The 57,468-nt window shown below is 68.1% G+C and carries 45 protein-coding genes (1 of these 45 only partly in view); 14 read left to right on the top strand and 31 right to left on the bottom strand.

What is annotated here, in order from left to right; genetic code table 11:
- Positions 1-604 carry the end of a gamma-glutamyltransferase family protein gene (locus V5F68_RS18665; protein ID WP_394015676.1) on the top strand. It extends 1,178 nt beyond the left edge of the window, so only the last 604 of its 1,782 coding nucleotides appear in the window; the start codon falls outside the window, past its left edge; it ends in the stop codon at positions 602-604.
- A 213-nt stretch (positions 605-817) separates the two neighbouring features.
- Here V5F68_RS18665 and V5F68_RS18660 read toward each other — a convergent pair whose 3' ends face one another.
- The 7 genes from V5F68_RS18660 to V5F68_RS18630 all read right to left on the bottom strand — a co-directional run bounded on the left by V5F68_RS18660 (position 818) and on the right by V5F68_RS18630 (position 11,331).
- Positions 818-2,443 carry an ABC transporter substrate-binding protein gene (locus tag V5F68_RS18660; protein WP_394015677.1) on the bottom strand — a complete coding sequence of 542 codons (1,626 nt, stop codon included), beginning with the start codon at positions 2,441-2,443 and terminating at the stop codon, positions 818-820.
- A 139-nt stretch (positions 2,444-2,582) separates the two neighbouring features.
- Positions 2,583-3,488, bottom strand: coding sequence for an ABC transporter permease (locus V5F68_RS18655; RefSeq protein ID WP_394015678.1), 906 nt, complete (start codon positions 3,486-3,488; stop codon positions 2,583-2,585).
- Entirely contained in the window at positions 3,488-4,432 is a 945-nt protein-coding gene (locus tag V5F68_RS18650) for an ABC transporter permease (protein ID WP_394015679.1), read from the bottom strand. The genes V5F68_RS18655 and V5F68_RS18650 overlap by 1 nt, the downstream gene beginning before the upstream one ends.
- Entirely contained in the window at positions 4,429-5,475 is a 1,047-nt protein-coding gene (locus V5F68_RS18645; protein WP_394015680.1) for an ABC transporter ATP-binding protein, read from the bottom strand. Before V5F68_RS18645 ends, V5F68_RS18650 begins: the two co-directional genes overlap by 4 nt.
- 1 nt (position 5,476) lies before the next feature.
- Positions 5,477-6,559, bottom strand: coding sequence for an ABC transporter ATP-binding protein (locus tag V5F68_RS18640; RefSeq protein ID WP_394015681.1), 1,083 nt, complete (start codon positions 6,557-6,559; stop codon positions 5,477-5,479).
- Positions 6,560-6,988: 429 nt separating this feature from the next.
- Complete coding sequence (locus tag V5F68_RS18635) at positions 6,989-10,156, bottom strand: multidrug efflux RND transporter permease subunit (protein WP_394015682.1); 3,168 nt, start codon at positions 10,154-10,156, stop codon at positions 6,989-6,991.
- Positions 10,153-11,331 (bottom strand): efflux RND transporter periplasmic adaptor subunit, encoded by a 1,179-nt coding sequence (locus V5F68_RS18630; RefSeq protein ID WP_394015683.1) that lies wholly within the window; start codon positions 11,329-11,331, stop codon positions 10,153-10,155. Before V5F68_RS18630 ends, V5F68_RS18635 begins: the two co-directional genes overlap by 4 nt.
- A 270-nt stretch (positions 11,332-11,601) precedes the next feature.
- On the opposite strand from V5F68_RS18630, the gene V5F68_RS18625 reads away from it, so the two are divergent.
- The 8 genes from V5F68_RS18625 to V5F68_RS18590 all read left to right on the top strand — a co-directional run bounded on the left by V5F68_RS18625 (position 11,602) and on the right by V5F68_RS18590 (position 24,630).
- Positions 11,602-12,147, top strand: coding sequence for a sigma-70 family RNA polymerase sigma factor (locus tag V5F68_RS18625; protein ID WP_509274560.1), 546 nt, complete (start codon positions 11,602-11,604; stop codon positions 12,145-12,147).
- Between the two features lie 3 nt (positions 12,148-12,150).
- Positions 12,151-12,639, top strand: coding sequence for a hypothetical protein (locus V5F68_RS18620; protein WP_394015684.1), 489 nt, complete (start codon positions 12,151-12,153; stop codon positions 12,637-12,639).
- A complete protein-coding gene (locus V5F68_RS18615; protein ID WP_394015685.1) occupies positions 12,636-13,151 on the top strand; it encodes a periplasmic heavy metal sensor in 516 nt (171 codons plus the stop codon). Before V5F68_RS18620 ends, V5F68_RS18615 begins: the two co-directional genes overlap by 4 nt.
- A 48-nt stretch (positions 13,152-13,199) precedes the next feature.
- Positions 13,200-14,717 (top strand): MdtA/MuxA family multidrug efflux RND transporter periplasmic adaptor subunit, encoded by a 1,518-nt coding sequence (locus V5F68_RS18610; RefSeq protein ID WP_394015686.1) that lies wholly within the window; start codon positions 13,200-13,202, stop codon positions 14,715-14,717.
- A 61-nt stretch (positions 14,718-14,778) separates the two neighbouring features.
- Positions 14,779-17,865 (top strand): MdtB/MuxB family multidrug efflux RND transporter permease subunit, encoded by a 3,087-nt coding sequence (locus V5F68_RS18605; protein ID WP_394015687.1) that lies wholly within the window; start codon positions 14,779-14,781, stop codon positions 17,863-17,865.
- Positions 17,862-21,149 (top strand): efflux RND transporter permease subunit, encoded by a 3,288-nt coding sequence (locus V5F68_RS18600; protein ID WP_394015688.1) that lies wholly within the window; start codon positions 17,862-17,864, stop codon positions 21,147-21,149. The genes V5F68_RS18605 and V5F68_RS18600 overlap by 4 nt, the downstream gene beginning before the upstream one ends.
- Positions 21,150-21,257: 108 nt before the next feature.
- Positions 21,258-22,166, top strand: coding sequence for a hypothetical protein (locus V5F68_RS18595; RefSeq protein ID WP_394015689.1), 909 nt, complete (start codon positions 21,258-21,260; stop codon positions 22,164-22,166).
- A gap of 550 nt (positions 22,167-22,716) precedes the next feature.
- Positions 22,717-24,630 carry an O-linked N-acetylglucosamine transferase, SPINDLY family protein gene (locus V5F68_RS18590; protein WP_394015690.1) on the top strand — a complete coding sequence of 638 codons (1,914 nt, stop codon included), beginning with the start codon at positions 22,717-22,719 and terminating at the stop codon, positions 24,628-24,630.
- A gap of 217 nt (positions 24,631-24,847) precedes the next feature.
- Here the strand turns inward: V5F68_RS18590 and V5F68_RS18585 are convergent, their stop codons facing one another.
- From V5F68_RS18585 to V5F68_RS18575, 3 genes are read right to left on the bottom strand one after another with little or no spacing between them, the layout of a single operon-like run.
- Positions 24,848-25,660: a cephalosporin hydroxylase family protein gene (locus V5F68_RS18585; protein ID WP_394015784.1), complete on the bottom strand. Its 813-nt coding sequence runs from the start codon at positions 25,658-25,660 to the stop codon at positions 24,848-24,850.
- A gap of 58 nt (positions 25,661-25,718) precedes the next feature.
- Positions 25,719-26,444 carry an FkbM family methyltransferase gene (locus V5F68_RS18580; RefSeq protein WP_394015691.1) on the bottom strand — a complete coding sequence of 242 codons (726 nt, stop codon included), beginning with the start codon at positions 26,442-26,444 and terminating at the stop codon, positions 25,719-25,721.
- Entirely contained in the window at positions 26,441-27,679 is a 1,239-nt protein-coding gene (locus tag V5F68_RS18575) for an FkbM family methyltransferase (RefSeq protein ID WP_394015692.1), read from the bottom strand. Before V5F68_RS18575 ends, V5F68_RS18580 begins: the two co-directional genes overlap by 4 nt.
- A 333-nt stretch (positions 27,680-28,012) precedes the next feature.
- Between V5F68_RS18575 and V5F68_RS18570 the strand changes: the two genes are divergently transcribed.
- On the top strand, positions 28,013-29,089 hold the full coding sequence (locus V5F68_RS18570) for a radical SAM/SPASM domain-containing protein (RefSeq protein WP_394015693.1): 1,077 nt from the start codon (positions 28,013-28,015) through the stop codon (positions 29,087-29,089).
- Positions 29,086-30,342 carry a glycosyltransferase gene (locus V5F68_RS18565; protein ID WP_394015694.1) on the top strand — a complete coding sequence of 419 codons (1,257 nt, stop codon included), beginning with the start codon at positions 29,086-29,088 and terminating at the stop codon, positions 30,340-30,342. Before V5F68_RS18570 ends, V5F68_RS18565 begins: the two co-directional genes overlap by 4 nt.
- 56 nt (positions 30,343-30,398) lie before the next feature.
- Here V5F68_RS18565 and V5F68_RS18560 read toward each other — a convergent pair whose 3' ends face one another.
- From V5F68_RS18560 to V5F68_RS18485, 16 genes are all read right to left on the bottom strand, one after another.
- On the bottom strand, positions 30,399-31,700 hold the full coding sequence (locus tag V5F68_RS18560; protein WP_394015695.1) for a glycosyltransferase family 2 protein: 1,302 nt from the start codon (positions 31,698-31,700) through the stop codon (positions 30,399-30,401).
- Entirely contained in the window at positions 31,697-32,227 is a 531-nt protein-coding gene (locus tag V5F68_RS18555) for a dTDP-4-dehydrorhamnose 3,5-epimerase family protein (RefSeq protein WP_394015696.1), read from the bottom strand. Before V5F68_RS18555 ends, V5F68_RS18560 begins: the two co-directional genes overlap by 4 nt.
- The gene (locus V5F68_RS18550; protein ID WP_394015697.1) at positions 32,224-33,459 is read right to left on the bottom strand and encodes a methyltransferase domain-containing protein; all 1,236 of its coding nucleotides are present in this window, start codon (positions 33,457-33,459) and stop codon (positions 32,224-32,226) included. Before V5F68_RS18550 ends, V5F68_RS18555 begins: the two co-directional genes overlap by 4 nt.
- On the bottom strand, positions 33,456-34,517 hold the full coding sequence (gene rfbG / locus V5F68_RS18545) for a CDP-glucose 4,6-dehydratase (protein ID WP_394015698.1): 1,062 nt from the start codon (positions 34,515-34,517) through the stop codon (positions 33,456-33,458). The genes V5F68_RS18550 and rfbG overlap by 4 nt, the downstream gene beginning before the upstream one ends.
- Complete coding sequence (rfbF, locus tag V5F68_RS18540) at positions 34,508-35,281, bottom strand: glucose-1-phosphate cytidylyltransferase (RefSeq protein WP_348843967.1); 774 nt, start codon at positions 35,279-35,281, stop codon at positions 34,508-34,510. Before rfbF ends, rfbG begins: the two co-directional genes overlap by 10 nt.
- A gap of 194 nt (positions 35,282-35,475) precedes the next feature.
- Positions 35,476-36,708 (bottom strand): CaiB/BaiF CoA transferase family protein, encoded by a 1,233-nt coding sequence (locus tag V5F68_RS18535; protein WP_394015699.1) that lies wholly within the window; start codon positions 36,706-36,708, stop codon positions 35,476-35,478.
- A gap of 170 nt (positions 36,709-36,878) precedes the next feature.
- A complete protein-coding gene (locus tag V5F68_RS18530) occupies positions 36,879-38,375 on the bottom strand; it encodes an aldehyde dehydrogenase (protein ID WP_394015700.1) in 1,497 nt (498 codons plus the stop codon).
- A 309-nt stretch (positions 38,376-38,684) separates the two neighbouring features.
- A complete protein-coding gene (locus V5F68_RS18525) occupies positions 38,685-39,587 on the bottom strand; it encodes a Pnap_2097 family protein (RefSeq protein ID WP_394015701.1) in 903 nt (300 codons plus the stop codon).
- Between the two features lie 23 nt (positions 39,588-39,610).
- Entirely contained in the window at positions 39,611-40,891 is a 1,281-nt protein-coding gene (locus V5F68_RS18520; RefSeq protein ID WP_394015702.1) for an MSMEG_0569 family flavin-dependent oxidoreductase, read from the bottom strand.
- A 13-nt stretch (positions 40,892-40,904) separates the two neighbouring features.
- Positions 40,905-41,192, bottom strand: coding sequence for an MSMEG_0570 family nitrogen starvation response protein (locus V5F68_RS18515; RefSeq protein WP_394015703.1), 288 nt, complete (start codon positions 41,190-41,192; stop codon positions 40,905-40,907).
- Positions 41,185-42,423, bottom strand: coding sequence for an MSMEG_0565 family glycosyltransferase (locus V5F68_RS18510; RefSeq protein WP_394015704.1), 1,239 nt, complete (start codon positions 42,421-42,423; stop codon positions 41,185-41,187). Before V5F68_RS18510 ends, V5F68_RS18515 begins: the two co-directional genes overlap by 8 nt.
- Positions 42,420-43,397, bottom strand: coding sequence for a sll0787 family AIR synthase-like protein (locus tag V5F68_RS18505; RefSeq protein ID WP_394015705.1), 978 nt, complete (start codon positions 43,395-43,397; stop codon positions 42,420-42,422). The genes V5F68_RS18510 and V5F68_RS18505 overlap by 4 nt, the downstream gene beginning before the upstream one ends.
- Positions 43,394-43,939 (bottom strand): MSMEG_0567/Sll0786 family nitrogen starvation N-acetyltransferase, encoded by a 546-nt coding sequence (locus tag V5F68_RS18500; protein ID WP_394015706.1) that lies wholly within the window; start codon positions 43,937-43,939, stop codon positions 43,394-43,396. Before V5F68_RS18500 ends, V5F68_RS18505 begins: the two co-directional genes overlap by 4 nt.
- Positions 43,936-45,075 carry an MSMEG_0568 family radical SAM protein gene (locus V5F68_RS18495; RefSeq protein ID WP_394015707.1) on the bottom strand — a complete coding sequence of 380 codons (1,140 nt, stop codon included), beginning with the start codon at positions 45,073-45,075 and terminating at the stop codon, positions 43,936-43,938. Before V5F68_RS18495 ends, V5F68_RS18500 begins: the two co-directional genes overlap by 4 nt.
- Positions 44,981-46,045, bottom strand: coding sequence for a Nit6803 family nitrilase (locus V5F68_RS18490; RefSeq protein WP_394015708.1), 1,065 nt, complete (start codon positions 46,043-46,045; stop codon positions 44,981-44,983). Before V5F68_RS18490 ends, V5F68_RS18495 begins: the two co-directional genes overlap by 95 nt.
- An 83-nt stretch (positions 46,046-46,128) precedes the next feature.
- Positions 46,129-46,611, bottom strand: a complete 483-nt coding sequence (locus V5F68_RS18485; RefSeq protein ID WP_348843976.1) for an MSMEG_0572/Sll0783 family nitrogen starvation response protein — start codon at positions 46,609-46,611, stop codon at positions 46,129-46,131.
- A gap of 360 nt (positions 46,612-46,971) precedes the next feature.
- On the opposite strand from V5F68_RS18485, the gene V5F68_RS18480 reads away from it, so the two are divergent.
- Positions 46,972-48,357, top strand: a complete 1,386-nt coding sequence (locus V5F68_RS18480) for an aminotransferase-like domain-containing protein (protein ID WP_394015709.1) — start codon at positions 46,972-46,974, stop codon at positions 48,355-48,357.
- A gap of 6 nt (positions 48,358-48,363) precedes the next feature.
- Here the strand turns inward: V5F68_RS18480 and V5F68_RS18475 are convergent, their stop codons facing one another.
- The gene (locus V5F68_RS18475) at positions 48,364-51,018 is read right to left on the bottom strand and encodes an AsmA family protein (RefSeq protein WP_394015710.1); all 2,655 of its coding nucleotides are present in this window, start codon (positions 51,016-51,018) and stop codon (positions 48,364-48,366) included.
- Between the two features lie 163 nt (positions 51,019-51,181).
- Between V5F68_RS18475 and V5F68_RS18470 the strand changes: the two genes are divergently transcribed.
- Positions 51,182-52,105 carry a pirin family protein gene (locus tag V5F68_RS18470; protein ID WP_394015785.1) on the top strand — a complete coding sequence of 308 codons (924 nt, stop codon included), beginning with the start codon at positions 51,182-51,184 and terminating at the stop codon, positions 52,103-52,105.
- Between the two features lie 87 nt (positions 52,106-52,192).
- Here V5F68_RS18470 and V5F68_RS18465 read toward each other — a convergent pair whose 3' ends face one another.
- The 3 genes from V5F68_RS18465 to V5F68_RS18455 form a co-directional block, all read right to left on the bottom strand.
- The gene (locus V5F68_RS18465; RefSeq protein ID WP_394015711.1) at positions 52,193-53,470 is read right to left on the bottom strand and encodes an NAD(P)/FAD-dependent oxidoreductase; all 1,278 of its coding nucleotides are present in this window, start codon (positions 53,468-53,470) and stop codon (positions 52,193-52,195) included.
- A 34-nt stretch (positions 53,471-53,504) separates the two neighbouring features.
- The gene (locus tag V5F68_RS18460; RefSeq protein WP_394015712.1) at positions 53,505-54,908 is read right to left on the bottom strand and encodes a glutamine synthetase family protein; all 1,404 of its coding nucleotides are present in this window, start codon (positions 54,906-54,908) and stop codon (positions 53,505-53,507) included.
- Between the two features lie 222 nt (positions 54,909-55,130).
- A complete protein-coding gene (locus V5F68_RS18455) occupies positions 55,131-56,012 on the bottom strand; it encodes a DUF3108 domain-containing protein (RefSeq protein ID WP_394015713.1) in 882 nt (293 codons plus the stop codon).
- Positions 56,013-56,330: 318 nt separating this feature from the next.
- On the opposite strand from V5F68_RS18455, the gene infC reads away from it, so the two are divergent.
- Complete coding sequence (gene infC / locus V5F68_RS18450) at positions 56,331-56,855, top strand: translation initiation factor IF-3 (protein WP_348844567.1); 525 nt, start codon at positions 56,331-56,333, stop codon at positions 56,853-56,855.
- 91 nt (positions 56,856-56,946) lie between these two features.
- On the opposite strand, the gene V5F68_RS18445 is transcribed toward infC, so the two are convergent.
- Complete coding sequence (locus V5F68_RS18445) at positions 56,947-57,381, bottom strand: BA14K family protein (RefSeq protein WP_394015714.1); 435 nt, start codon at positions 57,379-57,381, stop codon at positions 56,947-56,949.
- Between the last annotated feature and the right edge of the window lie 87 nt (positions 57,382-57,468).

Here is a 57,468-nt window from a genome sequence, read left to right as displayed (position 1 = left end):
GGGCGCGGGCACGGTGCATGTGGACACCATGGATGACGCGGGCAACGCCTGCGCCTTCACGCCGTCCGGGGCCTGGATCAAGTCGGCCGAGGTGATGCCGGCGCTGGGCTTCCCGCTCGGCAACCGGCTGTCGAATTTCCACATGGGCCCGTCCAACCACCCCAATGTGGTGGCGCCGGGCAAAAGGCCGCGCACCACCATCAGCCCCACGCTCGTCACGATGGACGGCCGCCCCACCATCGCCTGCGGCAGCATGGGCGGGGACCAGCAGGATCAGTGGCAATTGCAGTTCCTGCTCAATCGGCTGGTGTTCGGCATGCCCGTGCAGGCGGCGATCGAGGCGCCGAAATTCTCCAGCGAGCATTTTCCCGGCTTCTTCGCCCCGCACGATTTCTTCCCGAGCCGCCTGCGCATCGAGGAGCGGTTCGGGGACGCGGTGTTCGAGAGCCTCGCCGCGCGCGGGCACGAGCTCTCCGTGGGCCCGGATTGGACCGAGGGGTTTCTGCTGGCCGCCGAGCGCCATGCCGATGGCATGCTGGAAGCCGGCTGCGACCCGCGCGGCAGCAAATCGGAAGTATTCCCAGCCTCCGCGCAGGCGTGGTGAGGGCGGGCCGCTTCAGGCCCGGCCCGCCTGCGCGGATTCGTTCATCAACCTCGCCTGCCCCTTCCTGCCCCTCGTCCGGCCTTTCCCCTCCCTAACGCTCCCCCCGCAAGCGGGGGAGGGCTGGGGAGGGGGCCGCCCAAGGCGGAAATGGCGCCGTCCATGAAAAAGGGCGCCCGCGGGCGCCCTTTCGCGATTGATCTGAGATCCAGAGGCTCAGGAAAGCGTGGTCAGGTCTTGGAACCAGTGCTGCGCCTGGGTGTAGCTCTTCACCTTCGGTGAGAGCGCGTGCGGGTACACGTCGTGCACCACCCACACCTGCACCGCGTCGTCCACCACCTTCTCGTGCACCTTGGCCAGCAGCTTGTCCTGCTCGGCGGAATCGAACGTGGCGGTGATCTGGTCGCACAACGCGTCCACTTCCGGGTTCTTATAGTGGCTCCAGTTCACGCCCACGGGCGCGATCTGCTTGGAGCTGTAGAAGCGCACGATGGCGTAGAACGGGTCGCTGGTGACATAGGCCACGTTGGAGCCGGTGATGCCGGCGAGGCTCGGGTCGGCCGCGCCCTTGCGCCATGCGGTGTAGGCGACTTCCTGCTCCACCGGCTGAAGCTCCAGCGCGATGCCCACTTCCGCCCAGCTCTGCTGCACGAATTCGTTCATCGGCATGGACAGCATCTGCCCGGTGCCGCCGGTGGGCACGATGAACTTCACCTTCAGCGGCTTGTCCTTGGAATAGCCGGCCTCGCTGACGAGCTTGCGGGCCGCATCCATGTCGTAGCGGATCTTGAAGGTCGGATTGCCGAACCAGGGGCTGGACTGGGGCACCTGACCGACCGCCGGCACGGCGAGGCCGTTCATCAATTCCACCACCGCGTCGCGGTCGATGGCGAGATTGGCCGCGCGGCGCAGGCGCACGTCGCGCCAGGGCGAGCCCTCCACCATGGAGAGATGGTAGTTCCACACGTGGGGTACCACGTTGGTGGAGATGCGCATGCCCGCTTGCTTGAGGCGCGCGACGCTGTCGGGGGCGGGGGATTCGATCAGGTCCACCTGGTTGGACAGCAAGGCGCTGGCGCGGGAGAGGTCCTCCGGGATGCAGGTGAGGGTGAGCTTGTCCAGCTTGGGAACCCGCTTCTTGTCCCAATAGTCGGGGTTCTTCAGCAACTCCACGCGCACGCGCGGCACCAGTTCGCCCATCTTGAACGGGCCTGTGCCGGAGGGCGCCATGGCGAACTTCGCCCAGTCGCCGCCCACCTTTTCGAACTGCGCCGGCGAGGAGATGAGGAACCACATCATCTGATAGGGGAACAGCGCGTCTACGCCCTTGGCGGTGATCTGCACCGTCATGTCGTCGAGCTTCTTATAGGACGCGAGCGAGGGCAGGCGCGGCTTCACCTGCGCGGCCTGGCGCGCATCGAACTGCGGCGCCTGGGTGTTCATGACCTTTTCAAGGTTCCAGATCACCGCGTCCGCGTTGAACGGCGAGCCGTCGTGGAATTTCACGCCCTCGCGCAGCTTGAAGATCCAGTTCTTGCGGTCGGCGGGGTCGGCCTCCCACGAGGTGGCAAGGCCGGGGATCATCTTGCCGGGGCGGTCGGCCACGTCGAGTTCCCAGGCCACCAGCGGGTCATAGAGGGTGAGGCCGGTGAACTGATAGGCGCCGGCGCCGCGATCGGGCTGGCCGGTGGTCAGCGGCACGTCCGTCATGGAGATGCCGTAGTTCAGGCTGGAGGCGGCCTGGGCGAACACCGGGCGCGGCAACCCGCCGAGGGTGGCCGCCGCCGCCGTGACGGCGGTGCCGGTGAGCAAGGTGCGGCGCGTCAAATCGAATGGTGGCATCAAGGACTCCTGGAAGGTTCGTGTGTTCTTGAAAATCTTCGGTCGTCCGGTGCGTCCTGCCCTCGTCCGCCGGTCTGCGCCGGCTCTTGCTTCTCGGAACGTCCCGCCGCCGCGCCGCGACAGGCGGGTGCGTGCCGGGCTAGTTCTTCACCTCCATGGCGCCGCGCAGCCCGTCGCTGACCATGTTGAAGCAGATGGAGGTCACGAAGATGCAGATGCCCGGCAGCATGGCGAGCAGCGGCTTGTTGTAGAGCGAGGTGCGCAGCGTATTGAGCATCAGCCCCCATTCCGCTTCCGGCGGGCGGGTTCCGAGCCCGAGGAAGGAGAGGCCCGCGCCGAGGATCATGGCGACGCTGATGAGCCCCGTGGCATAGACAAAGATCGGCCCCATCACGTTCGGCAGCACATGCACGCGGATGATGGTGAAGGGCGACGCCCCGGTGGCGCGCGCCGCCTCCACATAATCGAGCGCCCGCACGCCGGCCGTGGTGCTTTCCGAAATGCGGATCAGCGGGGGAATGAACACCAGCGTCAATGCCAGGATGGCGTTGAAGATGCCGGGGCCGAGCGCCCCGCTCACCGCCACCGCCAGCAGCACCGAGGGGAAGGCGTAGAATACGTCGGTGGCGCGCATGATCAGCATGTTCAGCCAGCCGCCCGCGAACCCCGCGATGACGCCGAGCGAGGAGCCGATGACGAAGGCGATCGCTACCGGCATGATGCCGATGAACCAGGAGAGGCGCCCGCCATAGAGCAGGCGGGTGAGCATGTCGCGGCCGAGCTCGTCGGTGCCGAGCAAATATCCCGGCGTGCCGATGGGCTTCAGCCGCCGCGCCATGCTGCCCACATAGGGATCGTAGGGCGCGATCAGCGGCGCGAACACGATGGCGAGGAACATGAGCAGCAGCACAAGGAGGCAGAACATGGTCGCCTTGTCGCGCAGCACGCGCTTGCCCACCCCCTGCCAATAGCCCTGCGGGCGCTCGGCTTTCTCGGGTGCGCGGGTGTCCGTCGCGGGGGTGTCCTTGGCGGCAATCAGGGTCATCACCGTTTGATCCGGGGGTCGAGGAGCGCCTGGCCGAGATCGACCACGAGATTGAGCGCGACGAACAGCAGCGCCAGCACCAGGATGGTGCCTTGCAGAAGCGGGATGTCGCGCTGGAAGATGGCGCTGTTCAGAAGAAAGCCGGTGCCCGGCCAGGAGAACACGGTCTCCACCAGGATCGAACCGCCCATGAGATAGCCGAGCTGCAGGCCCATGACCGCGAGCACGCTCGGCGCCGCGTTCTTGGCCACGTGCAGCAGGATGCCGCCGCTGCGCAGGCCCTTGCCGCGCAGGGTGGTGATGAACTCCTGGTGCAGGATCTCGATCACCGTGCCGCGCACCGTGCGGGCGACGAGGCCGAGCGGAATGGCGCTCAGCGTCACCATGGGCAGGATGAGGAAGGGCAGGTGCGCCCAATCCCACACGAAGGTGCCGCCCGGCCCGGCGCCCATGGAGGGGGCGAGGGGATAGGTGACCGCGAACACCGCCACCAGCAGCATGCCCAGCCAATAATGCGGCACCGAGACGCCAGCCACCGCGAAGGTCATGGCGATGCGGTCCACCCAGGTGTCGCGGAACGCCGCCGCGAGCCCCCCGAGCAGCATGCCGACGGCGAACGCCAGCGTGCAGGCGGCCACCGCCAGCGAAACCGTGTTCTTAAGCGCGACCGAGACCTCGCCCCACACCGGCCGGCCGGTGGCCAGCGAGCGGCCGAGATCGCCCTGCACCACGCGGCCGAGCCAGATCAGGAATTGTTCGGGCAAGGGCTTGTCGAGCCCATAGTCCCGGCGCAGCTGGGTGATCATCTCCGCTGGGGCATCGGGCGGGGCGATGGCGCTGATGGGATCGCCGGGCGAGATATAGACCAGCATGAAACACACCAGCCCCACCGACAGGGCGATGGGAATGGAATAGAGCACGCGGCGGACGATGTAGAAGATCATGGGGCGCGCTCCTCGGCCGCAAAGGCCATGGCGGGCGGCATCGGCGGGCGCAGGCCGGCGGGGCGGATGCAGCGCACGGTCCGCTCCGGCGCGGTGGCGCGGAGATCCGGCACCGCCGCGCGGCAGGCGGGCACCACATAGGTGCACCGGGGCGCGAAGGCGCAGCCCTCAGGCAAGGTGCGCAGGTTGGGCGGCGATCCGGGAATGGCCGTGAGGCGCCGGCCGCGCGAGGCCGGAGTGACGGTGGCGCCGAGCAGGCCCTCCACATAGGGATGCTCGGGAGCCTCGAGCAGCGGCTCGGTCGGCGCCTCCTCGATAAAGCGGCCGGCATACATGACGGCGATGCGGTCGGCGATTTCGCCCGCCACCCCGAGATCGTGGGTGACGAAGATCACGCCCATCCCTAGCTCCGCCTGGATGCGCTTCAAGAGCAGCAGCACCTGGATCTGGACGGTGGCATCGAGGGCGGTGGTGGGTTCGTCGGCCAGCAGCAGCTTTGGCCGCACGGAGAGCGCGACCGCGATCATGGCGCGCTGGCGCAGGCCGCCGGAGAGTTCGTGCGGATAGGCATCGAGCCGCTGGCGGGCGGAGGGGATCTGCACCAGCTCCAGCAGATCGAGGGCGCGGCGCAGCGCTTCCTGCTGGCTCACCCCCTCATGCCGGCGGATGGTCTCGGTGATCTGCTTGCCGATGGTGAACACCGGGTCCAGCGCCGTCATGGGCTCCTGGAAGATCATGGAGACGAGCCGGCCGCGGATGGAAGACAGCTCGCGCTCGGACGCGGCGACGATGTCGGTGCCGTCCACCTGGATGGTGCCGGTGATGCGGGTGCGCTTGGGCGGGTGGAGGCGCATCAGAGAGCGCAGCGTCACCGACTTGCCGGAGCCGCTCTCGCCGAGGATGCAGAGCGTCTCCTTCGGGGCGAGGTCGAAATCCACCCCGTTCACCGCATGGAGGGTCGCCTCCTTCGAGACGAACGCGACGTTCAGGTCGCGCACCTTCACCAAGGGCTGGGACTGAGGCTGGGCTTGGAGGGCGCTCATGTCAGGCGGCCTCCGGCGCGCGGCTGTGGCCGCTGCCCGGCTGGTTGATGAGGCAGGCGGCGAGATGTTCGCTGGCGATGGCATCGCCGCTGGGCAGCGGCAGGAGCCCCGGCCGGGTGACGGCGCATACCCCTTCGGAAAACGCGCAGCGGGGGTGGAAGGCGCATCCCGAAGGCGGGTTCACCGGGCTCGGCGGATCCCCCACCAGCGGCGGCGCCTCGCGGCTGCGCCCGGCGACCGAGGGGCGGCTCGCCAGCAAAGCGGAGGTGTAGGGATGGGCCGCACCGGCGAAGATCGCCTCGGCGGCACCGAGTTCGACCACGCGGCCGAGATACATCACCAGGACGCGGTCGGAAATATACTGAACAACGTTCAGGTCATGGCTGATGAAGATGTACGTCAGCCCGAATTCGGCTTTCAGGTCCATCAGCAGGTTCAGCACCTGCGCTTCCACCGATTTGTCGAGGGCGGAGACCGGCTCGTCCAGGACCACGAGGCGGGGACGCAGCGCCAAGGCCCGCGCGATGTTCACCCTTTGCCGCTGGCCGCCGGACAGCTCATGGGGAAAGCGGGTGGCATATTGGGCTGGCTGGAGGCCGACGGCGGCGAGCATGTCGCGGGCGATGCCGATCGCCGCCTTGCGCGCCATGCCATGGACCATGGGCGGAAAGGCAATGGATTCCTCAATGGTCAGCCGGGGGTTCAGTGACGAGAAGCTGTCCTGGAACACCATCTGCACCTGGCGGCGATAGCGCCGCAGGCCGGCCGCATCCCGCCCCAGCGCCTCGCCGTCGAACACGATCTCCCCGGCGGTGGGCTCCAGCAGGCCCATGATGAGCTTGGAGGCGGTGGACTTTCCGCAGCCGGATTCGCCGACGATGCCGAGCGTCTCGCCTTTGCGCACGTCGAACGAGACCGCATTCACCGCCTGCACCGCGCCGGCACGCCCGCCGAACAGGCTTCCGCGCCCGGGAAAGGTCTTGGTGAGGCCGGACACGCTCAGCAGCGCCTGCGCCGGGCCCCCGAGATCGGGAAGCGGCTGAAGCAGGGACTCTCCGACTGGCGCCGGCACAGGATCAGGCATCTTTAATCTCAAAGGAAAAGCCCTCCCCCGGCGGGCGGCCGGGAGGTGCTTCCTGCGCGACGCTAGCAATGCCCCTCCCTGGGAGGAAGAATGTTTTCTAGGCAGTAAATGCGCAAAATATCGGCGTTTCTGAATGCAAAATTAAATATGCACGGCACCCACGGTCATGCTGTCGCAGCGGGGCAGGTTGAAATGGCGGTTTCATGCCGCTTTCGAGGGCAGCCGCCGGCGCGCCTTTGCCGTCTTTGCGCGCGTTATCCATGCACATCACAGGCGCGTGACGTTGCGTCGCCGGGAGCAGACGGCGGGGCTTCTTCCCCCGAAAGAAGCCCCGCCGCTCTCGCGGTTCGACGGCGACAGATGGCATCCACCCGACGCGAGCTGCCGAACCGCAAGCCTTTGATCTCGCGGATCAAACAAGTCGATCCGCTAGGTTGCCGGGGCGTCGGCACCGGAGGGTGGGAGAGGGGAGGCGGGGGGCGCGTGCGCGTCCGCGCGCTTGGCGGCGGCGCGGGCCCGCCGGCCTTTCCCCAGCCAGAGCTGAAGGCGGTTCATGTAGAGATAGACCACCGGCGTCGTGTAGAGGGTGAGGACCTGGCTCACCAGCAGCCCGCCCACGATGGCGAACCCGAGCGGCCGCCGCAGTTCCGAGCCGGTGCCGGTGCCCAGCATCAGCGGCAGGCCGCCCAGCAGGGCCGCCATGGTCGTCATCATGATGGGGCGGAAGCGCGTGAGGCAGGCCTGGTAGATGGACTCCTCCGGCGCCATGCCCTCCTCGCGCTCCTTGGCGAGGGCGAAGTCGATCATCATGATGGCGTTCTTCTTCACGATGCCGATCAGCAGCAGGATGCCGATGAGCGCGATGACGCTCAGGTCGAACCCCGAGAAATAGAGGATCAGCAAGGCACCCAACCCGGCGGAGGGCAAGGTGGAGAGGATCGTCAGCGGGTGGATATAGCTCTCATAGAGCACGCCGAGGATGATGTAGACGGCGATTACGGCGGCGAGGATGAGATAGGGCTGGGTGCGCAGGGAATCCTGGAACGCCTGCGCCGTGCCCTGGAACGTGCCGATCAGCGTCAGCGGCTTGTTGATCTTCAACTCCGCCTGCTTGATCGCGTCCACCGCCTGGCCGAGCGCGGTGCCGGGGCTGAGATTGAAGCTCAGCGTGACGGCCGGGAACTGGCCCTGGTGGGAGATGGAGAGCGACGCGCTCTTGGACGTGTCCACCTTCACGAAGGCGGAGAGCGGGATCTCCTCGCCGGTGCGCGGCGACTTCACATAGAGCTTGTCCAGCGAGCCGGTGTCGAGCTGCAGCTTGGGGTCGATCTCCAGGATGACGTGGTATTGCGAGAGCTGCGTGAAATATTGCGCCACCTGGCGCTGGCCGAAGGCATCGTAGAGCGTGTCGTCGATCACCTGCGGCTGAATGCCAAAGCGGGCGGCGGTGTCGCGGTCGATCTTCAGCGACACGGTGGGCGCATTGGTCTGCTGGTCGGTGGCGACATCCTGCAGCTCGGGCAGGCCGCGCAGCATCGCCAGCATTTTCGGCGCCCATTCGTTCAGCTCGGCGAGGTTCGCGTCCTGCAACGTGTATTGGTACTGGGTGCGCGAGGGACGCCCGCCCACATTGATGTCCTGGGAAGCTTGGAGGAACAGGGCGACGCCCTCGACCTTGGCCAGTTGCGGCCGCAGCCGCGCGATCACCTGGTCGGCGCTGGCGTCGCGCTTGTCGCGCGGCTTCAGGGTGATCCAGACGCGGCCGGTGTTCACGGTCTGCGAGCCGCCCGTCGCGCCGACCGAGCCGGCGACGCTTTCAACGGCGGGATCGCGCGCGACCACGGCCAGAAGCGCCATCTGCTTCTGCGACATGGCGGAGAAGGAGATGTCCTGCGCCGCTTCCGAGAAGCCCTGGATGAAGCCCGTATCCTGCTGCGGGAAGAAGCCCTTGGGGATCACCACATAGAGATAGCCGGTGGCGGCCATGGTGCAGAACAAGGTCATCAGGGTCAGGAACTGGTGGCGCAGCACCCATTTCAGGCCATGGTCATAGGCGGCGAGCAGGCCGTCGAAGAAGGCTTCGAACGCCATGTAGACGCGGCCGTGCTTCACGCCGTGATCGTTCTTCAGGAACAGCGAGCACATCATGGGCGTGAGCGTGAGCGAGACCACCACCGACACGAGGATGGTGATGGTCACCGTGACCGCGAATTCCCGCAGCAGCCGGCCGACGATGCCGCCCATCAGCAGCACCGGGATGAACACCGCCACCAGCGACAGCGAGATCGAGATGATGGTGAAGCCGATCTCCGCCGAGCCCTTCAGCGCCGCCTCGAACGGCGGCACGCCCTCCTCGATATGGCGATAGATGTTCTCCAACATCACGATGGCATCGTCCACGACGAAGCCGACCGCGATGGTGAGGCCCATCAGCGAGAGATTGTCGATGGAATAGCCGAGCGCGTACATCACCGCGAAGGTGCCGATCAGCGCCATGGGCACGGTCACGCTCGGGATGATGGTGGCCCACACGTTGCGCAGGAAGGCGAAGATCACCGCCACCACGAGGCCGATGGTGAGCATCATGGTGAACTGCACGTCGTCCACCGAGGCGCGGATGGTCTGGGTGCGGTCGGAGATCACCAGCACGTTGATGCCCGGGGGCAAGGCGGCTTCCAGGCGCGGGATCATGGCGTGCACGCGATCGACGGTCTCGATCACATTGGCGCCGGGCTGCTTGAACACGATCAGCTGGATGCCGCGCTTGCCGTTCTGCCAGGAGGCGAGGCGCACGTTCTCCGGCCCGTCCACCGCGCGGCCGATGTCGCGGATGCGCACCGGCGCGCCGTTCTTATAGGCGAGCACCACGTCGTTCCACGGCGAGGACACGAGCAACTGGTCGTCGGCATAGATGGTGAAGCTCTGGGCCGTGCCGTCGAACGAGCCCTTGGGGGAATCCACGGTGGCGGCGGCGAGGATGGCGCGCACGTCCTCCAGGCTCATGCCCAGGGAGGCGATTTTCGCCGGGTCCACCTGCACGCGCACGGCCGGCTTCTGCTCGCCGGTGATGGCCACCTGGGCGATGCCGGGAATCTGGCTGATCTGCTGGGCGAGGATGGTGTCGGCGTAATCGTCCAGCTTGGTGAGCGGGTAAAGATCCGACTGCACGGCGAGGATCAGGATCGGCGCATCCGCCGGGTTTACCTTGCGATAGGTGGGCGGGGTCGGGAGATTCTTGGGCAATTGGCCGCTGGCGGCGGTGATGGCGGCCTGCACATCCTGCGCGGCGGCGTCGATGGCGCGGTTGAGGTCAAACTGGATGGTGATGGAGGCGACGCCGAGCGCGCTGGTCGAGGTCATCTGGGTGACGCCGGCGATCTGCGCGAACTGGCGCTCCAGCGGCGTTGAGACCGAGGAGGCCATGGTTTCCGGGCTGGCGCCGGGCAGGCTGGCGGAGACCTGGATGGTGGGAAAGTCCACCTGCGGCAGCGGCGCCACCGGCAGCAGGGGATAGGCGACGCCACCGATCAGCACCAGCGCCAGCATCAGCAGCGAGGTCGCGATGGGGCGCCGGATGAAGGGGGCTGAAATGCTCATGCGCGCTTCTCGGCGCTGGCGGTGGAGAGGGGGGCGGCCTGCGGCTTCGCGTTGGGCGCCACGGTCACGGTGACGTGGGCGCCGGGGGTCAGCTTGTATTGACCGTCCACCACCACGCGTTCGCGGGCGGTGAGCCCGGTTTCCACCACCATCTGCCCGGCGCGGCTGGGCCCGACGGTGACGGCGCGCTTTTCCACCGTGTCGTCGTCGCGCACCACATAGACATAGAACCCGTCCGGCCCGCGCTGCACCACCTGCGCCGGCACCAGGATGGCGTCCTTGCGGGTGTCCACCAGCACCTGCGCGTTCACGAACGCGCCCGGCCAGAGCTTGAGATCCTCGTTCGGGAAGGTGGCTTTGATGCGGATGGTGCCGGTGCTCTGGTCGATCTGATTGTCGATCAGCGTCACGGTGCCGGACCCAAGCTGGGTCACGCCGTCGCGGCGGAAGGCGAGCACCGAGACCGGGCCACGGCCCATAGCGGCCACCACGTCGTCGAACCGGTCCTGCGGCAGCGAGATGATCACCGAGATCGGCTTCAGCTGGGTGATCACCACCAGCCCGGTGGTGTCGGACGCGTGGACGATATTGCCCTCGTCCAGCAGCCGCACGCCGGTGCGGCCTGAAATCGGCGCGCGCACCGTGGTGTAGCCGAGCTGCACGTTCGCGCTGTCGATGGCGGCATCATCGCCCTGGATCGCCGCTTCATATTGGGCGACCAGGGCATTCTGGGTGTCGAGCTGCTGCTGGGAGATCGCGTTCTTCGCCACCAGCTGCTTGAAGCGGTCCTGGTCGAGCTTGGCATTGGCCAGCTGCGCCTGGTCCTTGGCCTTAGCGGCCTGTGCCTGGGCAAGGGTGGCCTGGAACGGGCGCGGGTCGATCTGCGCCAGCACGTCGCCGGCCTTCACATCCTGCCCTTCGCTGAAGGTGACCTTGTCCAGCTCGCCGTCGACCCGGACCTTCACCGTGACTGAATTGAAGGCCTGAACGGTGCCGAGGCCGGTGGCATAGACCGGGAAGCTCTCCTCGCGCACGGATGTGGCGAGCACGGGAATGGGGGGTGGGGCCTTCTTGGCATTGGCCTGGGGCGAGGAGGGCGCGGCAAACCCATAGTGCCAAGCAAGTGCGCCGGCGATCAGAATGGCCGGCGTTACGACCCACACGAGACGAGGCATCAGCCCTATTCCCTTTCGACCGTTACCGCCTTTGAACACGGTGTCCGCGCGAACCCTGCGGTGCGGGAGGCTACCCTCACGAAACCGTGAAGCGGCGGCGAACAGCGATGCAGCGCAGGGTTTCAGGCCGCCATGTGTTGAACCCTACGGACCCCCGTGCCTGCGGCGGGGCGCAAGGCCGCAGGGGCCGCCGCTTTTTGGCCGTCGGATTGAGGAGACATGCATCATGGTGGCATGCTGCGGCGAACGGGGGCAGGTTCGAGTACCCGGATGGGCGAAGCGAGCGACGAAGACCTCATGGCGCGCGTCGCCCGAGGGGATGCGGCAGCTTTCCGTGTGCTCACCGCGCGTTATGCGGTGCGCGCCGTTGCCCTCGCACGCCGCTTCCTCGGCAATTCCGCCGATGCGGAGGACATCGTCCAGGATGCCTTTCTGCGGGTCTGGCGCGCGGCCCCACGCTGGCAGCCGACCGCCGCGTTCGGAACCTGGTTTTATCGCATCGTCGTCAATCTGTGCCTCAACCACCGGCGCCGCCGGGATTTCGCGCCGCTCGACGATGCGGCGGAGATCGCCGATCCGGCACCCGACGCCCTCGCCGGCCTGGCCCGTGGGGCCGAGGACCGCGCGCTCGCCCGGGCCATCGCCGAGCTGCCGGAGCGGCAAAGGGCGGCCGTGCTGCTTACCTATTGGGAAGGGCTGTCCAATGCCCGCACCGCGGAAATCCTCGACGCCTCGGTTTCCGGCGTCGAGACCTTGCTGGTCCGAGCCCGGCGCGCACTGCGTGCCCGGCTCGGCCCGCAGCTTGGGGAGGAATGAAGAATGACCCATGACGAGTTCGAGCATCTGCTCGTCGCGCACGGGGCCGACATCTCACTTTGGCCCGCGCCGGCGCGCCGGCGCGCCCTGGACTTGATGGCGCGCGATGGTTCGGTGGCCGTCCTGCTCGCCAGTCATGCGGCGCTCGACACGCGCCTCGCGCGCGACGTGGCGGCCGGGCCGGTGGCGCAGGATGTTGCGGCCGGCGGGCGGATCGCCACGCGCCTCGCGGCGCTGCCGCTGCCGAAGCAGGATGCGCGGGCGCCGGTGCGATGGCTGCCCTCCTGGCTGCTGGCGCTGGATCTGCGCCCCGCATGGCCGAGCATCGCCGCGCTGGCGGGCATGGCTGTTCTCGGCTTTCTCGCCGGGTTCAACGTGGTCAATCCCACCCTGTTCGACCAGGCGATGGCGGTCGGCGCCCATCCGCAGGTCAGCGCCGACCTCAGCACCATCGTGTTCGAGCCCGGCCCGGTCGAGGAAAGCGCGTTGTGAACGGAGGCGCGATCAGCATGGGCCTGTTCCAGCCGAGGCGGCTGCTTCTGGTGGCCTCCCTCGCCCTGAACCTGTTCTTCATCGGCCTCGCGGTGGCCGTGGCGATCCAGGAGACGCGCGAGCGCGCGGCGAGCCCGGCGCCGGTGGCGCTCGACCGCAGTCCGGCGGCGCGCATCGACCGGCTCGCGGCGGCGCTGCCGCCGGCGGACGCGCAGGCGCTCAAGGCCCGGTTCCAGGGCGCGCTCGGCACCATCGACGCCGCGCAGGCGGCCTCGCGTGCGGCGCAGGACAAGGTGCGCGCGGCCTTGACCGCCGAGCCGTTCGAGACCGCCGCCGCCGATGCCGCCCTGATGCAGCTGCGGGAGGCGCGCCGTGGCCTGTGGCGCGCGCTGCACGCGGTGATCGTCGGAGCCGCCGGCGACATGTCAGCGGAAGGTCGCGCGCGGCTCGCGAGCTGGGTTCCCCCCGAGGACGGCGATCGCAACGCCTCGTCCGAACCACAATCAAGGTGATGATGCGGGGCGCGAGCGCTCTGCACTCCCAAGCTATCTGGTGTCCCAATGAACGACCCCCGCCCGTTGCGTGATTTGCGCGGCGAACCCATCAGTCTCGCACCCGAGGCGGCGCCCAAGCGCCGCCGCTGGTTTCCCTGGTCGTTCCTCGTGTTCCTGGCCCTGCTGGCGCTCGTGGGGGCCGGCTTCCTGATCCGCCCGCAGGAGACAGCCAAGCCGGGCGGCCGCAACGGCCTGGCCGGCATGCCCGTGCCGGTTGCGACCGCGCTCGCGCAGACCGGCAGCATGCCGGTGACGCTCACCGCCCTCGGCACTGTGACGCCGCTCACCACCGTGACCGTGAAGACGCAGATCAGCGGCCGCCTGATCAATCTGTTCTTCACCGAAGGACAGGAAATCCAGGCCGGCGCGCCGCTCGCGGAAGTCGATCCGCGGCCCTACGAGGCCGCGCTGAAGCAGGCGCAGGGCCAGCTTGCCCGCGACCAGGCACAGCTGAAGAACGCCCAGCTCGATCTCAACCGCTACAGCCAGCTGGTGGCCAAGAACGCGGCCTCCCAGCAGCAGGTCGATACCCAGCAGGCGCTGGTGCAGCAATATCAGGGCACGGTGGAGATGGACGAGGCGCAGGTGCGCACCGCCGAGCTGAACCTCGAATATTGCCACATCACCGCGCCGGTCACCGGCCGCGTCGGCCTGCGGCTCGTGGACCGGGGGAATTATGTCCAGGCGGGCGATTCCACCGGCATTGCCGTCATTACCCAGATCAAGCCCATCACCGTGCTGTTCTCCTTGCCCGAGGACAAGGTGCCCCAGGTGCTGAAGCGGCTGAACTCCGGCGCCGACCTGCCGGTGGTGGTCTATGACCGCAACCGCCGCGCCGCCCTCGCCACGGGCAAGCTTGTGACCATCGACAACCAGGTGGACGTGACCACCGGCACGGTGAAGCTGAAAGCGCAATTCGACAATGCGGACGAGGCGCTGTTTCCGAGCCAGTTCGTGAACGTGGACCTGCTGGTGGACACGCTCACCAATGTCACCGTCATTCCCTCGGCGGCGGTGCAGCGCGGCGCGCCGGGCACCTATGTCTATCTGGTCCAGCCCGACAATACGGTGAGCGTGCGCAAGATCACGCTCGGTCCGTCCGACGCTAGTCGGATCGTCGTGACCCAGGGGCTCGCGGCGGGCGACAAGGTGGTGGTGGACGGGGCGGACAAGCTGCGCGAGGGCGCCAAGATCAGCGAGCCCGACGCGGCGGCCGGCGCCAAGCCGGGACCAGCCGCGGGCGAGGGATCGGAACGCCGCCAGCGCCGCAACCAGGAAAATCGAAACCAGGAAAATCGCGACCACGGCAAGGGTGAGGTCGCGGTTCCCGCCACGCCGGGGCCGGCTTCTCCGGCGACCGCGCCGGACGCATCCGCACCCGCCGCAAAGACGCCTGCAACCCCGCCGCCCGCCGGCACCGTGCCGGCTGTGGGGCCGAGCATCGTGCCGGATGCGGGTTCCGGCGCTGCGCCGGCGGCGGCGCAGGGTGGCGGCGCACCGCCGACCCAGGGCGGTGTGAAATGAGGCCGGCGCCGCCCGCGCGGCAGGTTGCGGTGCAGATGGTCGCGGTGCGGGAGGGCGCGGCGTGAATCCCTCCCAACCGTTCATCGTTCGGCCCGTCGCCACCTCCCTGCTGATGGCGGCGCTGCTGCTGGTCGGCATCGTGGCGTTCCGCTTCCTGCCGCTTTCCGCCTTGCCGGAGGTGGATTATCCCACCATCGCCGTGCGCACCTTCTATCCCGGTGCCAGCCCGGAGGTGATGACCTCCTCCGTGACGGCGCCGCTGGAGCGCCAGCTCGGGCAGATGCCGAATCTCAAGCAGATGTCCTCGGCCTCCTCGGCGGGCGCCTCGGTCATCACGCTGCAATTCGGGCTGGAACTGTCCCTGGACGTGGCCGAGCAGGAAGTGCAGGCGGCGATCAATGCCGCCGGCAACCTGCTGCCCTCCGATCTCCCGGCGCCGCCCATCTATGCCAAGGTGAACCCCGCCGACGCGCCGATCCTCACCCTGGCGGTGACCTCCAAGACGCTGGCGCCGACCGAGCTTCAGGACCTTGCCGACACGCGGGTGGCGCAGAAGCTGTCGCAGATCGCCGGCGTCGGCCTCGTGAGCCTGTCCGGCGGCCAGCGGCCGGCGGTGCGCATCCGCGCCAACCTCTCCGCGCTCGCCGCCTATGGCCTCAATATCGACGATCTGCGCACCAGCGTCGCCAATGCCAATGTGAACACGCCCAAGGGCAGTTTCGACGGCCCCATGCGGGCCTATTCGGTGAACGCGAACGACCAGATCCGCGATCCGGCGATCTATAGCGATCTCGTCATCGCCTATCGCAAGGGGGCGCCGGTGCGGCTCTCCCAGGTGGCGGAGGTGATCGCGGGGGCGGAGAACGACAAGCTCGCCGCCTGGATGAACACCACGCCGGCCATCATCCTCAACATCCAGCGCCAGCCGGGCGCGAACGTGATCGCCGTGGTGGACGAGATCAAGGCGCTGCTGCCGGAACTCACCGCCAACCTGCCGTCGAGCGTGGATGTCGCCGTGCTCACCGACCGCACCACCACCATCCGCGCCTCGGTGCGCGACGTGGAGCTGGAGCTGGTGCTCGCTTTGGTGCTGGTGGTGCTGGTGATCTTCGTGTTCCTGCGCGACATCCCCGCCACCGTGATCCCCAGCCTCTCGGTGCCGCTTTCCATCGTCGGCACCTTCGCGGTGATGTATCTGGCGGGCTTCTCGCTCAACAATCTCTCGCTCATGGCGCTGACCATCGCCACCGGCTTCGTGGTGGACGATGCCATCGTCATGATCGAGAACATCGCCCGCTATATCGAGATGGGGATGAAGCCGTTCGACGCGGCGCTGAAGGGCTCGGCGCAGATCGGCTTCACCATCGTCTCGCTCACCGTGTCGCTGATCGCGGTGCTGATCCCGCTGCTGTTCATGGCGGACGTGGTGGGCCGCCTGTTCCGCGAATTCGCCATCACGCTCGCGGTGACGATCCTGATCTCGGCCGTGGTCTCGCTGACCCTGGTGCCCATGCTGTGCGCGCGCCTGCTCAAGGCGCGGCCGGTGGAAGACGGCCCGCGCAAGCGCACCTGGTTCGACAGCGTGATCTCCGGCTACGGCGCCATGCTGCGCGTGGTGCTGCGCCACCAGGGCGCGACGCTTCTGGTGGCGGTGGCGACCCTCGGCCTGACGGTGGCGCTCTATGTGGCGATCCCCAAGGGCTTCTTCCCGGTGCAGGACACGGGGCTAATCTCCGGCGTCTCGGAAGGCCCGCAATCCATCTCCTATGCCGCCATGGCGGAACGCCAGCAGGCGCTGGCCGCCGCCATCCTGAAGGATCCCGACGTCTCCGCGCTCTCCTCCTTCATCGGCGCCGACGGCACCAACGCGACGCTCAACAGCGGCCGTTTCCTCATCGAGCTGAAGCCCAAGGGCGAGCGCACGGCCACCGTCTCTCAGGTCATCCGCCGCATCACGGCGGACGTGGCGCACCTGTCCGGCATCGCGCTCTATCTCCAGCCGGTGCAGGACCTCACGATCGACGCGACCTCGGGCCGGGGGCAATACACCTTCGTGCTCCAGGATACCGACCCGGCGGAGCTGTCGCTGTGGGTGCCGCGCCTGCTGGATCGCCTGTCCCGCAGCCCGGAACTCGCGGACGTGACCAGCAACCAGCAGGATCAGGGCCTTGCCGTGGACATCACGGTGGACCGCGACACCGCCGCAAGGTTCGGCATCACCATGGCGACCGTGGACAACGCGCTCTACGATTCCTTCGGCCAGCGCATCATCTCCACCATCTTCACCCAGACCAGCCAGTATCGCGTGATCCTGGAAGCCGATCCGAAGCTGCAAGCCTCGCTCAAATCCCTCGACACGGTCTATCTGCCCGGCTCGAACGGCGCGCAGGTGCCGCTGTCCGCCATCGCCACCATCACCGAGCGGCCGGCGCCCCTGCAGATCAGCCATCTCAGCCAGTTTCCGGCCGTGACGGTCTCCTTCAACCTCGCGCCCGGCGTGGCGCTCGACGCGGCGGTGGCGGCGGTGCAGCAGGCGGAGCGCGACATCGCCTTGCCGCCGAGCGTGGTCACCTCGTTCCAGGGCGCCGCGCTCGCCTTCCAGGCGGCGCTCGGCAACGAGCTGCTGCTGATCCTTGCCGCCATCGTCACGGTCTATATCGTGCTGGGCGTGCTCTATGAGAGCTACATCCACCCCATCACCATTCTCTCCACCTTGCCCTCGGCCAGCGTCGGCGCGCTGCTGGGCCTGATGGCCATGGGCGGAGAGCTCGACATCATCGGCATCATCGGCATCATCCTGCTGATCGGCATCGTGAAGAAGAACGCGATCATGATGATCGACTTCGCGCTCGATGCGGAACGCAACCAGGGCCTGCCGCCCGCCGAGGCGATCTACCAGGCCTGCCTGTTGCGCTTCCGGCCGATCCTGATGACCACCATGGCGGCGATCCTCGGCGCGCTGCCGCTGATGCTCGGCTCGGGCGCCGGCGCGGAACTGCGCCAGCCGCTCGGGGTGGCGATCGTCGGCGGCCTGGTGGTGAGCCAGGTGCTCACCCTGTTCACCACGCCGGTGATCTATCTCGCGTTCGAAAATCTGGCGCGGCGATTCAGCGGGCGGCCGCGCATGGCGGCGGAACCCGCGGAATGAACATCTCCGCGCCCTTCATCCGGCGCTCGGTGGCGACCACGCTGCTGACGCTGGGGTTTGCCGCGGCGGGGACGCTCGCCTTCTTCTTCCTGCCGGTCTCGCCGCTGCCGCAGGTGGACCTGCCGACCATCCAGGTCACGGCCTCCATGCCGGGGGCCAATCCCGAGACCATGGCCTCCACCGTGGCGACGCCGCTGGAGCGCCATCTCGGCCAGATCGCGGACGTTTCCGAGATCACCTCCACCAGCACGCTCGGCTCCACCCGCATCACCCTGCAATTCGGCCTCGACCGCGACATCGACGGCGCGGCGCGCGACGTGCAGGCCGCCATCAATGCGGCGCGGGCGGATCTGCCGGCGGCGCTGCGCAGCAATCCCACCTACCGCAAGGTCAATCCCGCCGACGCGCCGATCATGATCATGGCGCTGACTTCAAACACCCTGAGCCGCGGGCAGCTCTACGATTCCGCCGCCACCGTGCTGCAGCAGAAGCTCTCCCAGGTGAAGGGCGTGGGGCTGGTGACCATCGGCGGCTCCTCGCTGCCGGCGGTGCGGGTGGAGATCAATCCCCATGCGCTGTTCCAATACGGCATCGGGCTGGAGGACATCCGCGCCGCGCTCGCCTCGGCCAATGCCAATGCGCCGAAGGGGGCGATCGAGCAGGGCGACAAGCGCTATCAGATCTACACCAACGACCAGGCGCATGAGGCCGCCGCTTATCGCAATCTGGTGGTCGCCTATCGCAACGGCGCGCCGGTGCACCTGTCCGAGGTGGCGGACGTGGTGGATTCGGTCGAGAACGTGCGCAACGAGGGCCTCGCCAACGGCAGCCCCTCGGTGCTTCTGATCCTCTCGCGCGAGCCCGGCGCCAATATCATCGAGGCGGTGGAGCGCGTGAAGGCGGTGCTGCCGGAGCTGCGCGCCTCGATCCCCGCCGACATCGACCTGTCCATCGCCATGGACCGCACCGGCTCGATCCGCGCCTCGCTGCACGATGTGGAACGCAGCCTGGTTCTGGCGGTGATCCTGGTGGTGGGGGTGGTGCTGCTGTTCCTGCACGATCTGCGCACCGCGATCATTCCGAGCGTCGCGGTGCCGGTGTCGCTCGTCGGCACATTCGGCTTCATGTACCTGCTGGGCTACAGCCTGGATAATTTCTCCCTCATGGCGCTCACCATCGCCACCGGCTTCGTGGTGGACGATGCCATCGTGGTGCTGGAGAACGTGACGCGCCACGTGGAAGCGGGCATGACGCGCATGGAGGCGGCGCTGCTCGGGGCGAAGGAGGTTGGCTTCACCGTCCTCTCCATGAGCCTGTCGCTGATCGCGGTGTTCATCCCGATCCTGCTCATGGGCGGCATCGTCGGGCGCTTCTTCCGCGAATTCGCGGTCACGCTCTCCATCACCATCCTGGTCTCGCTGGTGGTGTCGCTGACGCTGACGCCGATGATGTGCGCGCGGCTCATCTCCCCGCCCTCGAAGAAGCCGCCGGGCCGCATCGGCCGCATGGGGGCGCGGATGTTCGGCGCGGTGCTGTCGGGCTATGATGTGACGCTCGGCTGGGCGCTGCGCCATCGCCTGTTCGTGCTGGTCATTCTCGTCGCCACCGTGGCGCTCAACGTGCACCTGTTCACGGTGGTGCCGAAGGGCTTCTTCCCCCAGCAGGATATCGGCCAGATCATGGGCGGCATCCAGGCCGATCAGAGCATCTCGTTCCAGCTCATGCGGGAGAAGCTCGGCCGCTTCGTCGATATCGTCAAGGCCGACCCGGCGGTGGATACCGTGGTGGGCTATACCGGCGGGGCGCAGACCAATTCGGGCTATCTGTTCATCGCCCTGAAACCGCTGGAGCAGCGCGACGCCTCCGCCGACCAGGTGATTGCGCGCCTTCGCCCCAAGCTCGCCAAGGTGCCGGGCGCGACCTTGTTCCTCCAGGCCATGCAGGACGTGCGCGCCGGCGGGCGGCAGAGCAACGCGCAATATCAATACACGCTGCAAAGCGACGATCTCGACCTGCTGCGCGAATGGACGCCGAAGATCACGGAAGCTCTGCGTTCGGTGCCGGAAATCGCCGACGTGAATTCCGACACCCAGGAAAAAGGCCTGGAAATCGACCTCAAGATCGACCGCGACACCGCCGCCCGGCTGGGGCTCTCCATGGCCCAGATCTCGAACACGCTCTATGACGCGTTCGGCCAGCGGCAGGTCTCCACCATCTACGCGCCGCTGAACCAGTATCACGTGGTGATGGAGGTGGCGCCGTCCTATTGGCAGGACCCGCGCACGCTCGATGACATCCGCATCTCCACCTCCGGCGGCGCGCTCGCGGGCAGCGCCTCCACGGCGGCGGTGGCGGCAGTTGCGGCGGTGTCCACCCAGCTCACGGGCTCGGCCGATGCGCTGTCGGCGGACGCGGTGCGCAACGCCAATACCAACCGCATCGCCAACACCACGAAATCGGGCGCCTCCACCGGGGCCGCGGTCAGCACCAAGTTCAATCTCTCGGTGCCGCTGTCCGCCTTCGCCACCTTCGGCCCCGGCACCACGCCGCTGGCGGTGAACCACCAGGGCCTGTTCGCGGCCAGCACGCTCTCGTTCAATCTCAAGCCCGGCATCACGCTGGGCGAGGGGCTGGCGGCGATCAACCGGGCCATGGTGCAGCTCGGCGTTCCCGCGAGCATCCACGGCACCTCGCAGGGCACGGCGAAGCTGTTCCAGCAATCGCTGGGCACCCAGCCGCTGCTGATCCTGGTGGCGCTGCTGAGCGTCTATCTGGTGCTCGGCATCCTGTACGAGAGCTTCGTGCACCCGCTCACCATCCTGTCCACCTTGCCGTCGGCGGGGGTGGGGGCGGTGCTGGCGCTGATCGTGTGCAAGAGCGAGTTCAGCCTGATCGCGCTGATCGGCGTGATCCTGCTGATCGGCATCGTGAAGAAGAACGCCATCATGATGGTGGATTTCGCCCTGGAGGCAGAGCGTGCGCGCGGCCTCTCGCCGGAGGCGGCGATCCGCGAAGCGTGCCTGCAGCGCTTCCGGCCCATCCTCATGACCACGCTCGCGGCGATCTTCGGCGCCGTGCCGCTGGCGCTCGCGTCAGGCACGGGGGCCGAACTGCGCCAGCCGCTGGGCATCACCATCATCGGCGGGCTCATGGTGAGCCAGATCCTGACGCTCTACACCACCCCGGTGGTCTATCTGCTGCTCGACCGCCTGCGCCGCCGCCCGGCCGCCGCGCGGGGCGCAGAACCCGGCTCCGCTGCCCCGCCGCTGGCCCCGGCGGAATAGGATCGCGCACGGGCGCCCGCGTGCATTTCAGGCTTGACCTTGGCCGTGCTTAACCTTCCGTTACGCGCGGGCCGGCAGGACCGGTTCGCCGTCTTTGAAGGAAAGCCCATGAGAGGAATAGTCCGTCCCCTCGCCTGCGTCCTGTTCCTTGCGGCCGCGCTGCCTGCTGTCGCCGATGCGCTCGGCGATTATGTCGCCGCCCGCGACACGGCGATCGCCGCATCGCTCGCCGCCGCCAAGGCGGGCAAGAGCGGGGATGCGGCGGTGGTCAAGCGCGAGGAGGCCGCCCTCAAGGATCTGGGCAAGCGCCTCGCGACCGCCCTCGGCCCGCTCAAGTTCAAGGGCCTGGGTGCGCCGAACTACACGCTCTTCACCCTCACCTATGACGAGAGCAGTCCGACCCGCCTGCTCGACGGGCTGGCCTTCGCGAACAAGGATGTCAGCACCCGCCTCGTCGTCACGCCCGAGAGCGTGTTCCAGCCCTGGCTGGTCGCGCGCGCCAAGGACGACGGGGCGCCCGCCGCGCTCGCCGGCGGCGTGAAGCCGGCCGTGGCCACCGCTGAATTCTTCCAGAATGCGCTCGCCTTCGACGGCGGTTATTACCAGCCCTATGTGGACCTGCCGGTGGCAGCGGCGCCCGGGGAAACCGCGCTCGCGGTGCTCGGCCTCCAGGCCGATGAGCCGCCCGGCAATATCGCCCCCAACCAAATCGCCATCGTGCGGATCGCCGACGGCAAGGCCATGATCGGCCTGACCATGGTGAAGCTGGACATCAAGCCCCTCGCGGCCTGCGAGGCGATCTGGAAGCCCTACAAGACCAAGGCCGAGGCCCTGCAGAAGGCGATCGAAAAGGACAATAAGAGCGAGGATCCGCGCTGGGAGGAGCTGACCCGCATCAATGACGCGGGCTCGCAGGCCTTCCGCGTCTGCTTCGCCAAGGAAGCGCCGGCGCAGCCGTTCTTCCCCGTGGCGGTGAAGCGCGCGGACGCCCTGCTCGACATCGCCCGCGGCAAGTGAAGGGCATTGGGTGACGTGTCGGCCCCGGCGGCCGCGTGTGACCGTTGGTCGGCCTGCGCACCTCGGGCGGCCGTCATTTGCACGGCGCTCCAGCACCGTACATACCGTAGAGGAAATGGTTTGCCGACCACGTAGACAACAAAAAAGCCCCGCTGACGCGGGGCTTCCTGTCTCAGCTATGCTCCGGGGCCGGAGTACATCCGTCCGTTCCCCAAGTCGCCGTTTCCGGCGCCACCGCTGAGGTCTGAAGGTGTAGAGGATTATTGCGGCAAGAGGAAGGCGTCTCCTTTCGCAGATGCATCCAATATGGACGGACCGGCCCGAAAGTCTTGCCCCGCCTCGATCTTCAGCGATTGCAGGCGTGCCGTCCGGGCCGGCGCGGGAACCAGCCCCGTGCAAGGTCACGTGCCCAGGATCGAATGCGGAGCGTCTCGCGGCGCGCCGGGACGAACACGTCCGGCGCGCGCGGGCGGAAGAAGGCATCGCATTCATGGGCAGGCAGCAAAGGGCACGGGCGGCGCAGGGCAGGCCGCAGGCGCGGGTGGGCGCGATGGCCTCCGCCCTCGGGCTGATGGTACGCGCCCGCACGGCGCAGCAATCCGGCGACGGCGCGGGCGCCGAGGCGCTGTATCGGCAGGCGCTCGCCCTCGATCCCAAGCAGGCCGGCGCCTGGATCGGCCTCGCGGCGGTCCAGGTGGCGAAGCCCGATCCGCGTGCCGCCCACGAGACCCTGCGCGCCGCCATGGCGCGGGGCGTGCTGGTCGCCGAACATCTGGGGCAGGCGGCCATCGCCGCCTATCGCGAAGGTCGCGATGCCGATGCCCTCGCCTTGCTGGAAGCGGCCTGCGCGGCCAAGCCGGGCCTTGCCGCGCTTCATGCCGACCGGGGCCTGGTGCTGTTCGAGATGCGCCGCCTTGCGGAGGCGGTGGCGGCCTTCAATGCCGCGCTCGCGGCCGATCCCAACCATGCGGAGGCCTATATCAATCTCGGCAGCATCTGTGCCGAGAGCCGGCAGGTGCAGCAGGCGATCCAATTCTTTCGCCAGGCGCTGCGGCTGCGGCCGCAGGATCCGGTGGCGCTCTACGGCCTTTCGATCCAGCGTCGCCATGCCTGCGAATGGCGCGGCAGCGCGGCGGAGGAGGCGGAGCTGACGCGCGTGCTCGCCTCGACCGGCGCCCGCACCGGCCCGTTCATGCGCCTCGCCGCCCGCGTTCCCGCCCAGGAGCATCTGCGCGCCGCGCGGGTCTGGGCCCGGGGCGTGCGGGTGAAGGCGGAAGATATCCTGCCCCCGTTGCACGCGGTGCCTGAGCCCGGCCGGCGCATCCGCGTCGGCTATCTCTCCCGCGACCTGTTCGCCCATGCCACGGCGTTTCTGGCGGTGGAACTGTTCGAGCGGCACGACCGGGCGCGGTTCGAAACCTTCGCCTATTCCTACGGCCCCGACGACGGCTCGCCCATGCGGCGCCGGCTGGTGGACGCATTCGACCATTTCGTCGAGGTGGGCGCCCTCAGCAATGCGGAGGCGGCGCGCCGCATCCGCGCCGACGGCATCGACATCTTGGTGGATCTGAAGGGCTACACCTTCGGCTGCCGCACCGAAATCATGGCCCTGCGCCCCGCGCCGGTGCAGGTGAATTATCTCGGCTATCCCGGCACCATGGGCGCGCCGTTCATCGATTACATCATCGGCGACGCCTTCGTGACCCCGCTCGAGGCCGCCGATCTCTATGACGAGAAGATCGTCCAGCTGCCCGGCACCTATCAGCCCAACGACAGCCGCCGCGCCATCGCCGCGCAGGTGCCCTCGCGTGCCGCCTGCGGCCTGCCCGAGAGCGGCTTCGTCTTCTGCTGCTTCAACAATACCTACAAGATCACGCCCGATGTCTTCGCCGTGTGGATGCGCCTGCTGGCGGCGGTGCCGGGATCGGTGCTCTGGCTGTTCGAGGCCAATGACGCGGCACGGGACAATCTGCACTATGAGGCGGGGATGTTCGGCGTCGACCCGAGCCGCATCATCTTCGCGCCGCGCGCCGAGCTGGCGGACCATCTGGCGCGCCATCGCCACGCCGACCTGGTTCTCGATACCTTGCCCTACAATGCCCACACGACGGCCAGCGATGCCCTCTGGGCCGGGGTGCCGCTGGTGACCTGCGCGGGGGAGAGCTTCGCCAGCCGGGTCGCCGGCAGCCTGCTGCATGCGGTGGGCCTGCCGGAGCTCGTCACCCACACGCTGGCAGAGTACGAGGCGCTGGCCCTGGCGCTCGCGCGCGATCCGCAGCGGCTGGCCGACCTGCGCGCCCGCCTTGCCGCCAACCGCGCCAATGCCGATCTGTTCGACGCCACCCGCTATGCCCGTGGGCTGGAGGCGGCCTATGCGCGGATCCACGCCTTGCGCTGCGCCGGCCAGCCGCCGGAGGCCATAAGGATTACGCCCGAGGCGATGAGCATCCCACCGCAGGTGTGAGGCGCTCGCCGGCGGCTCCGGCCTCCCCGTAAGCGGCTCCGGCCTCGCCGGACGGGTGAAACCGCGCGTTCGCCGAAGTCTTGGGCGAACGTTCGCCCGAAATGCCGGTTTCGTCCGCCGCCATGGCGCGGAGAAGCGCCACGAAACCCCTGCTCGTCTGCGCTAACTCATTGTTTCACGTGAAACATTTTGCGGCAGAATCGAGCATCCGCGCCGCTCACAGGCGGCGCAGGAAGCCGTCCGGGGCCGCCGTGATGGCGAGCTTGTGCTCCAGAACCTTGTCGATTTCGAACCGCAGCCGTTCCCCGTCGTCGGCGTGGCGGGGATCATTGTCCAGCCGCCGCAGATAGTCCCACACGGCGGTCTTGGGATTGTCGCCCTTGCCCCAGGGCCGGTCCGCGCACATGTCGGCGGGCAGATCCTCCACCCCGGTGTCCCACACCACCACATAGGAGCCTTGCGAGACCATGGGGGCGTAAAGCTCCAGTTCGCTGAGCACATGCGCGTGGGTGTGGTTGGAATCGAGGAACACCATCACCGTTTCGGCCTGCGCCGCTGCCCCCCGGATGCGCGCAACGATGCCGTCGTCGATGGATGAGCCCTCGATCATCTCGATTTTGCGGGCGAGCGGGTGTGCCGCGATGCCGGCGCGATTGTGCGGGCGGATGTCGATGTCGACGCCGATCACCTTGCGCCCGCCGGCGCGCGGATCAAGCGGCGTGCCGCGCTCCATCGCCTCGCAATAGTCGATCAGCGCCAGCATGGAGGCGCTGAGGATGAGCGAGCCGCCATGCGCGATGCCGGTCTCGATCACGAGGTCCGGCTTCACCCGCCAGATCAGCTCCTGGATCGCATAGGTGTCCTGCGGCACCTGGATGATGGGGCGGCCGAGCCAGGTGAAATTCTGCGCGTAATTGTGCCGGATGCATTCGCGCACCCAGATGTTGGACAGGCCGAGAAAATCACGGTCGGCGCCGATGCCGGCGATGTTGCCGGCGACGTATTTGGCGAAGGTCTGGTCCGGCGTCATGTCGGCGAGCCTTTGTGTGGGGGCGTGCATCTGGAGTGGTCTGCTTGCGTGTCGGAGGTCAGCGCCGGGTGGCGTGGATGTCCCACCAGCGGGTGCGTGGGGCGAGGCGGGTGCCGGAGCGGTCCCGTACGGTGCGCGCATAGACCGAATGCATGTCCCACCGGCTCAGCCATTGGCCGGGAAGCGCGCGGCCGAACGGGCCGGACGAGCCGGGCGGGAATTTGTATCCGATCGCATCGTCATGAAGTTCGTGGACCGTGGACTGGTCCAGCAGCTTGAAGCCGTCGTATCCGGCGGCTGCCAGCATCTCGATATATTCGAAGCCGAAGCGGCAATCCTCGACGCTCACATAGAGCGGCTTGATGAGCTGCCGCCCGAGCTGGGACAGAATCTCCTTGTCCGCCCCCTCGACGTCGATCTTCAGATAATAGGGAATCCCGAAACGGTCGAAAATCTGGCCGAGGGTCAGCGCTTCCACCTGGATGGCATGGCAGGCGCTGTCCTCGCGGCCGGCCCAGCCCTTGTCCATGCTGCTCCAGTGGTCATTGTGCTCATTGATGAAGAAGCTCACGTGGCCGGCCTTTCCGGCCACCGCATTGGGCAGGATGGTGACCTGCTTCGCGGCGATCTCGGTGGCGAAACGCTTGGTTGCGGCGGCGACCAGGGCGGGGTTCGCTTCCACCGCCACCACGTTGAAACCCTTGGCCAGATAATAGGCGGTATCGTCGCCATTGTTCATCCCGAGATCCATGATGAACCGGCTGTCACTCACGAAGATGCTCATTTGTGCAGGTATTCCTTGGGCAGGGCATAGATCACGGCGCCGGTGCCGCACCAGGCGTGGGTGCGCATGAGCAGCTCGTAGTTTTCAAGGTTCGCGGCCAGCCACGAGGGGGTGCGGGCGAGGCCGTCGGCATTGTGATAGACGGTCACCGCGACCGCCGGGCGGTGGCGGCGCAGGGTCTCGCGCGCGCCTTCGAGCGCCGCCAGCTCGCCGCCTTCCAGATGCAGCTTCACATAGGTCGGATCGAGGCCGAGGGCGTCGATGGGAAGGCACTCGCGCTGGGACTGGCCGGTGGACGAAATCTGCGAGGCGTAGCCCAGCCCCTCATGGAAGGGCACGCTCTCGCGCCGCGCGCCGACCACATGGCCGAGCACGTGAACGCGGGCGCGTACCCGCCCGTCCAATCCCGCCACGAAAGCGCGCAGAACGGCGGCGTTGGCGGAGTCCGGCTCGATCGCCCATACCGCGGAAACCTGTCCGCGCACCTGCTCGATCAGGCGCGCCGTGACGCTGCCGTGATGGGCGCCGCCGTCCAGGAAGCGTGCGCCCGCCCGCAGCGCCGCGGCGAGTTCGGGAATGAAGAAGCGCGTGGCGGGAACGACCGGCGCACCGGCGAAATCCCATTCCTCCCGGGCCATGTGCCAGGCGGCGAAGCGCAGGTAATGGGCGCGCGAGGCGTCGTCGGCGAACCGCTCCAATGCGGTGGCGGCCGCGGCAAAGCCGGCAAGATCCAGCGGGCCGCTGAACCAGCCATTGCTCAGCGGGTGGCGGTCGCGAAAGGCCTCCGCCACGTCATAGAATGGCACGCAGGCCGCCCAGCCCTGCTGCGCCAGCTCCGCCTGGATCGGTGTGTAGGGCATGTTTGCGATGGAGACCGCGAGCACCGTCTCGCGACGGACGTGCGGCGCCACGTCCTCGGGCGAAAGGATGCTGAGGCCGTGCCAGTCGGGGTCGGCGAGATGGCGCGCGGCGTCCGCATCGACGATGAAGGCGATGGGCTGGCCCATGGCGTCGAGATGCTGGCGCGCCAGCTTGCCGAGATTGCCGGCGCCATAAAGCGCCAGCGGCCGGCCGTCGCGTTTCACCGGGCGGGGCGGGATGGCGCGGGCATTGAGATGTTGAAGCAGGGCCATGGCGGACCGCCGGTCCGGCACGGCATCGAAGCGGCGGGCGCGCACCGGGCAGGGCGTGGGCGCCCGCGCGCCGTCCGCACCCATGTTGGGAAAGGCGGTCATGATGCCGCCGCCGGATGCGCGCGCGCCGCGCCGGGCGCGAGATCGCGCAAATGCATTGAAACACTCATGCCCGCTCCTCCTGCCGCGTGTCCGCGCGCCGGGCGTTTTCCGCCTGTCCGCGCCTTTGACAAAAGCGTGCAACACGATGCTTTCGCCGGGCTTGTGGCCTGGGCGAAGCGCGAGGACAGCCTGGCGCAATGAACCGCTGATTGAGTGCCGCCATCCTTCGGCATGGGCCGGAACAACAGGCTAAAGCGCTGGCGCGGCGCGGTTCGGCATGTCCGTGTCCGCCGCGCAACCAGGCGGCTTCAGCCTCGGGTGGGTGGAGAGGTCATGAAGGCACAGGTCAAGCCGCGCATTAATCTGGAGGGCCGCACGGCCCTGGAAACGGTGATTCCGCTTGCCACCCCGTTCGTGGTGTTCGTGGACCCCGCGAGCGCGTGCAATTTCCAGTGCACTTTCTGCCCCACCGGCCATCGCGACCTGATCCGCGAGACCGGCCGCTACCAGGGCGCCATGAAGTTTGAGGTCTTCACCAAGATCATCGACGACCTGGGCGCCTTCGACGACAAGATCAAGGTCCTGCGGCTGTACAAGGACGGCGAGCCGTTCCTGAACCGGCGCCTCGCCGACATGATCGCCTATGCCAAGGCGAGCGGGCATGTGGACTATATCGACACCACCACCAACGGTACCTTCCTCTCGCCCGAGCGGCTCGCGCCGGTGATCGCGGCGGGCCTCGACAAGATCAACATCTCGGTCGACGGCATGACGGGCGAGCAATACCGGCGCTTCACCGGGTTCGATTTTGATTTCGAGGCCTTCGTCGAAAATGTGAAATGGCTCTATGCCAACAAGGGCCAGTGCGAGGTCGTGATCAAAATCCCCGGCGAACTGATTACCGACGCGCAGCGGGCTGAATTCTACGACACGTTCGGCGATCATTGCGACCGCATCTTCATCGAGAATTTCGCGCCCTGCTGGCCGGAATTCGACGTGGAAGCGCGCAGCGGCGTCAAAATCACCGGTGGCATCTACCAGCAGCCGGTCGGCAAGACCGACACCTGCCCCTACATCTTCTACGGCTATTCGGTGAATGCGGACGGGCAGGTCAGTTCCTGCTTCCTCGATTGGGGCCGCAAGCTGGTGATCGGCGACGTGCGCCAGGCTTCCATGAAGGAGATCTGGACCTCGGATAAGATGAACGCGCTGCGCCTCCAGCATCTGGAGGGCAAGCGGTGCGACAACGGCGTATGCCACAGCTGCGGCCAGCTGAGCCACTGCCTGCCGGACAATATCGACGCCCATCGCCAGCAGATTCTGGAGACCTTCAAAGCCCAGGTGAAAGTGAACCCCGCTGTCGCGGCTCCCGGCGGTTTGCCGGCCCGCCTGCCGGCGGCGGCGGAATGAACATCTTCCACATCGCTCCCCATCTGGGGGGCGGCGTGGGGAAGGCCCATGCCGCGCTGGCCGAAGCGGCCCGCGGCTTTGGGGGGGCTGGTGGTGCGGAGGTCGACCTGCACCATTTCGCTTTGCTGGAACCCCCGCGCGATGCCCAGTTCGTGGAGCGCGTGCGCGCCGCCGGCTGCACCGTCACCCTGGCGCCGGAGCCACGTGAACTCGCCCGCCTGGTGGCGCGCGCCGATATCGTGCAGGTGGAATGGTGGAACCATCCGCGGCTCTATGCCCTGCTGGCTTCCAACACTCTGCCGGCCATGCGCCTGGCGCTGTGGGTGCATATTTCCGGCCTGGCGCCGCCCTTGATCCCGTCCCGGCTCGCGGAACTCGCGGACAAGGTGCTGTTCACCTCACCCTGTTCGCTGAAAGCGCAAACCCTCGCCGCCGCCATCGCGGCGCGGCCGGGGGCGTTCGGCGTGGTGAACAGCGGGTTCGGCTTCGACGCCCCGCCGCGCCCGCGCCAAGCGGCCCCAAAGGTGCGGATGGGCTATCTCGGCACGCTCGATTTCATCAAGATGCACCCGTCGTTCTTCGACATGGTCGATGCCGTGACGGACGATATCCAGATGTCGCTCTGGGGCACGCTCGATCCCGCCGGCGAGGTGGCCGCGCGGGCCGCGGCAATGCGGCATCCCGAGCGTATACGGCTTGAAGGCTATGCATCCGACCCGCGCGCGGTCCTCGGTGCGCTGGACCTGTTTCTCTATCCCCTGAACCCGCACCATTACGGCACTGGCGAGAACGCGCTGGTGGAAGCCATGTCGATGGGCGCCGTGCCTCTGGTCTGGGACAATCCCGCCGAGCGGACCATCGTCTCGCACGGCCGCAACGGCTTCGTTGTGGGCAGTGTCGAAGCCGGTGCGGCGTTGATCGACTGGGCCTGTTCCGAGCCGCAGCGGCTGCTGCGCATGGGTATGACGGGTGCGCGGGACATGGCGCGCAGCCATACGCCTGAGGTGTCCGTGGCCGCTTTCGCGGAGCACTATTGCGATCTGATGCGGGTTCCGCCGCGCCGCCGCGATTTCGCAGCGCGCCTCGGCACCGATGCGCGTGCCTGGTTCCTGTCTTCGGTGCGGACGGATGCGGCGGAGGCGTGCGTGGCGAGTCGGCGGTTCTTCGGCGATACGGCCGCAAAGGGCACGGCGGGCCATTTCCGTGACTGCTTTCCCGGCGACCCGAGCCTCGACGGGCTGCCTCTTCTTTAGATCGACGCGGCCCCAGCCTTGACGGGCCCGCGTCCATAGCGCCGGGTGCCGCGGCTCTAACCGATCTCGATCCCGCCCAGAAGCTCGCGCTCGCTGACGATCAGCCCCGGCATGTACCCCTCATCGAGGAAGCCTTGGCGCGCCGCCTCGTTGCGCAGGAAGACAAGGCTGCTCTGCTTGGCCTTGTCGCTGAGATTCGGCACTGCGGGACTCACAAGAATACGACGCTCCAGCCCCATCTCGCGCAGCAGGCTGCCGACCGACTGGCCGTCCTCCACCCCCTCGAGCTGGATGCGGTCCAGTCCGGCGATGCCGTTGGCGAGCCGCGCCAGGGTCTGGGCGAGAATAAGCAAGGGCAGCTTGTCCACCTGATCGACGGAGGCCACCTGGGAGGGGTCGAGATAATGGATGCGGCAGATCAGTTCGTAGGCCCGCAGGAAATCACCGCGACCCAGCCAGAGCCGCAGCGCCACCCGCATGCGGGTCTCGATGAAGATGTCGATCATATCTCGGAACGCGCGCTTGTTCTCCAGGCTCAGCGTCGCGCCGGAGCGGCGGAGCAAGACATAGACGAGATATTCCAGGCCGCCGCGATAGCTGTCCCAATCGGTCATGGCCTGTTCGTGGCCGGCCTGGGTGCGCTGGGGCGCCACGGGGCTTGCGGTGACCGAGCGATAATAATGCTTGCGGCGGAACGCCACCGGCCCGTGCTGCACCACATGGGCGAGATAGCTGAACGCCCAATAGCAGAAGCGCGCCTCGCTGGAGATGTCGCGCACCGCGTCGGCGCGATAGATCACGGTTTCCGGGAAGATGTGGTTGTCGATGATGTGGCCGAGCAGGTCCAGTTCCTGGCCCGGATGAATGACGAAATCCTCCGGCAGGTCGAAGAACATGCGTCCCGGCTGCTTGGTGACGTCGTCATAGAGTTCCCAAGGCGTATAGCAGGCGCGGATTTCGGGATTCGCCAGCAGATAGGCGATGGTTTCGCCAAGCGCCTCCACGTCGATCAGGTCGTCGTCGGCGAGATACATGACATAGCGCCCCCGCGCGCGGCGAAAAGCGGTGAGAAGGTTGGGCAGGCCGCCCTTGTTCTCGTCTTGCCGGAAATAGCAGAGGGCGAGGCCGGCTTCCTGATGCCTGGCCACCACCTCCGCTGTCTCATCGCTCGAGGCATTGTCCGAGACCACGATCTCGAAGCTGAAGCCGAACGCGCACTCACGCGCCAGGCTGCTCAGCAGATAATCCAGGAACGGGGCGCGGTTGTAGGTGGGGATGCACAGGCTGAGCGTCGGCTGATCGCACATGCCCGCGTGCGTGTGCGCAACGGCCGTCAGGTTGCGGGCGGGAAAGTTCATGGGTGGAGCTCCGATGCCGAGGCATCCTTGGAGGAGATGACGCGCGGGGCGGCGGGCCAAGCGATGGCGAAGGCCGGGTCGTCCCACCGGTACGTGCGGGCAAGTTCGGCGTCGTAGCTCTGGGACATCTGGTAAAAGACCTCGCAGCCCGGCTCCAAGGTCAGGAAGCCATGCGCGCAGCCTTCGGGAATATAGATCGCGTTCCGGCGGGCCGCGTCCAGTTCGCACGCGGTCCAGGCAAGATATGTCGGGGAAGCGGGGCGCAGGTCCACGACCACGTCGAATATCCGTCCGCGCGTGGCGCGCACCAGCTTCGCCTCGCCCTTCGGCTCCGCCTGCAGGTGCAGGCCGCGAAGCGTTCCAAGATGGGGGTTCCAGGAGGTGCTGGCCTCAGGGAAAGACGTCGCGAGCCCGTGCGCGGCGAAGGTGTCGGCGCAGAAGGTGCGGGCGAACAAGCCGCGGGCATCGGTGCGCGGGCTCACATGCACCTGCATGACGCCGGAGATGGATGTGTGAGAAATTCTCATGGCAGCACCGCCAGGTCCGGCACCGCGACCACGAAACGTCCGCCCCAGTCGCGCACCATGGCGTTCGCGGCCATCACTTCATCCTTGATATTCCAGGGCAGGATCAGCACGAAGTCGGGCTTCGTCTGCGCAAGCCTTTCCGGCGCATGGATCGGCAGGTGGCTGCCGGGAAGAAGATGGCCCTGCTTGTGGGGATTGCGGTCCACCACATAGTCGATCTGGTCCGGGCCGACCCCACAGAAGTTCAGCAACGTATTACCCTTGGCTGCGGCACCATAGGCCGCGACGTGCTTGCCGGCGGCGTGTGCCTGATCGAGGAAGGCGTGGAGCGCCGTGCGGATCGGCGCGATGCGGTTCTGGAAACCGTCGTAGACCGCGTCCGCGTCCAGTCCCGCCTGGGCTTCGTCGGCACGCACCTTGGCCACCCCCGGCGTCTCGGCATGGGCATGGGAGGCTGCGTGGCAGGCGAGCACCCGCAGGCTGCCGCCATGGGTCGGCAATTCCTGCACGTCGAAGACTTTCAGCCGGTGGGCGGCGAAGATCTTCTCCACCGCCAGCAGCGACAGGTAATAGAAATGCTCGTGGTAGATGGTGTCGAACTGCACGCTCTCGATCAGCCGCAGCAGGTGCGGGAATTCGACGCTGACCACCCCATCCGCCTTCACCAGCCGTGCCAGGCCGGCGACGAAATCATTGATGTCCGGCACGTGGGCGAGCACGTTGTTGGCGACCAGCAGGTCGGCGCGATAACCGCGCGCGGCAAGGCCGACCGCCGCATCGGCGCCGAAGAAGCGGGTCTCCGTGGGCACGCCCGCTGCCCGCGCCGCCTGCGCCACGTTCGCAGCCGGTTCGATGCCGAGGGCGGGAATGCCGGCGGCGATGAAATGGCGCAGCAGGTAGCCATCGTTGCTCGCCACCTCGACCACTTGCGACGTGCGGGTGAGGCCGAAACGCGCGGTGGCAAGGGCGGCGAAGCGCTGGGCATGGGCGACCCAGCTATCGCTGTAGGAGGAGAAATAGGCGTAGTCGCTGAAGATCTCCTTCGGCTCCACGAAGGCATCCGCCTGCACCAGCCGGCAGGTCGGGCAAACGCTGGCGCGCAGCGGATAGCGCGCTTCCTTCGAGCCGCGCCGGCTTTCCGGCACGTACGCGTTGGCCAGCGGCATTTCTCCGAGGTCGACGAAGCGTTGGCGCAGGGGCGTGTCGCAGAAGCGGCAATGTCCGGGGGTCATGGGCGGAGGTCCTCATAACGGGCGATCTGCGCGAGGCAGAAGGCGCGCATGTCGGCGCCTTCGGTCTGGGCGCGGTACCACTCGGCGGTCCAGGTCAGCGTGTCCTGCATGGACAGCAGCGGCTGCCAGCCGAGGGTGCGCGCGGCGAGGTCGGAGTGAAGGCGCAACGCATCCGCCTCGGGGGGATGGTTGGCGCCGTCGCGAGTCCAGGGCAGGGGGCGTCCAAATGCGGCGCCGAGCGCGTCCGCCACTTGCGCCACGGTTGCGAAGCTTTCCGGATAGGGGCCGAAATTCACCGCAGGCGGCGCATCCCGCGGCCGCTCCACCAGCACTTGCGCGAGGGCGAGATAGCCGCTCAGCGGCTCCAATACATGCTGCCAGGGGCGCACGGATGCGGGATAGCGCAAGCGGATGGGTTCGCCCGCCTGCAGCGCGCGAACAAAATCCGGCACGAGGCGATGGGCCGCCCAGTCGCCGCCGCCCACCACATTGCCCGCCCGTGCGGTGGCAAGCGCCGGGCCCGACGCCTTGAAGAAGCTCTCGCGGAAGCTGGCGGCCACGAGTTCTGCACACGCCTTCGAGGCGCTGTAGGGGTCCTTGCCGCCCAGCCGGTCGTCTTCCGCGAACGGCGTTCCGGCGCCGTCATTGGCGTAGACCTTGTCGGTGGTCACGACCACCACGGCCTCGACGCCCTGCGTGTCGCGCACGGCAGCGAGCAGATTGGCGGTGCCCATGACGTTGGTCGCGAAAGTGTCCTCCGGCGCCGCATAGGACTGGCGCACCAGAGCCTGCGCCGCGAGATGGAACACCACCTGCGGGCGCGCCTTTGCGACGAGCTCCGCAAGCGGGCGCGCCGCGCACACGTCGCCATGATAATGCGCCTGCCCGTCCCATGGGGCGAGCAGGTCGTAAAGCGCGGGCGATCCCTCCGCCGGGAGGGCGATGGCGCTGACCTTCGCGCCGAGCTTCTCCAGCCACAGGCAGAGCCACGCGCCCTTGAAGCCGGTGTGCCCGGTGACGAGCACCCGGCGGCCGTTCCAGAAGTCGCTCACGGCCACACCTTCCAGGGCGCCTCGCCCGAAGCCCAGAGCTCGTCGAGATGCATGCGCTCGCGCAGCGTATCCATGGGGCGCCAGAAGCCGTCATGGGGATAGGCGGCGAGCTGGCCGCGCTCCACCAGGGCCTCCAGCGGGGCATTTTCCCAACTGGTATCGTCGCCCTCGATCAGGTCCAGAACCTCGGGCTGCAGGACGAAGAAGCCGCCGTTGACCCGCTGGTTGTTCGCCGTCGGCTTCTCCACGAAGGCCGAGACGCGCGCCCCTTCCAGATTGACCGCGCCGAAGCGGCCCGGCGGCGCCACCGCGCACATGGTGGCAAGCAGGCCGTGTTGGCGATGGAAGGCGATCTCGGCGGCGATATCCACGTCGCCCACACCGTCGCCATAGGTCATGCAGAAGGGTTCGCCGGGATCGAGATAGTCGCGGACCCGCTTCAGGCGGCCGCCGGTCATGGTGTCGAGCCCGGTGTCGACGATGCTTACGCGCCAATCGGGCTTGGTGCACTGGTGGTAATGGATCTTATGCTGCGCGAGATCGACCGTGATATCGGAATGGTGCAGCACCAGATTGGCGAAATATTCCTTGATCTGATAGCCCTTGTAGCCCGCGCAGACGATGAAGTCCTTGCAGCCGTAATGGGCGTAGATGCTCATGATGTGCCAGATGATCGGCTTTTCGCCGATCTCCACCAGGGGCTTGGGGCGCACGCTGGTTTCTTCCGCGAGGCGCGAGCCGCGGCCGCCGGCGAGGATGACGACCTTCATCGCGCCCCGCCCCGGCCCGAACCCGGTGTGCCGGTTCGGCCTTCAGCCTTGGTCCGCCAACTCTTGGAAATCACGTGCATCTGGGCATCCGCCAGTCGTTCGATCGAATGACGGAGTGCACTTAAGGGCGGTTTGCTTGCGCGGGGCTGGAGCGGCCGGTCGATATCCCGCGGGCCGCTCCGCCCCGGCGAGGATCAGCAGATCACGCCCTTGGCGGTCAATTCTTCCCGCTCCGCGGCGCTGTAGCCGAGCCGCTCGGTGAGAAGGGCGGCGCCGGACGAGCCGAGCGCGGGGGGCATGCGGCGCACCGGCACGCGCTCGCCATCGAGCCGGTAGGGCGGGGCTAGCACCTGGGCGCTCGTCTCCCCTTCGTCGGCGGCGCGCGGCACGTCCTGCGCCGCGACCACAAGCCCGGCCGCGCGGGCGCGTTCCGAGGTCAGCGCCGTATGCAGGCCCAGGACCTCGCCGCAGGGAATGCCGGCTTCCTCCAGGCGCGCCAACAGCTCCGGCCGCCGCCAGCGGGAGAGTTCCTCTTCCACCAAGGGGATCAGGATCGCGCGGTTGCGGGCGCGGTCGAGATTGGTGGCGAAGCGCGGATCCTCGAACAGGTCCATGCGATGGATGACGTTTTCGCAGAAGCGCCGGTATTGGGCATTGTTGCCCACCGTCATCACGATCGGCCCGTCCATGGTCGGAAACACGCCATAGGGCACAATGGAGGGATGGGCATTGCCCACTGGCGGCAGGTCCGCTTGCCGCGCCAGGGCTTCCAGGCCGTAATAGGAGGTCAGCGCGATGCCGCAATCATAGAGCGCAAGTTCCACCTCGCGGCCCTGCCCGGTGCGCTCGCGGGCATAGAGCGCGGCGAGCACCGCCTGGGCGGCATATTGGCCGGTGAACAGATCCACCGCCGCGACGCCGAACTTCAGCGGCGGGCGGCCGGGCTCGCCATTAAGCGCCATCAGCCCGGTCTCGCCCTGCACCACGAGATCGTAGCCCGGCCTGCTCGCTTCCGGCCCGCGGGAATCGTAGCCCGCGATGGAGCAATAGATCAGGCGCGGGTTTTCAGCGCGCAGCTGTTCGTAGCCGAGGCCGAGCTTGGCGGCGCCGCCGGTCTTGAAATTCTGCACCACCACGTCGCTTTCGCGCGCGAGCGCCTTGACGATGGCGAGCCCCTCCGGGGTCGAGAGATCGACCCCGATGGAGCGCTTGTTGCGGTTCACGCTGTCGAAATAGGAGGTGTTGGTGCCGGCGGTCCGTACGCCCCAGTCCCGCGTGTCGTCGCCCCGGCCGGGATGCTCCACCTTGATCACGTCGGCGCCGAGATCGCCGAGCACCATGGCGCACCACGGGCCCGCGAGGATACGCGAGAGATCGAGAACCCTGATGCCCTCAAGCGGCAACGCGCCGTGCTCCCCTGCGCTCATCTCATCCACTCCCGATCCCGACCGACGCGCCTGAGGCGCCCTGTCTCTTCCACCAGTTTCGGGGGGCGGAGTTCAAGCAGGAATTTTGCCGGTGCGACATCGCGCGACGCCGGCCGCCGTGCCGTGCCGCGCCCAACGGGTGGCGCGGCACGCCGAAGATGGGGTGCGCCTTACGCCTTGTACTTGATCCAGATGGTCTTCAGCCCGGTGTATTTGTCGAGTGCGTGCAAGGAGAGGTCGCGCCCGAAGCCGGACTGGCGGAAGCCGCCGAACGGCGTCATTGGCGTGGTGGCATCCATGGTGTTTACCGAGACCGTGCCCGCCCGCAGCTTGTCGGCGACGCGATGGGCGCGGGAGAGATTATCGGTCCACACCGAAGCCGCCAGGCCATAGATGGTATCGTTGGCGATGGTGACGGCTTCCGCCTCGTTGTCGAACGGCGTGATGGAGAGCACCGGGCCGAAGATCTCTTCCTGCGCCAGCGGGTCCGTGGGCTTCACGCCGGTGAAGATGGTGGGCGTCACATAGCAGCCGCTGCCGTTGATGGTGACCTGCTCGCCGCCGCGCACCAATTGGGCCGTCTTCTTGCCCGCCTCGATGAAGGCGAGCACGCGCGCCGTCTGCTTGGCATCCACCATGGCGCCCATGGTGGACGCGGGGTCGAGCGGATCGCCGGGCGCGACCTGCGCGGCGCGGGCGATCATCTTCTCCACGAACGCATCATGGATGGAGCGCTCGACCAGAAGCCGCGAATTGGCCGAGCATACCTCGCCCTGGTTGAAGAAGATGCCGGCGGCGGCCATGTCGGCGGCAGCATCCAGGTCCTCGCAATCGGCGAAGATCAGGTTGGGGCTCTTGCCGCCGCATTCGAGCCAGACCTGCTTCATGTTGGACTGGCCGGAATATTCCAGGAAATACTTGCCCACCTCGGTGGAGCCGGTGAAGGCCAGCACATCCACATCCATGTGCAGGCCGAGCGCGCGGCCGGCGGTCTCGCCATAGCCCGGCACCACGTTCAGCACGCCTTCCGGCAACCCGGCCTCGATGGCGAGTTCCGCGAGCCGCAGGGCCGAGAAGGCGGACTGCTCGGCCGGCTTGAGCACCACGCTGTTGCCCGCCGCCAGCGCCGGCGCGCATTTCCACGAGGCCATGTCGAGGGGAAAGTTCCAGGGCACCACCGCGCCCACGACGCCCAGCGGCGCGCGTCGCACCAGGGCGAGGTCGCCGGGGGCGGTCGGGGCCACCTCGTCATAGACCTTGTCGATGGCCTCGCCATACCATTGGAACACGCCGGAGGCATTGGTTACGTCGATACTGGCGGCCTCGACCACGAGCTTGCCCATGTCCAGGCTGTCGAGCAGGGCGAGCTCCACCCGGTTGGCGCGCATCAGATCCGCCAGCTTCAGCAGCACCGCCTTGCGCGCGGCCGGGGCGATGCGCGACCAGACGCCGGATTCGAACGATTTGCGGGCCGAGGCGACCGCGCGGTCGATATCCGCCGCGCCGCCGCTTGCCACCTGCGCCAGAACCTCGCCGGTCGCCGGGTTGATCGCCGCGAAGGTCTCGCCGGAGGCCGCGGGCAGGGTTTTTCCTTCGATGAAGACCTCCGTTCGGAAGTTCAAGGAGGCGGCTGCGGATTTCCAATGGTCGAAGCTCATCTCGTTCATCTGCAATCCCCGCTGATGCTGCGTTGCACCAAGCTTTCACATCCCTTGTCGCCGGGCACGCCGAAACTTGCGGCAGGAGAAGCCTTTGCGCCTCTGCGGATCCCCCGAGACGATGCGCGAGCGGCCGACGGGCCGGGAAAATGTTTCACGTGAAACAGAGGCTTAGCGCAGACGAACATAAGTTTCGTGGCACGTGTCGGCGGCTTTTCGGCCGATGAAACCGCCTTTTCGCGCGAACGTTCGCCGCAGATGAATCCGGGCCGGCACCAGGCCGGCACCGGAGCGGTGGATTGGCCCGTCCAACGGGCCCTAGCGCGGCGCGGGGGCGCGGCGGGTGAAGATGTCGGCGAGGCGGGCGCCGTCCGCCGCGCGGGTGAGCACGCACCAGTGCAGCAGCTGGTCACCCTCCGCGCGCTGCGCCTTCACCGCGATGCGCACCGCGTCCCCGATCTCCACGTTGGAATGGAACACCATGTCCCGCGCCAGGGTGAACAGGCCGGCGGGGGCGTCCATCGCCTCCCATTCCGCCCGGTCCACGAACGCCTGGAAGGACGCGAAATACAGGAAGTCGGCGCCGTTGAAATCCTGCGAGGGGCAGGGGCGCACGGTGAGCGAAATGCCGCTCTCGCCCTCCGCGTTCGGAAAGCCGAAGTGCTGGGCGAACCGCCCGGCGCGGATGGTGGCGGCAAGCTGGGCGGTGCGCGCGAGGGCGGGGGCCGCGGCTGGCGCGGCGAAGCCGGAGAGGGCGACACGCGACAGTGCCCGGTTGCGGCCTTTCTCCCGGCGCTTCACGAACACGGAGGTCATCTCCACGCTGCCCATGGGAATGCCGTCCCGCAGCAGCTCGTGCCGGCTGGCGAACTGGGTGCGCGAGATGCGCTCCAGGCGCGAGCGCACGGTGAGGCTGTCGTGCTCCCGCAGGGTGCCGAACGCGGCGTCCTCGACCGACACGGCGATAAAGGCGGCATAGACGGTGGCGCCGTCCGCGTCGCGGAAATCGGGCACCTCGCGCCCGATGCTGCGGGCGAGCAGCAGCCAGTGGCGATGGCCGAGTTCCTTCAGCAGCCAGGTTTCCGAAAGCCCGCCATAGGCGAGCTGCGGCATGCCGAGCCGGATTGGCTCGGCCAGCGGGTCGCCGGGACGAAAGCCCGGCAGCGACAGGCCGGCGGGCAGGAAGCCGCTCGGCAGGGGCAGGCGGAAGGCGATGCTCATGAGGGTTCTCCGCGCCGCGTCGTTCACACCGCCAGATCTAACCGCACCGGTCCGCGCCGCCGCACGCCGAGATGCTCGCCGATGCGCGCGGCGAGATAGGCGGCGTCGCGCCCGACCCCCACGAACCGGCCGGAGCCCCAGGAATGCAGCCAGGGCAGGCCGAGCACATAGAGCCCGTCCATGCTGGTGACGCCGCGCTTGTGGGTGGGATAGCCCGCGCCGTCGAACACCGGCAGGTCCACCCAGGACCAGTCGGAATGAAAGCCGGTGGCCCAGATCACGCTGGTGATGCCCGCCGCCACGGGATCAAGGTCGCGCACCGCCGCGCCCGGCTGCCAGAGCGGGCTGTAATGGGTGCCCGCCGGCGCCGCGATCTTGTTCTCGGCGATGTGCTTGTCGATCAGGCCGCAGATGCCGTTATAGACCGCGTCGGCGGAATCGAGATTCTGCTTGAGGTCGTCGCGGAACTGCAGGCACCCGCCGCTGATCGCTTCCAGCCGGCCGTAGAGCTTCATGCCCTCCAGGGCGAAGCGGCGCAAATCGATGTCGCGCCCGCCGTCGCGGCCGGTGAGATAATGGTTCGCCTTTTTGCGCACCTTCTCCTTCAGCGGGTGGTTTTCCACCGGCAGGTCGTATTGGCCGAGGTCGGCGAGCCAGTCCACGCTGTCGCGGCCGCGATAGACGCGCGGGCAGCGCGGCGCGCTGCCGACGATGAGGTGCACCTTGCGCCCCGCGAGGTGCAAATCCTCGGCGATCTGGCAGCCGGACTGGCCCGAGCCCACCACCAGCACCTCGCCTTCAGGCAATTGGCCGGCGTGGCGATATTTCGAGGAATGCACCTGCACGATGCTTTCCGGCAGGCGCTCGCCCATGCGCGGCACGTTCGGCACGTGATAGCCGCCCACCGCCAGCACCACCGCGCCGGCGGTCACGGCCCCGTCCGCCGCCTCCACCAGAAAGCGGCCGTCTTCCTGCCGCGACAGGCGGTTGACGCCGACGCCCTCGCGCACCGGGGCGGCGATGCGCTTGGCGTAATCCTCCACATAGGCGACGATCTCGTCGCGCTTCATGAAGCCGTCCGGCTCGCTGCCGGGATAATCATAGCCCGGCAATTTGCACTGCCAGTTGGGCGTGACGAGGCAGAAGCTGTCCCACCTTTGGTCGCGCCAGGCATGGGCCACGCGGTGCTTCTCGTAGATCACATGGTCGATGCCGCTTTCGCTCAGATAGGAGCTGGCGGAAAGGCCGGCCTGCCCGCCGCCGATGATGACGACGCTGTGGTGCGGAAGGGTTTCATTGGTCATGGCTTGGCTCCGATCAGTCTTCGAATGCGTCGATGCTGACGCGGGCGTTGGGGTGGTTTGAAAAGGTGCGGCCGGTGGCCTCGATGCGGGCGAGCTGGCCCAGCGCGAGGGAGCAGGGCATCCCGTATTTCGCCCGCACCCGCTCGCTGGCCGTGGTGAGGGCGTCGCGGCTCTTCGCGAGGAAATCGGCGAGGGGATAGCTTTCGCCGGGGGCGAAATGGTCCTTGATGACGAGGGAAGGCGAATAGCAGGCCTCCTTCGTCCCGTCGGGCCAGCGGATGTGGAAGCGCATTTCAGGCATGGGTCGCCTCCAGGGCGGTCGGCGCGGTTTCGGTCGGCTTGGCTTCGGTCGGCACCGCTTCGGCGGGGGCCAGAAGCCGCGCGTAGGTGGAAAGGTGCGCCTGCGCGGTGCTGTCCCAATCGTGGCGGGCGGCGATGCGCGCGCCGTTCGCCACCAGGCGAGCGCGGGTCGCGGCGTCGAGCGTTGCGTCCAGGGCGGCGGCGATGGAGGCGACGTCCAGCGGGTCGCACCAGGCGACATCCTCGGCGCCGAGATATTCGGTGAAGGGCGCGATGCGCGCGGTCGCCACCGGCACGCCGCTCGCCATGGCCTCCAGCACCACGAGGCCGAAGCCTTCCTTCAGCGAGGGGAAGGCGAGCGTATCGGCGAGGCGGTAGAGCGCCGGCATGTCCTCTTGCGCCAGCGGCCCGGTGCGGATCACCGCGCCGTCGGGCAGGGTGAGGCGGGCGAGGGCGAGATCGAATGCCTGCTGCACCGTGTGATGGTCCAGCAGGGAGGCACCGCCCGCGATCACCAATTGGGCCGTGGGCCGGCGGTTCTGAACGCGGGCGAAGGCCTCCAGCAGGCGCACGCTGTTCTTGCGCCCCTCGATCCCGCCGACGGCGAGGAACACCGGCCCGGCCCCGAGTCCGAGGCGGGCGCGCAAGGCGTCCTCCCGCCCGTCCGGCGTCGCCGAGAAGCGCCGCGTGTCGACGCCGTTGCCGACGATGTCGGCGCGTTTGCCGAGCCACGCGGAAAGCTCTTCCTGCCAGGTGCGGCTCACCACCAGCAGGCGGTCTGCGTGCGCCATTGCGCGGGTCTGAAGCTCCATCAGCGCGCGATCGGCGAAGGCGTCCACATGGTGCACCGTGCGGGCGAAGGCGCGGATCAGCCCGCGTTCCTTCAGGGTCGCCAGCGCATTGCCGGAAATGCCGTCCTGTGCGTGGAAGACATCGAAGGCCCGGTGGGCCGGATCCTCGAAATGGCGCACATAATCGGCGATGCGGATGCGCACCATGTTCGTCATGTCGGCGCCCACGGGGGAAGCCGGAACGCTCAGCGTGCCGCACAGGCTGGTGCGGAAGAAGCCGGCGCCCTTCGCGTCGGGCGCGTGCACCACCACCTGATGGCCGAGGCGCGCCAGCGCATCCCCCAGTTCCAAAGCGTGCACCACGCCGCCGCGCGGATTGGTGGAGTGCGCGAGGATCGCGATGCGCAGCGGGCGATTGGGCGGGAGAACATGCGCGGTCATGAGGCGATCTCCAGCGGCGCGCAGCCGATGAGCGGGCTTCGCGCGAAATCCCAGATCACCTCGCGCGTCCCACGATGGTTCAGCGCCACCTCGCCGCCCGCGACCGCGGTGCCGATGGCGGCGGCGGCAATGCCGCGCGCGGCGAAGCGGGAAATCACCTGCGCCACGTCGGGCGGTGCGACGGACAGCAGATAGCCAAAGCTCGGGAAGCTCAGCAGCCAGCGCGTCAGGTCCACGCCGTCCGGGCGGGGGATGGCGGCAAGCTCGATCTCCAGGCCGATGCGCGAGCATTCCGCCAGCATGGCGGTGGTGCCGATCATGCCGGCCTGGCTGATGTCCTTGGCGGCGCGCGACAGCCCGGCCTCGGCGATCTCAGGAAGCAGCTCGATGTCGCCGCGCAGGCGGGCGGGCGGCGCGTCGGTGGCCGCCTCCCAATTGGAGAAGGGCTCGCGATAGCGTCCGCGCAGGTCCACGGCGGCGATCAGCGTTTCGCCGGGTCGCGCGTCGAAGGAGGTGAGCAGCTTCTGCGCGCGCCCGAGGATGGCAACCGAGAGCGCGCCGGCCTCGCTCTTCAGATTGGAATGGCCGCCCACCAGCGGCACGCCGAACGCCTGCGAGGCCGCGCGCAAGCCCTCCAGCACGGGGGCCGCGCCGTCTTCTCCGTTCGCCCATACGGCGTCCACGATGGCGAGCGGGCGCCCGCCCATGGCGGCGACGTCGGAGATGTTCACCATCGCCCCGCACCAGCCGGCGAACCAGGGATCGCCGGCTACGAACGCATTCATGAAGCCCTCGATGGCGAGCAGCAGAAACCCGTCCCCGTCCGGGATCGCCGCGCAATCATCGCCCACCGGCACGGCGGAGGCGGACAGGCCGAGCCTTGCCGCCACCGCGCCGATGTCGCGCTTGGCGGCCAGGCCGGCGCCCGCCCGCAGGCGCTGCGCAAGTTCAGCGAAGGCGCGGGTCTCGATCATGACGCAGCCCGCCGGGGCAAGGCGACGAAGCCCGTCGCGCCGGTGGAGATCGGCGGGTAATAGGCAAGGTCCGCCTCCATGCGATGATGGGGCCGCCCGTGCAGATCGAATTCCGCCACGCTGCGCCAACGCATGCGGCGGAACAGCAGCAAATTCTGCGCCTGCACATTGGCCAGGAACTTCACGCATCCCTGGGCATGGGCGGTGGAGACCGCGAGGCGAATGAGGGAGGCGCCGAGCGCGCCGACCTTGCGATAGTCCTCCGCCACCGCGAGCCGCGAGCCCCACCACACGCCGGGCGTCTCTTCGTGGATGCGCACCGTGCCCACCACATCGTGCGCCGCGACGCCGAGGAAGGAGACCGCGACGATGGGCGTCGCCACGTCGTCGATGGCGTCGCGGTCGTCGCTGCCGAACAGGCCCTGCTCGCGGCAGAACACCGTGCGGCGCAGGCGGGCGGCGCCCGCGCGCTCCCAGGCTTCGGTCGCGTGCTTCACCTGGAATTCGGAGGCCAGGAACGGCTTGAAGGGTTCGAACATCACGCGCAGCCTCCCCGCTCGTAGGTGGAGAGGGCCGAGCACGCGCCGCACTTGCCGCAGCCGGCCTTGATGTCCACGGACTTCAGCCCGCTCTCCACCAGCATGCGCGCGAGCGGCTTGAGGATGGCGTGCATGAAGGCGGGCGCCGGGGTCGGGTGGCTCTCCAGCGGCGTGCCGGAAATGGGCACGAACGGCACTACGAAGGGATAGACCCCCATGCCCACCAGCTTCGCGCACATGGCGAGGATCTCGTCCGCCGTGTCGCCGAGCCCGGCGAGGATGTAGGTGGAGACCTGCCCGCGCCCGAACACCGGCACGGCGGCCTCGAAGGCGGAGAAATAACGCTCCAACGAAACCTGCGCCTTGCCGGGCATGATGCGTTCGCGCACGCCTTGGGTGACCGCCTCCAGATGCATGCCGAGCGCATCGACGCCGGCCGCGCGCATGCGGGCGAACCAAGCGTCGTCGTCCGGCGGCTCGCACTGGGCCTGGATTGGCAGGTCCACCGCCGCCTTCACCGCCGCCGCGCTCTGCGTGAGGATCGCGGCGCCGCGATCCTTGCCCGGCGGGGTGCCGGTGGTCATCACCATGTGCTTCACGCCGTCCAGCTCCACAGCCGCCTTGGCGACCTCCGCGAGCTGGGCGGGCGTCTTCCGCTCGATGGTGCGTCCCGCCGCCAGCGACTGGCCGATGGCGCAGAACTGGCAGGTCTTGGTGCGGCTCGCGAAACGGATGCAGCTTTGCAGAACGGTGGTGGCGAGCACGTCGCGCCCATGCAGCACGGCGATCTTGGAATAAGGCACACCGTCCGCCGTCACGCGGTCGTAAAAGCGGGGGCGCACCGGAAAGCTCACCTGCGCGATCGGCACGCCGTCGCGGCTGATGCGGCTGTTGCCGAAGGCGTCCGGCTTCTCCACCAGATAAGGGCTCTCGAAGGCCGGCGCGGTGTGCACCGGCACCATCACGGTCATGCCGTCGAGGGTGAGCGCCTTATGGTCGGAGGGACCCGCCCCGCCGCGCCGGCTGTCCGCGCCCGCCTTGGGATCAACGAGCCGCACCCCCAACGATTGCAATTCGTTGATCAATTGGGCCGTCGGCAGGGGCGCCATGGCGGCGGCGTTGGGCATCGTCTGTTTCATCGCTGGCGCTCCCGAAGGCGGGGAAGGACGAGAAATCGGCGACCGCGTGCATGGGCACGGCGGGCCGGTTGTCGAGGTTGAGGCTGAGCAGTTCGGGGCGGGCGTAATGGCCCACGCTATCCATCATCCGCTTGCGCTTGGTGATGAGCGCGAGGTCGATGTCGGCGATCAGGATGCCCTCGCCCGAGGTGAGCGGGGGCACCACATGGGCGCCCTCCGGGGAGATGATCGCCGTCATGCAGCCGCCCGTGAGGCCCTTGCGGAGCTTCTCCTCCGGCGAGATGCGGGCGATCTGCTCCTCGGTGAGCCAGCCGGTGGCATTCACCACGAAGCAGCCGCTCTCCAAGGCGTGGTGGCGGATGGTGACTTCGATCTGGTCGGCAAAGATCGGCCCCACGAGCGAGCCGGGGAATTGCGCGACATGGATCTCCTCGTGCTGCGCCATCAAAGCGTAGCGGGCGAGGGGGTTGTAATGCTCCCAGCAGGCCAGCGCCCCGACCCGGCCGACAGCGGTGTCGACCACCTTGAGGCCGGCACCGTCGCCCTGGCCCCAGATCATGCGCTCGTGGAAGGTCGGGGTGAGCTTGCGCCGCTTGAGCAGCAGCGTGCCGTCGGCATCGAAGATGAGCTGAGCGTTGTAGAGCGAGCCATGGTCGCGCTCGTTGACGCCCAGCACCACCACGATGGCGTGCCGCTTCGCTGCGGCGGCCACCGCGTGGGTCACCGGGCCGGGAACGACCACGGCATTGTCATAGAGGCGAAGATGCTCGGCCCCCGTGAGCACCGGCGGGTGCACGAAGGAGAAATAGGGGTACCAGGGCAGAAAGGTCTCGGGAAAGACCACCAGCCCGGCGCCCTTCTCCGCCGCCTCCGCGATGGCGGCGAGGACGCGCGAGAGCGTGCCCTCCAGGGTGTCGAGATCGGGTGCGATCTGAACCGCGGCCACACGGACCTTGGTCTCTTTCGGCATCTTCGCCTCCATCATGCGTGGGTCGAGACTGGGCCTTTGAGGGGCCAGCCCTCAGAGGGTCCAGGTGTCAGAGGGTCCAGGTGTCAGAGGGTCCAGGTGTCGAGGATGAAGGCGTTGTCCCGGCGGTGGAGCAGCACCAGGTCGAGCACGTCCAGCGGGCTGATGGGGGTGATGCCGGGGATCAGCGAGGGCTCGCCATGGCCGTAGAGGGCCTGGAGCGCGAAGCGGCAGGCATAGACCTTGCCGCCCTCTTCCATGAATTTGGTGATCTGGTTGTTGAAGTTCTGGTGGCCGGGGAAGGCCTCGTCGCCGAGCTTCGGGAAGCCGCGCTGCACGCCCAGCGTCACGCCGGGGCCATAGAGCAGGATCGAGGTCTCGAAGCCCTTGCGCTTGAGGCGGGTGGCCTGGAGCAGGTTGACGAAGCCGATGGAGCCTTCGAACGCCACGGTGTGGAAGGTCACGAGCGCCTTCTCGCCGGGCAGGGCTTTGACGTCCTCGAACTTCTTGTCCTCGTAATCGACGAAGAAATCACCCTTCTGGTGGGCGGGCGCGGTCACGACGGGCATGCGGAACTCCTCGTTGGGTGGGCCCCTTGGCGGTGCGGGGCTGACGAGCAGTTTTGCAATCAATGTGCCAATTTGCCTGTCTTTTTAAACAGTCAATAATATCAGCGATACGCAGTCAATTATCCATTCAATTATGGGATTGGCGGCGCCGGCCAGATGCTTAAGCGCTGAGCGTCGTGCGCAAGTTGCGGGCGTGCCGTGCACAAAAGGCCAGCAAACATAAGGCTTCACCGTGGCCCTAAAATCCACGCTCCCGGAACATACCGGAGGTGACAAGACCACGATGCAACACTATACAGTCAATTTCGCGCGGACGCAAAATCTCCGCGCCGCCGCACGAAGGATCGAAGACGCATCGCCATGGTTGACTGGACGCCGGACCTGACGCGCAGCGACAAGCCGCGCTACCTCGCCATCGCCGACATCATCGCCGAGGACATCCGCGCGGGTCGCCTCTCCGTGGGCGACCGCCTGCCGCCCCAGCGCAAGCTGGCGGACCGGCTGGCGGTGGATTTCACCACCGTGGCGCGCGGCTATGTGGAGGCGCAGAAGCGCGGGCTCGTGGAATCCCGCGTCGGCCAGGGCACGTTCGTGCGCGCCGCGAGCCGGCCCGCGCCTGCCCCGGCGCGCCATGCCCGGCCCGAGCCGGCCGACCTTTCCATGAACCTGCCGCCCGAGCCGGACGATCCGGACCTGATCGCGCGCATGCAGGAGGGCGTGGCGCAGGTGAGCCGCGATCTCGTCTCGCTGCTGCGCTACCAGGGCTTCGGCGGCGCGCCCGCCGACAAGGACGCCGCCTCCGCCTGGCTGAGCCGGCGCGGCCTGGTGCCGGCGCAGGAGCGCATCTTCGTGACGCCGGGCGCCCATTCCGCCCTCATGGGCATTTTCGGCCTGCTGGCGAAGCCCGGCGACACCGTGCTGTGCGAGAGCCTCACCTATCCCGGCACGCGCTCCATCGCGGCGCAGCTCGGCCTGCGCCTCGCCGGCCTGCCGATGGATGGCGAGGGCATCGATCCCGACGCATTCGCGGACGCCTGCGCGCGGCTCGCGCCGAAGGCGCTCTATCTCAATCCCACGCTTCAGAACCCAACCACGCTGACCATTCCCGAAACCCGCCGCGCGGCCATCGCGGCGGTCGCGCGGCGCTTCAGCGTGCCGATCGTGGAGGATGATGCCTATGGCTTCATTCCGGTGCAGCGCATCGCCCCGTTCGCGGCGCTGGCGCCGGACATCACCTGGCATATCGCCGGCCTTGCCAAATGCATCGGCGCCGGTTTGCGCGCGGCCTATGTGCTGGTGCCCGACGTGCGCTCGGGCTGGCCGTTCGCCGCCGCCATCCGCGCCGGCAATGTCATGGCGTCCCCGCTCACCGTGGCGCTGGCCACCCGCTGGATCGAGGACGGCACGGCCGATTCCATCTTGCGCTTCATCCGCGCCGAGACGGCCGCCCGCCAGACGCTGGCGACCCAGATCCTGCCCGCCGGCACCTTCCGCGCGGATCCGCTGAGCTTCAACCTGTGGGTGGAGCTGCCCGAGCCGTGGACCCGCTCGTCCTTCGTTGGCCACATGCGCTCCACCGGCATCGGCATCGTGGCGAGTGACGCCTTCGCTGCCGACGGCAATCCCCCCGAAGCCGCGCGCGTGTGCCTCGGCGGTCCGGTCAGCCGGGAGAAGGTGCGCGGCGCGCTCGAATACATGGCCCACGCCCTGAGCCATTCGCCCGAGCATGCCTCCACCGTGCTGTGAGGGCGCTCACGCGCGCCGCTTGCAGCCCGCGCCGAGCCGGTAGAGCCGCGCGTCCGGCCGGCGCGACACCGTGCCGACCTGGGGGCCGTTCAGCGCCCCGGTGATGGCGAAGGGATAGCCGAGGTCGTTCTCCTTGCCGTCGAGCGGGCGCGGCTCGGCATAGATGTCGATGGTGTTGCGCGGCAAATCGATGGTGCCGCGCCCGACCACGCGCACATGGTCGGTCTCGATCACCAGGGCCGGCGCGGTGCGCGCCACACCGGCGGTGAAGGACAGCGGCACGCTCACGCAGCGCAGCGCCGTGCTGTCGTTGCGCACCGCCTCGTTGAACAGGCCGGCGATGATGCCGAGGCCGGCGAGGTCCAGCTTGCCGGTGGCGAGCCTCCCGCCCGTCAGCCCCACCGACACCGTGCCGTTCAGCGTGCGCAGAAGGGCCGCGTCGGAGGAGGGATCCACGGACATGTCGAAGGCGAGCTTCAGCCGGCCCTGGGTGGCGAAGCCCACGTTCGATGCGTTGAGGAAAGCTGAGAGCGGCCAGCCTTCCACCGTGCCCTTGGCCCGCACCAGGGTCGGGTCGGCGGTCAAGTCGCTCTGCACCGCCGCCTTGATCCGACCGCCCATGTAGGTGGCGCTGAACGGATCGAGCCGCGCCATGCCCTTGTCCAGGGTGAGCCGGGCCTTGAGGCCGCTGGCGGTGTCGCCGGCGCTGTTGAGCCGGTTCGCGGAAATGTCGATATCGAGATCGACGAGGCGCGCCAGATCGATCTGCGGTTCGGTCTGCGCATCCGCCGTGCCCTGCGCGATGGCGCTGCTGCGGCGGGTGTGCTCCGCCTCCAGGGCGTCGCGCGAGGCTGCTGCCAGCCCGACCAGTTCGTCCACATAGACCAGAGGCGAGGCAAGCTTGCCCTCGAACAGGGTGCGGCCCGGCCCGAGCGAGCTGGAGAGCACGCCCGTGATGTCCGTGCGGCCAAGGCTGGCCTTGCCTTCGGCCTTCAGGCTTTCCGCGCTGGCCGAGAGCATGCCGGAGAAGGTGACCGGCGCATTCGAGGCGGAGGAGGCCCCCGTCTGCGCCGCGAAGGCGCCGAAATCCGGGATTTCGAAGGTGCTGGCGAGGCGCACCTCGTGGGGCGCGCGCGGTCCGGCGTCGTCATCGCGCACCAGCGAGAGCGTGCCGCTCATGACGCTGCTGTCGGCGATCCGCCCCTCCAGCGCGTCGACGCCGAGCGTGCCGTCGGTGTCGGAAACGTCGAGCGTGCCCACCAGCCGGCCGAGCCCGGTGCCAGGGGCCTGCAGCAGATCGGCCACCGGCAGGTCCACCGCGCCGGAAAGCACCAGCCCCTCCAGCTCCAGCACGTCGTGAACCGTGCCCTTGAGGCGGAACACCGGGCGGTCGCGCGGGCCGGCCTGGAGGGTGATGTCGCGCAGGCGCACCTGCCCCTTGGCCGTGCGTTCCACCGCGCCCACGGAAATCGGCCCCACCTCGCGGATCGACTGGTCGAAGGCGTTGGTCTGGATCAGCATGTCGCGCAGCACCAGCTTGTCGAGATCGCCTTCCAGGAAGCCCGACAGGCTGGTGACCACGATATCGCGCAGGCCGTTCGCCACCGGCGGCGCCGTGCCCGGCGCCAGCAGATCGGAGTGGAAGGACAGCGACAGGCCGGTGCCCGCCTCCAGGTCCGCCAGCCCGCCGGCGATGGTCAGCGTCTCGCCCTCGGTAAGAGTGGCGGCGAAGGTCATGTCCTTCACCGCCAGTGCGCCGGGATCGCCGGCCAGGGTGAAATCGAGCTGGGCCGTGCCATCCTCCGCACGCGCCAGCGAGAGCAATTGCAGCGCGTCCCCGATGCTGGCGGAACGGGCTGTAACCTGCAGCGCGAGGTCCCGGTCGAACGCCGCCGAGGCCGCGGAGCCGGCAAGGTCTAGCTGGAGCCCGCGGGTGACGAGGGCGATCTGCGTGCCGAAGCGCCCGTCCGCCGGCTTCGCTTCGCGGTCCAGCGTGCCGTTGAGGGTCACGGCTTCGCCGTTATAGGTGCCGGTGGCCGAGAGGCGTTGGGCGCCCGCCACCGAATCATAGGTGCTGGAGAGGCTGTCCACCCGCAGCGCGAAGTTCCAGCCCTGGGGATGGTTCGCCTCTTCCAGAAGCAGGTCGCGGATTTCCACTGTGGGAACGGCCGTGAGCACGCCGACGATGCGGGCGGTCACCGGCTGGGAGGTGGGATCGACGGCGTCCAGCGGGGCGTCGGCGGCGGGCAAGGCAAGGGGCGCCGCGCCGGAGCCTGAGTCCGGGCCGGAGGCGGGGCGCGAAACCATGGGCAGGAGGATGCGCACACCCTCCACCTCCGCCGCGTCCACGGCGAATCCACCCAGCAGCGCAGGATAATCGGTGAGGGTCAGCGCGACCGTCTGCAGGTGCAGCTCCACGCCGGCGCCCGCCACATTGAGCACCGTGACATCGCCGAGCCGGGCGGTGAAGCGGGGAAACAGATCCACGCTCACCGCGCCGCGCACTTCCACATCGGGGCCCACGCTGGCGCGCAGGAAGCGTTCCGCCAGGTCCTGCCGGCGCGCCGCAAAGCCCGGCAGCTGCGTGAGCGCCACCACGGCCGCCACCATCAGAAGCAGGGCCGCCGCCGCGACGGCCGCAAGCCTCACCAGCCAACGCATCCCACGCTCCCTGTTCGATGACCCGCCGCGCCATCCATTTCCCGCGCCTCTTGTGTCACGCTTTTGGGATCGGCGTCACCTGCGCCGGTCGCCGCGAGGAGGTGCGCTTCTCGTCCGCCCGTGGCACCATGGGGAAAGCGAAAACCGCGTGCTGGAGCTGCCTATGAGCTGGATGCCGTCCTCCGACCCGGTGCTTGGCGATGCGCCATCCTGCGATGCGCTCGATCTTGTGATCGTGCCGCGCGTGCGCGATCTCGGCGACGGCTTCTCCGTGCGCCGCGCCCTGCCGCACGGCAAGCGGCAGATGGTCGGCCCGTTCATCTTCTTCGACCAGATGGGGCCGGTGCAGTTCGTGGCCGGGCAGGGGCTCGACGTGCGCCCCCATCCCCATATCGGCCTTGCCACCGTCACCTATCTGTTCGACGGCAAGATCATGCATCGCGACAGCGAGGGCAATGCGCTGGAGATCACCCCCGGCGCCATGAACCTCATGACCGCCGGGCGCGGCATCACCCATTCCGAGCGCTCGCCGCTGGAGGCGCGCCAAGGCAATGCCGCTGGCAATATGTACGGCATCCAGAGCTGGATCGCGCTGCCCGCCGCCCATGAGGAGACCAACCCCTCGTTCCAGCATTTTTCCTCCAGCGACCTGCCGGTGATCGAGGATACGGGCGTATGGGCGCGGGTGATTGCCGGCTCGGCCTTCGGCCAGCGCTCGCCGGTGGGCATGCTTTCCGACTGGCTCTACGCGGAAGTGACCCTGCAGCCGGGCGCCAGCGCGCCGCTCGACGCCGACACCGAGGAGCGGGCGATCTATGTGGTGTCGGGCGAGGTCGAGATCGCCGGCGACGTGTTCGAGGGCCCGCGCCTTCTGATCTTCCGCCCCGGCGACCGCATCACGGTGCGCGCCCGCACGCCGGCCCGCATGATGTTCCTCGGCGGCACGGCGCTGGAGGGGCCGCGCTATCTGTGGTGGAACTTCGTCTCCTCTCGCAAGGAGCGCATCGAGCAGGCGAAGGAAGACTGGAAAACCGGCCGCTTCGCCCATGTGCCGGGGGAGCACGAGTTCATCCCGCTGCCGGAGTGAGAGCCCTCGGTTCCCTCTCCCGCTTGCAGGGGAGGGCTAGGGCGGGGGCGGCCGGCAGAGCGGGCGATGGTTCCTGCCTGGAATGCCCTAAAGCCGGTCGCGCAGCGCGTAATAGCTGAGCCCGGCCACCAGCAGGGGATAGCGCAGCAGCGTGCCGCCGAAGAAGGGCGGCACGGGCAGGCGCTCCAGAAGATCGAGCCGGCCCACCTGGCCGCGCACCGTTTCCGCCAGGATCTTGCCGAACAAAGGCGCCAGCGCCACGCCCTGGCCGGAATAGCCGGCGGACACCAGCACGTGGGGCGAGAGGCGGCGCACGAAGGGGTTGCGCGTCATGGTGATGCCGAGCGTGCCGCCCCAGCCGTAATCGAGCGTCACATCGGCCAGTTGCGGGAAGATGCGGGCGAGGAAGGGCCGCACGAAGTCCATCACCTGCGGCCGCAAGGAGCCGCGATAGCTCTCGCCCCCGCCGAACAGCAGCCGGCGGTCCGGCGTCATGCGAAAATAATTCACCACGAACCGGCTGTCCGCCACCGCCGCCTGCCCGCGGATGATGCCCTCCGCCCGTTCGCCCAGCGGCGCGGTGACGGCGATATAATTGTTGATGGGCATGACGTGGTGATCCACCCGCCGGTCCAGCCCGTCCATCAGGCCGTTGCCGCACAGCAGGAGCAGGTCCGCCGTCACGCGCCCGCCGTCGGTCTCGACGCTCACGCCGGTGCCCTCGGCGATGCGCAGGGCGCGGCTGTGCTCGAAAATGCGGGCGCCGGCCGCGCGCGCCGCCGTGGCGAGGCCGAGGGCGAAATTCAGCGGGTGGAGATGGCCCGCCCCATGGTCCATGAGGCCGCCATAATAGCCCGGAGCCCCGACCAAGGCGTGCAACTGCTCGCGATCCAGAGGCTCGGTCTTGTCGTAGCCATAGGTCTCGGCGAGATGGCGGCCGTAGGCGTGGCTTTCGGCGACGTAATTGGGCTTGTGGTCGGCAAGGATCAGACCCGGCGTGAGATCGCAGGCGATGGCGTGGCGCGTGATGAGATCCGCCACCAGGGTCTTGGCCTCCTCGGCCAGATCCCAGAGCTTGCGGGCGTCTTCACGGCCCAGCGCCTGTTCGAGATAATCCTGGTGGCGCCGCTGGCCGCTGTGGATCTGCCCGCCATTGCGGCCCGAGGCGCCCGAGCCCACGCGGCCGCCTTCCAGCACCACCACGTCCACGCCGGCTTCCGCGAGATGAAGCGCGGCGGACAGGCCGGTATAGCCGCCGCCGACGATGACCACGTCCGCGCGCACCGCGCCGGAGAGGCGCGGCAGGTCGGGAAACGGGGTCGCAGTTGCCGCATACCAGGATTGGGGATGGCCGCCGAACGTCATGACTGTCCCTGTGGGGTGAGGCGCAAAAAACGCCTCACACGTTCAGCAGCAAATATTCCCGCTCCCAGGGCGAGATCACCCGCATGAAGGTCTCGAACTCCGCCTGCTTCACCGCCGCATAAGTTGCGATGAAGCTCTTGCCGAGCACTTCGGCCAGATCCTCGTTTTCCTCGAACGCCGCCACCGCCTCCAGCAGGCCGCGCGGCAGGTCGAAGTCCAGGTCCTTGGCATCGCCCTCCAGCGGCTCGGTGGGGCGCAGGCCCTTCTGGATGCCGATATAGCCGCAGGCCAGCGACGCCGCGATGACGAGATAGGGATTGGCGTCGGAGGAGGGGACGCGGTTCTCCACCCGGCGCGCGGCCGGCGGGGCGGGCGGCACGCGCAGGCCGGCGGTGCGGTTGTCATAGCCCCACTGCACATTGATGGGCGCCATGGAATCGCGCGTCAGCCGGCGATACGAGTTCACATAGGGCGCCAGGATGCACATGACCGAGGGCAGGTAGCGCTGGTGCCCGGCGAGGAAGGAGAAGAATTCCGGGGTCGGATCGCCGTCGTCGTCGGAGAAGATGTTCTTGCCGGTCTCGGCCGAGACCACCGACTGGTGGATGTGCATGGCGCTGCCCGGCTCGTTGGCGATCGGCTTGGCCATGAAGGTGGCGTAGATCTTGTGGGCGAGCGCGGCCTCGCGGATCGTGCGCTTGAACAGGAACACCTGGTCGGCGAGCTCCAGCGGGTCGCCGTGGCGCAGGTTGATTTCCATCTGCGCCGCGCCGTCCTCGTGGATCAGCGTGTCGATCTCCAGGCCCTGTGCCTCGGAATAATCGTAGATGTCCTCGAACAGGGCGTCGAACTCGTTCACCGCCTGGATGGAATAGGACTGGCGGCCGATCTCCGGCCGGCCCGAGCGGCCGACGGGCGGCTTCAGGGGATAGTCGGGGTCCACATTGGGCTCGACCAGGTAGAATTCGATCTCCGGCGCCACCACCGGCTTCCAGCCGCGCTTGGCATAGAGCGCCAGCACGTTCTTGAGCACCTGGCGCGGCGCCAGCTCCACCGGGCGGCCGTCGCGATGATAGGCGTTGTGGATGATCTGGGCGGTCGGGTCCTGAGCCCAGGGCACGGAGCACAGGGTGGAGAAATCGGGCTCCAGCACCAGGTCGGAATCCGCGATCACGGAATCCACCAGCCCCTCATAGGAGGGATATTCGCCGGAAATGGTCTGGAAGAAGACCGAGAGCGGCAGGTTCATCACCGGCGAGGAGAGGAACTTGGAGGCTGGCATGATCTTGCCCCGGGCGACGCCCGCAAGGTCCGGGACGGTGCATTCGATCTCGGTGATGCCGCGAGACACCATCCAGGCTTTCGCCTCCGCCAGGGATTTGACGCCGCGCGGCAGCGCCAGATGCTCCGATTCGCCCGCTTTGCTCCGTTTAGCCATGATGTCCTCTCGCGTGACCGAACGCACGCACGGCCAGGGAACACCTGCCCATGGGGCGAAGTCAACGCGGGCTGCGCCGCAACACGGTAAAAGCGCAAAAGAACGGGAGTGGAACGAATCGCGGCCGAATCGAGAGTCGATGAAGGTTCGCGTTTTGCCCCGTACAAGGGCTAGTGGGACTCGCGGCGCGGTAACCGATTCCGCCGCGAAACGCGGGCTGCGCTATTGCGGTTTCGGGGCGTTCACAGGCACCGTATTTTCCTTCACCGCCGTGTCGAAGGCGGTGGCTTCCAGGATCGCGGTGCCGATCATGGTGGCGACCGACACCTTGAAGGGCGCCAGCAGGCGGGTGCCGGCGACCGGCACCAGCCACACGAACATCTCCTTGTTTTCCTGCATGTATTTGACCGTGTAGCGGGTCGGCCGGTGGCCCGCGACCGGGGTATAGCCGGCGCGGCACACCACGGCGGGGCCGCTGTAGCCCTTGGGGATCTTCACCTGTTCCACCCGCAGGTAGCTCAGCGAGATGTCGTAGCGCTGGCGCCCGTCAAACACCGGGATCGAGCGGTCGCAGGCGGCGGCCGAGAGCATGTCCACCGTGCCGGGCACATAGACGAAGGCCCCGCTCATGGGATCGATGATGTTGGTGAGATGGGCGTCGGTGATTTCCACGCGGTCCGGCAGCGGCTTGATGGGGGGCTCGACCACCAGCTCCTTCACCGTGTTGTTCGCCACCGCGAAGCGCACGCCCTCGGCCTTGCCGTCCGCCTCGGCCGCCACTGCGAACACCTGCGGCACCACCTTGCCCACGCCGAGGGCGCCGCGGGCTGCGACGCTGCCCTTGCCGGAGGACACCGCGCGCAGCACGCCGGTGATGCGGCCGGTGGCGGCGATCTCGTAAGTGGTGCCCGTGGCCTCGGCCACCAGGGTGGCGCGGCCGATCTCGACCCCGCCGACAGTGAGGGAATATTTCGCGTCGAGCCGCCCGTCGGCCCGCGCGGCGCCGGTCGCCGCGGGCAGGACGGCGCCCAGGCACAGCACGGCGGCCGCGAACGGTCCCAAGCGGCGGAGCAGGCGACCCACAGGGGAAGCAACGTCGGTCATCATCGGGTCCTGGAAAGGCGGCGGGTCGGCACCCGGCGGAGCGTCCGGCCCTGCTGCTTTCTCCCGAATGCCGGGTGAAGGCGGCTGAACTGTGGCTCTCGGGCGTGGCAGGTGGCGGTGCTTCGGGCTGAAAAATGGCCCGGATCACCGCTCGAGAGGTCTTGGTTATTGACTTCGCACCTCAGAGTCACGATCTTCTGTGTCCGCTCTTGGTCGGGGGCTTCTGGCTGCGCGCTTTCCTGTGAAGTTGCGCGCCGATTCCCTTGCCGCGCGCGATCCAATTTAATGGCAGAGGAGATTTTCGCCATTCGTCGCCCCATGAGACCCGTCGCGCCGGAGAAGGATGGTCCGCGCGTCAATGAGGAAATCCGCATCCGCGAAGTGCAGCTGATCGATCAGGATGGGCAGAACCGCGGTGTGGTGGCAATCCGCGATGCCCTCCAGCTCGCGCAGGAAGCCGGCCTCGATCTCGTGGAGATCGCGCCCAATTCCGCCCCGCCCGTCTGCAAGATCCTCGATTTTGGCCGGTTCAAGTATCAGAACCAGAAGAAGGCCAGCGAGGCCCGCAAGAAGCAGAAGGTGGTCGAGGTCAAGGAAATCAAGCTGCGGCCCGGCATCGACACCCACGACTACGAAGTGAAGATGCGCTCCATGCAGCGGTTCTTCGAAGAGGGCGACAAGGTGAAGGTCACCCTGCGCTTCCGTGGTCGTGAGATGGCGCACCAGGACATCGGCTACAAGTTGCTGCAGAAACTGCGCGACGATGTGGCCACCATCGCCAAGGTGGAGGCGGAGCCCATGCTGGAAGGCCGCCAGATGATCATGATCCTGGCGCCGCGCTGAACGGCGACGGAAGGCTGGCCAAAACAGAGCCCGGATCTTTCGATCCGGGCTTTTTCTTTGGGCTCATGCATCTCGTGCGGCAGGCGCCGCGTCAGGTGCAGGGATGGCGCAGGCCGTCATAGCCGAGATAGGTGCCGCTGGCGGGATCGAACGAGCGATAGCGCTGGGCGCAATAGGCCGCCCAATTGCCCGGAGGCGGGGCGGAATTGGCGGCATTGGCCGCGCTCGCCGCCGCAGCGCCGAGCATCACACCGCCCACGACGCCGGCCGCGACTGCCGCGCCATTGTTGTTACAGCCACCCCAGCCGCAATTGCGGTAGCCATAGCCATAGCGCGGGCCACCCCAACCGGGTCCATAGCCCGGACCGCCCCAGCCGGGGCCGCCACCGCGCCACTGCACATTCGTGACCGGGGATTCGCCCGCGATTCCGATCGAAGCGGGGCGCAGCGGCTGCGCCTGGGCGCCGGAAACCGCAAGGGCCGCGGTGAGACCCGCGGCAGCGAGCAGAGAGAGGGATTTACGCATCGGGTGCTTCTCCTTTGGGAAGGAAACGCCCGGGGAGCCGAAAAGGTCGCCGCCCTCACGCGTGTGTGAAGGCGGCGTGCCGGATCG

The organism is Roseixanthobacter pseudopolyaromaticivorans, assembly GCF_043195145.2.
Taxonomy (GTDB): domain Bacteria; phylum Pseudomonadota; class Alphaproteobacteria; order Rhizobiales; family Xanthobacteraceae; genus NCEH01.
This window is presented reverse-complemented; position numbering and strand designations above follow the sequence as displayed.

What these genes read in the sequence shown, in the direction of transcription:
- V5F68_RS18660 (WP_394015677.1), bottom strand. Translation starts at nt 2,443, where the DNA reads ATGCCACCATTCGATTTGACGCGCCGCACCTTGCTCACCGGCACCGCC.
- V5F68_RS18655 (WP_394015678.1), bottom strand. Translation starts at nt 3,488, where the DNA reads ATGACCCTGATTGCCGCCAAGGACACCCCCGCGACGGACACCCGCGCA.
- V5F68_RS18650 (WP_394015679.1), bottom strand. Translation starts at nt 4,432, where the DNA reads ATGATCTTCTACATCGTCCGCCGCGTGCTCTATTCCATTCCCATCGCC.
- V5F68_RS18645 (WP_394015680.1), bottom strand. Translation starts at nt 5,475, where the DNA reads ATGAGCGCCCTCCAAGCCCAGCCTCAGTCCCAGCCCTTGGTGAAGGTG.
- V5F68_RS18640 (WP_394015681.1), bottom strand. Translation starts at nt 6,559, where the DNA reads ATGCCTGATCCTGTGCCGGCGCCAGTCGGAGAGTCCCTGCTTCAGCCG.
- V5F68_RS18635 (WP_394015682.1), bottom strand. Translation starts at nt 10,156, where the DNA reads ATGAGCATTTCAGCCCCCTTCATCCGGCGCCCCATCGCGACCTCGCTG.
- V5F68_RS18630 (WP_394015683.1), bottom strand. Translation starts at nt 11,331, where the DNA reads ATGCCTCGTCTCGTGTGGGTCGTAACGCCGGCCATTCTGATCGCCGGC.
- V5F68_RS18625 (WP_509274560.1), top strand. Translation starts at nt 11,602, where the DNA reads ATGGGCGAAGCGAGCGACGAAGACCTCATGGCGCGCGTCGCCCGAGGG.
- V5F68_RS18620 (WP_394015684.1), top strand. Translation starts at nt 12,151, where the DNA reads ATGACCCATGACGAGTTCGAGCATCTGCTCGTCGCGCACGGGGCCGAC.
- V5F68_RS18610 (WP_394015686.1), top strand. Translation starts at nt 13,200, where the DNA reads ATGAACGACCCCCGCCCGTTGCGTGATTTGCGCGGCGAACCCATCAGT.
- V5F68_RS18600 (WP_394015688.1), top strand. Translation starts at nt 17,862, where the DNA reads ATGAACATCTCCGCGCCCTTCATCCGGCGCTCGGTGGCGACCACGCTG.
- V5F68_RS18595 (WP_394015689.1), top strand. Translation starts at nt 21,258, where the DNA reads ATGAGAGGAATAGTCCGTCCCCTCGCCTGCGTCCTGTTCCTTGCGGCC.
- V5F68_RS18590 (WP_394015690.1), top strand. Translation starts at nt 22,717, where the DNA reads ATGGCCTCCGCCCTCGGGCTGATGGTACGCGCCCGCACGGCGCAGCAA.
- V5F68_RS18585 (WP_394015784.1), bottom strand. Translation starts at nt 25,660, where the DNA reads ATGACGCCGGACCAGACCTTCGCCAAATACGTCGCCGGCAACATCGCC.
- V5F68_RS18580 (WP_394015691.1), bottom strand. Translation starts at nt 26,444, where the DNA reads ATGAGCATCTTCGTGAGTGACAGCCGGTTCATCATGGATCTCGGGATG.
- V5F68_RS18575 (WP_394015692.1), bottom strand. Translation starts at nt 27,679, where the DNA reads ATGACCGCCTTTCCCAACATGGGTGCGGACGGCGCGCGGGCGCCCACG.
- V5F68_RS18570 (WP_394015693.1), top strand. Translation starts at nt 28,013, where the DNA reads ATGAAGGCACAGGTCAAGCCGCGCATTAATCTGGAGGGCCGCACGGCC.
- V5F68_RS18565 (WP_394015694.1), top strand. Translation starts at nt 29,086, where the DNA reads ATGAACATCTTCCACATCGCTCCCCATCTGGGGGGCGGCGTGGGGAAG.
- V5F68_RS18560 (WP_394015695.1), bottom strand. Translation starts at nt 31,700, where the DNA reads ATGAACTTTCCCGCCCGCAACCTGACGGCCGTTGCGCACACGCACGCG.
- V5F68_RS18555 (WP_394015696.1), bottom strand. Translation starts at nt 32,227, where the DNA reads ATGAGAATTTCTCACACATCCATCTCCGGCGTCATGCAGGTGCATGTG.
- V5F68_RS18550 (WP_394015697.1), bottom strand. Translation starts at nt 33,459, where the DNA reads ATGACCCCCGGACATTGCCGCTTCTGCGACACGCCCCTGCGCCAACGC.
- rfbF (WP_348843967.1), bottom strand. Translation starts at nt 35,281, where the DNA reads ATGAAGGTCGTCATCCTCGCCGGCGGCCGCGGCTCGCGCCTCGCGGAA.
- V5F68_RS18535 (WP_394015699.1), bottom strand. Translation starts at nt 36,708, where the DNA reads ATGAGCGCAGGGGAGCACGGCGCGTTGCCGCTTGAGGGCATCAGGGTT.
- V5F68_RS18530 (WP_394015700.1), bottom strand. Translation starts at nt 38,375, where the DNA reads ATGAACGAGATGAGCTTCGACCATTGGAAATCCGCAGCCGCCTCCTTG.
- V5F68_RS18525 (WP_394015701.1), bottom strand. Translation starts at nt 39,587, where the DNA reads ATGAGCATCGCCTTCCGCCTGCCCCTGCCGAGCGGCTTCCTGCCCGCC.
- V5F68_RS18520 (WP_394015702.1), bottom strand. Translation starts at nt 40,891, where the DNA reads ATGACCAATGAAACCCTTCCGCACCACAGCGTCGTCATCATCGGCGGC.
- V5F68_RS18515 (WP_394015703.1), bottom strand. Translation starts at nt 41,192, where the DNA reads ATGCCTGAAATGCGCTTCCACATCCGCTGGCCCGACGGGACGAAGGAG.
- V5F68_RS18510 (WP_394015704.1), bottom strand. Translation starts at nt 42,423, where the DNA reads ATGACCGCGCATGTTCTCCCGCCCAATCGCCCGCTGCGCATCGCGATC.
- V5F68_RS18505 (WP_394015705.1), bottom strand. Translation starts at nt 43,397, where the DNA reads ATGATCGAGACCCGCGCCTTCGCTGAACTTGCGCAGCGCCTGCGGGCG.
- V5F68_RS18495 (WP_394015707.1), bottom strand. Translation starts at nt 45,075, where the DNA reads ATGAAACAGACGATGCCCAACGCCGCCGCCATGGCGCCCCTGCCGACG.
- V5F68_RS18490 (WP_394015708.1), bottom strand. Translation starts at nt 46,045, where the DNA reads ATGCCGAAAGAGACCAAGGTCCGTGTGGCCGCGGTTCAGATCGCACCC.
- V5F68_RS18485 (WP_348843976.1), bottom strand. Translation starts at nt 46,611, where the DNA reads ATGCCCGTCGTGACCGCGCCCGCCCACCAGAAGGGTGATTTCTTCGTC.
- V5F68_RS18480 (WP_394015709.1), top strand. Translation starts at nt 46,972, where the DNA reads ATGGTTGACTGGACGCCGGACCTGACGCGCAGCGACAAGCCGCGCTAC.
- V5F68_RS18475 (WP_394015710.1), bottom strand. Translation starts at nt 51,018, where the DNA reads ATGCGTTGGCTGGTGAGGCTTGCGGCCGTCGCGGCGGCGGCCCTGCTT.
- V5F68_RS18470 (WP_394015785.1), top strand. Translation starts at nt 51,182, where the DNA reads ATGAGCTGGATGCCGTCCTCCGACCCGGTGCTTGGCGATGCGCCATCC.
- V5F68_RS18465 (WP_394015711.1), bottom strand. Translation starts at nt 53,470, where the DNA reads ATGACGTTCGGCGGCCATCCCCAATCCTGGTATGCGGCAACTGCGACC.
- V5F68_RS18460 (WP_394015712.1), bottom strand. Translation starts at nt 54,908, where the DNA reads ATGGCTAAACGGAGCAAAGCGGGCGAATCGGAGCATCTGGCGCTGCCG.
- V5F68_RS18455 (WP_394015713.1), bottom strand. Translation starts at nt 56,012, where the DNA reads ATGACCGACGTTGCTTCCCCTGTGGGTCGCCTGCTCCGCCGCTTGGGA.
- infC (WP_348844567.1), top strand. Translation starts at nt 56,331, where the DNA reads ATGAGACCCGTCGCGCCGGAGAAGGATGGTCCGCGCGTCAATGAGGAA.
- V5F68_RS18445 (WP_394015714.1), bottom strand. Translation starts at nt 57,381, where the DNA reads ATGCGTAAATCCCTCTCTCTGCTCGCTGCCGCGGGTCTCACCGCGGCC.